Raw genomic sequence first — 57,296 nt, forward strand, 5'->3', positions numbered from 1 at the left:
GACCAGGTAGCTGGTGGCCGGGGTGTCACCGCCCAGGGCGAACGCCTCATCCGCGGCGCGGACATGCAGAGCGTCCCGGTCCGGGTCGGCGTAGACGGCAACGCTCGCGATCCCGGCGTCCCGGCAGGCCCGGGCCACGCGGACAGCGATTTCGCCACGGTTGGCGATGAGCACCTTGCGCACGATGTTCCTTTCCTGGCTGGGTGGTGGGGTGGTCGTAGGTCCAACGGGGCTGGTCCGGAGCGGTCGTTACCGCCAGGACCAGTGGGCGGCGGCCGAGCGCCAGCCGAGCGGGGCGCCGGGGGCGGGCCGGGTGCCCGCGCGGCTCCAGCGCGGGGCCGGGGCCGGAGCCGGCGCGACGGGGGAGCCGGGGGCGACGCGCTGGAGCAGGACGGCGGTGAGCGCGGCGAGTTCGGCCGGGTCGGCCGAGCCTCGCTCGATCCGGATCAGCGGGGCGGTGGTCATCGGGGCACTCCTTTGCCGCGGGGTCGCCGCGGGGTCGGTTCCGGGGACTGCGGGGGGCCTTGCGGAGTCGGCGCGAGGTGGGGGTGACGCCGGTGCGGGGCTGGTGCCGCGGGGCACGCCGTGGGGTTCACTGCGGCGGGTTCCCGTGCTTGCGGGCGGGGAGTTCGGCGTGCTTGGTGCGCAGCATGGCCAGGGACCTGATGAGGACCTCCCGGGTCTGCCGGGGATCGATGACGTCGTCGATCAGGCCACGCTCGGCCGCGTAGTACGGGTGCATCAGCTCGGACTGGTACTCCGCGATCTTCTGCCGCCGGGTGGCCTCCGGGTCGTCGGACGCGGCGATCTCCCGGCGGAAGATGACGTTCGCGGCGCCCTCCGCGCCCATGACCGCGATCTCGTTCGTCGGCCAGGCGTAGGTGAGGTCGGCGCCGATCGAGCGGGAGTCCATGACGATGTATGCGCCGCCGTAGGCCTTGCGCAGGATGAGGGAGATGCGGGGCACGGTGGCGTTGCAGTACGCGTACAGCAGCTTCGCGCCGCGGCGGATGATGCCGTTGTGCTCCTGGTCGACACCCGGCAGGAAGCCCGGGACGTCGACGAGGGTGACCAGGGGGATGTTGAAGGCGTCGCACAGCTGGACGAAGCGGGCGGCCTTCTCCGACGCCTCGATGTCCAGCACGCCGGCCGTCGACGCGGGCTGGTTGGCGACGACGCCGACCACGTGTCCGTCGAGCCGGGCGAACGCGACGACGATGTTGGTGGCCCACAGGGCGTGCACCTCGACGTACTCGCCGTCGTCCACGATCTCCTCGATGACCGCCCGGACGTCGTAGGACCGGTTGGGGTCCGCCGGGACCAGGTCCAGCAGGGCGTCGTTCGGGCGGTCGGCGGGGTCCTCGGTGGGGACGACGGGCGCCGTCTCCCGGTTGTTCGACGGCAGCAGCCCGAGCAGGAAGCGCACGTCCTCCAGGCAGCTCTCCTCGTCGTCGTACGCGAAGTGCGCGACGCCGCTGGTGGCGGCGTGCACATCGGCACCGCCCAGCCCGTTCTGGCTGATCTCCTCGCCGGTGACGGCCTTGACCACGTCCGGGCCGGTGATGAACATCTGCGAGGTGTCGCGGACCATGAACACGAAGTCGGTCAGGGCCGGCGAGTAGGCCGCGCCGCCCGCGCAGGGCCCGAGCATGACGCTGATCTGCGGGATCACCCCGGAGGCGCGGGTGTTGCGCTGGAAGATGCCGCCGTACCCGGCGAGCGCGGTGACACCCTCCTGGATGCGGGCGCCGGCACCGTCGTTGAGGCTGACGACCGGGGCGCCGGCGGCCTCCGCCATGTCCAGGATCTTGTGGATCTTCTGGGCGTGCGCCTCGCCGAGCGCGCCGCCGAAGATGCGGAAGTCGTGGGCGTAGACGAAGACGGTGCGGCCGTCCACCGTGCCCCAGCCGGTGACGACACCGTCCGTGTACGGCTTCTTCGCCTCCAGCCCGAAGCCGGCCGCGCGGTGCCGGCGCAACGGCTCGACCTCGTGGAACGAGCCCTTGTCGAGCAGCAGCTCGACGCGCTCGCGGGCGGTGAGCTTGCCCTTGTCGTGCTGGCGCCGGGTGGCCGCCGGGTCGGGGCCGGTCAGGACGGACTCGCGGATCGCCGCCAGTTCGTCCAGGCGCGTGTGGATGGTGCTGTTCTCGGTGGCGGGCATGGTTCCCCTCCGTGGTCTCTCGGTGATCGGTCAGACGGCGGTGACGGGGGCGGAGGCGGCGGGGGCGAGCAGGCCGACGGCCGCGGCGAGGTGGGCGGCGTCGTGCGTGGGACGGGCCGGCACTTCCGGCGCGATGCGCCGGCACAGTCCCGACAGGACCTTGCCGGGGCCGACCTCCAGGAACAGGTCCGCTCCCGCGGCGGCCAAGCGGGTGACCGACTCGGTCCAGCGGACCCGGCCCGTCAGCTGGCGGCGCAGGGTGTCCACGATCTCGCGTGCGCTGGTGACCCGCGCGGCCGTCACCGTCGAGATCACCGGCACGGCCGGGTCCCGGAACGGCGTGGCCAGCAGGGCCTCGGTGAACTCCTCCTCCACGGGTGCCATCAGGCTGCTGTGGAAGGGCGCGCCGACGTTGAGGGCCAGCACACGGCGGGCGCCGGCCGTGCGGGCCGCCGCCATCAGCGCGTCCACGGCCTCCGTCTGTCCCGACACCACGGTCTGCGTGAACTCGTTGTCGTTGGCGACCTCGACGACCCCGGCGCCGCCGTCCCGGACGGTCGCGCACAGTTCCTCCACCGTGCGCAGGTCCAGGCCGACGACGGCGGCCATCCGGCCCGGCATCCGCTCGTTGACGGCGGCCATCAGCCGACCGCGCAGCCGGACCAGCCGCAGCGCGTCCTGCCAGTCCAGGGCGTCGGCGGCGACGAGGGCCGCGTACTCCCCCAGGCTGTGACCGGCGACCAGCGCGGGGCGGACTCCCTGGCGGCGCAGGACGTCCAGCGTGACCACGCTGGTCAGCAGGATGGCCGGCTGGGTGATCGCGGTGTCGGCGAGGGTGTCGGCCGGACCCTGGTGGCACAGCTCGGTCAGCGGCAGGCCGAGCAGGTCGTCGGCGGGCCGGTAGTAGGTGTCCAGCAGGTGCGGCCAGCGCTCGGCCAGCTCCCGGCCCATGCCCACCCGCTGGGAGCCCTGGCCGGGGAAGACGAAGGCGGTGGCGGTCATAGCGGTGTCTCCTTGTGGTCGCTCGTGGGGCGGCGGGCGGCGGGCGGCGGTCTATGGGCCGGGGCCGGCGGCGCGGAGCCGTCGAGGCTCCCGTTCTCGGGCCAGGCGGGTGTGTTGCCGGCCGTGTTCTCGTGGGGTGTTGGAGCGTGGGCGTGCGCGCCCCCGTGCGGTGCTCGGGCGTGCGTCGTTCCGTGGGGAGTTGGGGTGGAGGCGTGCGGCTTTCCGTGGGGTGTCGGGGTGGGGCCGTGCGTCGTTCCGTGGGGAGTTGGGGTGGAGGCGGGCGTTGTTCCGTGAGGTGCCGGGGTGGAGGCGGGCGTTGTTCCGTGAGGTGCCGGGGTGGAGGCGGGCGTTGTTCCGTGAGGTGTCGGGGTGGGGCCGTGCGGCTTCCCGTGAGGTGCCGGGGTGGGGCCGTGCGTCGTTCCGTGGGGAGTTGGGGTGGAGGCGTGCGTTGTTCCGTGAGGTGCCGGGGTGGAGCCGTGCGGCTTCCCGTGGGGTGCCGGGGTGGGGCCGGATGGCCTGGTGTGCTGTTCGGGGGGTCGGCCGGGCGTCTGCTCGTCGAGCCACTCCTCGGGCAGTGGGCGTACCGTCCACGGGCCGTCCGGGGCGCCCTTGACGGCGACGGCGGCCCGGTGGGTGGGCCCGCACGGGAGGTCCCTCACCGTCCAGCCGGCGGGCCCGGGCCGGCCGGGGCCGGGGGTGCCCAGGTAGTCGAGGTGTGGGGGGCGGCCGAGACCGGTGCCGAGCCCCTTGAGGTAGGCCTCCTTGCGGGCCCATAGCTGGGCGAAGGACGCGGCGAGCCGCTCCGGCGGCAGCTCGGCGAGCTCGGCCCGCTCGCCAGGGTGCAGCAGACGGGTGCAGACCTCCGTCGTGGTGGCGGCGGGGATGCGCTGGATGTCCACGCCGACGGGGACCGTGGCCAGCCCCAGCAGGGCGCGTCCGCTGCTGTGCGACAGGGAGAAGTGCAGGCCGGGCGGGCCCGAGCCCGGCCGGGGCCGGAGCGCGGGGCGTCCGTGCGGGTCGCCGCAGCCGGGGCACGGCTCGCGGATGTAGGTCACCTCCCGCGGGGGCAGGCCGAGCCGGGCCGCGAGCAGCCGGCGCAGCGCGATGTGGGCGGCGGTGTAGAGCAGGGCGTCCCACGGCCGCCGGAACGACGCGGCCCGGGCCCGTTCCCGCGCGTCGAGCTCATCGACCGCGAGCCGGCGGCCCACGCTGTGCGGGCCCGGGAAGCGCAGCAGCCAGAGATCCACCGCGGCTGCGCCGGGCGCCGCCGGCGGGGGCGCGCCGTCCGTCGCGTGCGTCATGACGTGCCCGATCCGCTGGTCCGCCCGGACCGCAGGCCGAGGGCGGAGACGGCGAGGCCCGCGAGACCGACGGCGGTGACCAGGAGCAGGGCGGGACGGTGGCCGGCCAGGACCTGGGCCGGGGACGCGCCGGGTCCGGGCCGGTGCGCCGTCAGCAGCGCGGCCACCAGGGCGAGCATCAGCGCGGCCCCGAACTGCACGGCCGTCTGGTAGGCGCCGCTCGCGACTCCCGGCTCGGCGTCCGGCGCCGCCGCCATGGCCTGGAAGTGCAGGGCGGCGAAGCACAGCACGAAGGCGGCGCCGAGCAGCAGCAGGGTGGGCAGGACGTCGGTCGCGTACCGGGTGGGCACGGAAGCGCGCAGGTACAGCGCGTAGCCGAGCGGCGGTGCCAGGTACCCGGCCGCGATCAGCCGGGCCGCCCCGAACCGGCGCACCATCCGTCCCGAGAAGCCGGCCGACAGCGCCAGCGGCAGCGCGGCGGGCAGCAGGGCCAGGCCGGTCCGGGCCGGGGACCAGCCCAGCAGGGTCTGCAGATGGAGGGTGACGAGGAACAGCAGCCCCAGGTACGAGCCGTTGAGCGCCGCCGCGCCGAACGCCGAGCGGACCAGGCCCGCCCGGGCCAGCACGCGCACCGGCAGCAGGGGATGCGCGGCGCGCCGTTCCCTGACCACGACGAGCGCGCCCAGCGCCACGGCGGCGGCGAACGCGCCGAGCGTGCCCGGCGCGGACCAGCCGTGCCGGGGCACACCGCCGATGCCGTACACCAGTGCCAGCAGCGCGGCGGGCAGGGCCAGCGCGGTCGGCAGCTCGTACGGCCGGCCCGCGCGCGCCCCGGTGGCGGGCGGTTCCCCGGGGATCAGCCGCAGCCCGAGCAGGAGCAGGGCGGCGGCGACGGGGGCCGGGAAGGCGAACGTCCACCGCCAGCTCGCCTCGGTCAGCAGGCCCGACAGCAGCAGTCCCAGGGAGAAGCCGCTCGCGCCGAACAGGCTGTACACGGAGACGGCCCGGTCGCGGGCGGGACCCGCCGGGAACGTCGTGGTGATGATCGACAGCCCGGTGGGGGCGGTGAGCGCCGCACACACGCCCTTGATCACGCGGGTGAGGATCAGGAACCACAGGGTGGTGGCCAGCGCGCCGGCCAGCGAGGCGGCGGCGAAGACGGTGACGGCGGCCAGGTAGACCCGGCGCCGCCCCAGCCGCTCCACGAGCCGGGTGCCGAACAGGATGACGGCACCGAAGCCGATGGCGAAGCCGCTCATCACCCAGTGCAGCGAGGTCGGCGCCGGCCCCAGGTCGGTGCCGACCGACGGGAGGGCGACCACGGCCACCGACACCTCCAGGGCGTCGATGAGCATGTTGCCGGCCAGCACGATCAGCAGCCCCCACAGGCGGGCGCCGAGCGGACCGGTGCCCGCCGCTTCCGCCTCGGCGACCGTCGCACGCGTCGTCGGTGTCATCGTCCCCTCCCCTCGTCCCGGCCTCGTCCGCTCAGCCGACGAGGGTGCCGCCGCTGGCGTCGACGAAGGAGCCGGTGATCCAGCGGGCGTCGTCGGACGCGAGCAGCGCGACGATGTCGCCGACGTCGTGCGGTTCGCCGACGCGCTGGAAGACCGACAGCTGCGCCATCTGCTCGACGGCCTCCGGGATGTCGAAGACCGGGTTGCCGTTGCGGGTGATGCCCGGAGCGACGCTGTTGATCGTGATGCCGCGCGGACCGAGGTGCTTGGCGAAGTGCAGCGCGAGCATCTCCACCGCCGCCTTGCTCATCGCGTAGGCGATCTCCTGGGGGTTGGCGGTCTTCGTCAGGCCGGTGGAGATGTTGATGATGCGACCGCCGTCCGGCATGAGCGTGAGCGCCCGCTGGATGATGAAGAACGGGGCCTTGGCGTTCACCGCCATGATCCGGTCGAACAGCTCGGGCGTGGTGTCCTCGGGGGCCACTCCGCCCATGACGCCGGCGTTGTTGACGAGGATGTTCAGGTCGGTCCCGCCGGTGCGCTCCTTCAGGCCCTGCTCCACGGCGAGGAAGAGTTCGTGGACGTCTCCGGGAACGCCGAGTTCGGCCTGGACGGCGAAGGCCCGGCCGCCCTCCTTCTCGATCGTCCGGACGACGTCGGCGGCCGCCTCCTCGTTGCCGGTGTAGTGCACGACGACGAGTGCGCCCTCGCGGGCCAGGCGCAGGGCCGTCGCCCGGCCTATGCCTCGGCTGGAACCCGTGACCAGCGCGGTCTTACCCGTGAGCGTTCCCATGGTGTTCCTTCGGTCGGTGTGGTGGCCGGCGCGCGCGCCGGGTGCGGTGACGGTGGGGGGCGAGTGGGGGGCGGGGGCGGTTCGGGTGACGCCGGGGGCGGTGCGGGTGTCGGGGGCGGCGAACCAGCGGCGCAGCGCCTCCCCGGGATCCGGGGTGCCGGGCGCGGCCACCCAGGCGACATAGCCGTCCGGTCGCACGAGGACCGCGTCGGTGCCGGTGAGGGCGGTGCCGGCGGGCGGCCGGGCCGCCACGTACGACACCCGCTCCCGCCAGGGCCGTACGGCGGCCGACCGGCGCTCGCGTCGCGTGGCGTCCGCGGACAGGTCGAGCAGGACGGCGCGTCCGGTCCGCAGCAGGCCGGCCGTGGTGACCGTGCCGTCCGGTGTCGCGAGGCGCAGTGGCGGCAGGCGTCTGCCGAGCAGCGCGGACGCTCCGGTGTCGGCGTCGGTGCCGGTGTCGTCGGCCGTGGGGTACGCGATGTCCAGCCCGGCGATCATCGCCGCCAGGTGGGCGCGGGCGGGCGGCAGGGCGGCCAGTTCGCCGACCACCTCGCGGACGGCCTCCACCTCCTCGCCGCCGAGCAGCAGCCGGGCCTGGGCGCGGATGTTGCCCAGGACGCGCCGGCCGACGGGGTGGCGTTCGCCGTGGTAGGTGTCCAGCAGGTCCTCGCCGGCCCCGCCGGCGAGGTGGGCGGCCAGCTTCCAGCCGAGGTTGAGCACGTCCTGGAGGGCCAGGTTGAGGGCCTGGCCGCCGATCGGCATCTGCCGGTGCGCGGCGTCGCCGGCCAGCAGCACGCGGCCCCGGCGGTACTCGGTCGCCTGTCGGGAGGCGTCGTCGAAGGAGTTGACCCACAGCGGGGTGCCGTGGCCGATGTCCTCCCCGGTGACGCCGCGCCAGGCGGCCACGATCTCCGCGAAGTCCGGTGCGCCGGTGCGCCTGCGGGCGGGCGTCCCGAACGCGTGCACCATGACCCGGGTGACGCCGTCGGGGCGCCGGGCGGCGATGGCCAGGCCCTTCGGCAGCCGCTGGAAGCGCCGGTTGACGATGTCGAGGCCGGCGACATCGGCCCGCAGCAGCTCCCGTTCGGCGTCCGCGCCGGTGAACCGGAAGCCGCCCAGCCGCCGTACGGCGCTCTGCTCGCCGTCGCAGCCGACCACGTAGGCGGCCCGGACCCGCACCGGCCCTCGTGGGCCGGCGAGTTCGGCCGTGACGTGGTCCGCCGCCGGGGTGAGCGCGCGCAGCTCGTGGCCGCGCAGCACGGTCGCGCCGAGACCGGTGCTCCAGCCGTAAAGGACGCGCTCCACCTCGGCTTGCAGGATCTTCCACTGGCCCGGGTGCGTGCTGGGCAGGGTCAGGTCGAGCGGGATGCCGCCGAAGTGGCCCAGCGGCTCGTTCGGCGGGGTGCCGAAGTGCTCCAGCAGACCGCGGGCGTCGAGTGCCTCCATGGTCCGGGCGTGCAGGGTGGAGGCCCGGGACTCGGTGGTCGGCTCGGTCAGCCGCTCCGCGACCAGCACCTCGGCACCGCCGAGCCGCAGTTCGCCGGCGAGCAGCAGGCCCGCCGGACCGGCGCCGACCACCAGGACCTGGGTGCGCAGGAGGTCGCCGGACATGGTCAGCGCCGCGCCTCGGCGTAGGCCTTGGCGTGTCCGAGGGTGGCCCGGCTGTTGGTGCTCAGCGCGCTCCGCACGTACGCGCGGGCGTCCGCGACGGTCGCCTCGGGGCCGAGGATCTCGGCGATGTTCTCCGTGTTGAGCACCACCGTGTGCTGCGACGACGCCGTGGTGCCGGCCGGGCCCTCGGCGAAGGTCCAGTAGCCGGTGTGCAGGGTCATCAGCGCGGGCAGGGTCACCTGCTTGTAGGCGATCTTCCGGCCCTCGAAGCAGACCCGGTACGACTTGGTGAGGTGGGTGGAGCCGTCCTTGGCGCGGGTCTCCATCTCCAGGGTCTGCAGGCCCGGCACGTCCTCCTCCAGCCGTACCGAGGCGACGTGCGGGAGGCGCTCCTGCCACAGGTGGGCGTCGTTGACGAAGTCGTACAGGTCCTTGGCCGAGCCGTCGACGTGGACGGTGTCCTCGAAGGAGAACGTCACCTCCTCGGTGGCGTGGGCCAGTGCCACATTGGTCTTCAGCGCCGCGAGCTCCGAGCGCGAGTTGCGGTCGACGGCCTCGTCGATCCAGGCGAGGCCCGCCGGGTCGTCGTCGACGGCCCGGTAGTCGTGCAGCAGCCGGACGCGGGACGTGCCCTCGTCGAGCGGCTCGATGATCCAGGTGCCGCCCATGGCGGCCACGGGCGGTACGGACACCTCCTGGCGGAACTCGATCCGCAGGGCGTCGGGGTCCAGCACGCGCCGCGAGGCCCAGTTCTTCGCCTCGTCGTTGGCGGTGGCCCAGATACGGATCCGCTCACTGTTCGCGTCGCGTTCGACGTGGTCGACGTAGATGGTCGGCGGGAAGATCCGCGGCCAGTTCTCCACCTCGGCGATCAGCCGGTACACGGCGGCGGCCGGGGCCGAGACCGTGATCTCGTGCTCCACCTCGCGCAGGCCGGGCTGCGTCATTCAAGGGCCTCCTTGGGATGTGTCGGGTCGGTGTACGGGGCGGGCGTCAGAAGTTGCCCAGGCCACCGCAGACGTTGAGCGCCTGCGAGGTGATGGAGGCGGCCGTGTCGGAGGCCAGGTAGCCGACCAGGCCGGCGACCTCCTCGGGCGTGGAGTAGCGGCCGAGCGGGATCTTCGCCTGGAACTTCTCGAGGATCGCCTCCTCGGAGGTGTCGTACGCCGCGGCGTATCCGGCCCGCACCCGCTGTGCCATCGGCGTCGCCACATAGCCGGGGCAGACCGCGTTGACGGTGATCCCGGTCGGGGCCAGCTCGTTGCCGAGGGCCTTGGTGAAGCCGACCACGCCGTGCTTGGAGGCGGAGTACGGGGCGCCCAGCACGACACCCTGCTTGCCCGCGGTCGACGCGACGTTGATGATGCGGCCCCACGCCTTGTCGCGCAGGCCGCCGGTGGTGAGGACCTCGCGGGTGAGGCGGAAGACGCTGTTGAGGTTGGTGTCGATGACGTCGTCCCACAGCTCGTCGGTGAGGTCGGCGGTGACCCCGCCGCCGCTGCGGCCGGCGTTGTTCACCAGGATGTCCACGCCGCCGAACCGGTCGACGGCGGCCTGCACGAAGGCGCGGGCGGAGTCCGTGGAGCGCACGTCCAGGGTGGTGCCGTCGGCCTCGATGCCCTCGGCCTGAAGCTGCTTGACCGTCTCCGCGACGTTGTCGGCGCTGCGCGCGCCGATGAACACCCGGTGCTGCTGTGCGCCGAGGAGGCGGGCGACGGCGAGGCCGATGCCGCTGGTGGCGCCGGTGATCACGGCGACCCGGTGGTTCTGCTCGGTCATGTGCGTCTCCTTGCGGGAAAACAGGGGTGCGGGCGGGAAGGGGGTGCGGGCCCGGGAAGAGGCGCCGGGGCGGGCCGGGCCGGGGGGGGCCGGCCCGGGCCCGCCCGGCGTCGGCCCGTCGGGGGTCGGGCCGGTCCGGGGCAGCCGGGTCAGGCGGCGGCGTCGACCGCGAGCAGCTCGTTGACGGCGGCGACGAGGGCGCGCGGGGTGCTGATGTCGGTGAGGTCGACGTCGTCGAGGCTGACGCCGAACTCGCGCTCGATGCGCCCGCCGGCCTCCAGCAGCGCCAGCGACTCGTAACCCAGCGCCTCGAACTCGGTGTCGTCGATGTCGCCGTAGAGGTCGATGCCCTCCTCGGCGCCGGCGCTCTCCAGCAGGATGCGGCGCAGGTCGTCCAGGGTGAACGGCTTGTGGGACATGGGGTTCTCCGTTGCTGAGGGTGTGTCGGGTGAGGTCGAGGCCGGTGAGGCCGGTGAGGCCGGCGAGCCGGTGCGTGTCAGCCGACGGCGCGGACGACGGCGGCCGAGTTGAAGCCGCCGTGGCCGCGGGCGACGACCAGCGCGGCCCGTACCGGGGCCGGGCGCGCGATGCCGGTCACGAGGTCCAGCTGGTACTCGGCGGCGGCTTCGACGTGGGTCGTGGGCGGGATGACCCCGTCCTGGATCGCCAGCAGGGCGGCGGCCACGTCCAGGGGAGCGGCGCCCGAGTAGAGGCGCCCGGTCATCGTCTTCGGCGCCGTCACCGGCACCCCGCGCGGCCCGAACACCTCGGTGAGCGCGTCGGCCTCCACCCGGTCCAGCTCCGGCACGGCCGCCGCGTCGGCGAACACCACGTCGATGTCGCCGGGTTCGAGGCCGGCGTCGGCGAGGGCGGCGCGGATCGCCTGGCGCAGGCCGGGCTCCCGGCCGCTGCCCGGCCGCGGGTCGAAGGTGGCGCCGTAGCCCGCGATCTCACCGTAGACCCGGGCGTCCCGGGCGCGGGCCGCGGCCAGGTCCTCCAGGATCAGGATCGCGCCGCCCTCGCCGGGCACGTGCCCGGCCGCGCGCGGATCGAAGGGCAGGTACGCCGACTCCGCGTCGTCCCGTGTGCTCAGCCGGCCGCCGGCCAGCTGGGCCACCCAGCCCCACGGGCAGACCGAGGCGTCGACGGCACCGGAGACGATGAGCCGCGTGCCCTTGCGGATCTGCCGGCGGGCCTGTGCGAGGGCGTCCAGGCCGCCCGCCTGGTCGCTCACGACGACTCCGCTCGGGCCCTTCATGCCGTTGCGGATGGAGATCTGGCCGGTGTTGACGGCGTAGAACCAGGCGAACGACTGGTACGCGCTGACGTACTGGCCGCCCTTGCTCCACAGCTTCTGCAGCTCGTTCTGGCCGAACTCGAAGCCGCCGGAGGAGCTGGCGGTGACCACGCCCATGTCGTAGGCGGGCAGTTCCTTCGGGTCGACCCCGGCGTCCTCGAGCGCCCAGTCCGTCGCGACCAGCGCCAGCCGGGTCATGTGGTCGGTCTGCGGCAGCAGCCGGCCGGGCAGGTGGTCCTCGGCGACGAAGCCGGGCACCTCCCCCGCCAGACGCGCGGGGTACTGGTCCGGGACGAAGCGGGTCACCGGGCCGATGCCGCTCTCGCCCTGGACGGCCGCCGCCCAGAAGTCCTTCGTGCCCAGGCCGTTGGGAGCGGCGACGCCCAGGCCCGTGACCACCACCGGGGTCGTCATGCGATGCTCCTGTCGGGTCGGGCCAGCACCATGGCGCTCTGGAAACCGCCGAAGCCGCTTCCGACGGTCAGGACCGTGTCGGTGCGCCACTCGCGGGCCGTGAGCGGCACGTAGTCGAGGTCGCATTCCGGGTCCGGGGTGTGCAGGTTGGCGGTGGGCGGGACGACGCCGTGCTCCATGGCGAGGGCCGAGGCGGCGATCTCGATGGAGCCGATCGCACCCAGGGAGTGGCCCACCATCGACTTGATGGAGCTGACGGGGGTCCGGTAGGCGTGCTCGCCGAGGCTGCGCTTGAACGCGGCGGTCTCGTGCCGGTCGTTCTGCTTGGTGCCGGAGCCGTGCGCGTTGATGTAGTCGACCGACTCCGGGTTGATCCGGGCCTCGTTCATGGCGACTCCGATCGCCTCGGCCATCTCGGCGCCGTCGGGGCGCAGGCCCGTCATGTGGAAGGCGTTGCAGCGGGAGGCGTAGCCGGCGATCTCCGCGTAGACGTGCGCTCCGCGGCTGCGGGCGCGCTCCAGCTCCTCCAGGACGAACACCGCAGCGCCCTCGCCCAGGACGAAACCGTTGCGGGTGCCGTCGAAGGGCCGGGAGGCGTGCTCGGGGTCGTCGTTGCGGGGCGTGGTCGCCTTGATCGCGTCGAAGCAGGCGACCGTGATCGGGGAGATCGGCGCGTCCGAGCTGCCGGCGATCATCACGTCGGCGCTGCCCTCGCGGATGACGTCCACGGCGTGGCCGACCGAGTCGATGCCGGACGTGCAGCCGGTGGACACGACCGTGGAGGGCCCCTCGGCGCCCACCGCCCAGGCGACCTCGGCGGCGAACGAGCTGGGGACGAAGTAGTTGTACAGGTGCGGCACCGCGTACTCGTGGTCGACCAGGCCGAGCCGGCCGCCGTCGCTGACCACGCGGTACTCCTGGTCGAGACCGGTCGTGGCGCCGACCGCGCTGCCGATGGTCACACCGGTGCGGTACGGGTCGAGCCGCGTGAGGTCGATGCCGCTGTCGGCGACGGCCTCGCGGGTCGCCACGACCGCGAGCTGCGCGGCCCGGTCCATCCGGCGGATCTCCTGCGGGCTCAGCCCGTGCTCCTCGGGATCGAAGTCGATCTCCGCGGCGACCCTTGAGCGGAACGGCGACGGGTCGAAGAAGGTGATGCGCCGCGTCGACGTCCGCCCGTCGCTGAGCAGGCTCCAGAAGTTCTTGGCGCCGATCCCGCCCGGCGCGAGCACTCCGATGCCGGTGATGGCGACTCGACGGCCGGTCACTTGGCGGCTTCCCAGCGGTAGAAGGACTTGGCCATCGCGTCCGCGGGCGAGCGCCAGGTGGCCGGGTCGTAGGCCTCTATGTACGGCTTGAGGTCCTCGCTGATCTTCACGAAACGCGGGTCGGTCTTCGCCTCCTCGATGAGCTCGCCACCATTGTCCGTGTCGAATTCCTGGAGGTGGAAGTAAAGGCCCTTGTAGAGGAACAGCTCGCGCCGCCGAGTGCCCATGATGTGCGGCATTTCGGTCTCGTCGAACTGCTGGAAAAGCCGGGCGACGTCATAGCGCGCGCCGGGTTCCATCCGGGCGACGATCAGGGTGCTGTGCATGGTTTTCTTACTTCTCCTTTTCGTCAGGACAGCCGGTCCGCCGCGTCAGGACAGCCGGTCCGCGCGGGACGGGCCGAACCAGCGCTCCAGCGCCATGGGAAGGTCGTGGTGACTGCCCGGGGCGGCCCAGGCGACATAGCCGTCGGGCCGGACCAGCAGCGCGGCCGTGCCCGCCGGCGGGCTGTCCGCGCCGACACCGGTGGCGCGGGCCGTGACGACGTCGACGCGGTCGGCCCACGGCTCGGCGCGCCGCCGCAGCACGGCGGTGTCCTCCAGGTCGAGCAGCACCCCACGGCCCGGGGCGAGCAGGTCGAAGCTGGTGGTGGGCCGGCTGGTGGCGGGCAGCGCCAGCTCCAGCCGGGGCAGCCGCCGGCCCAGCAGCGGGTGCGTGCCGGTGCCGACGTCGTAGTGGATCTCCAGCCCGCTGACCATGCCGGCCAGGTGGCGGGAGACCTCCGGGTAGCGGATCAGCTCGGTGAGCACGTCCCGGACCGGCTGGACCTCCTCGCCGCTGAGGAAGAGCAGCCCCTGGGCCCGGGTGTTCATCAGCAGGCGCCGGCCCACCGGGTGGCGCTCGTCGTGGTAGGTGTCCAGCAGCGGTTCCGGGGCGCGGCCCTGGACCACGGCCGCCAGCTTCCAGCCGAGGTTGACGGCGTCCTGGATGCTGGTGTTCATGCCCTGGCCGCCGGCCGGCAGATGGATGTGCGCTGAGTCCCCGGCGAGCAGGATCCGGCCGCGGCGGTACTCGGTGACCTGGCGGGTGGCGTCGCCGAAGGCGCTGACCCACACCGGCTCGCCGTGGCTGATGTCGACGCCGGTCAGCCGCTTCCAGGCCGCCGCCACCTCCTGGTACGTCGGCGGCTCGGTACGGCGCTTGGGGGGCGTGCCGCGCTCGCAGACGATCAGGCGGGTGATGCCGCCGGGCAGCGGGCCGACCATGACCATGCCGCCGGGCACCGTCTCGCCGATCATGCGCGGCTCCAGATCGAGGCCGCGCACGTCCGCGAGGTACATCTCCAGCGTGGCGGCGGTGCCGGGGAAGTCGAAGCCGGCCGCCTTGCGGACCTTGCTGCGGCCGCCGTCGCAGCCGACCAGGTACCGCGTGCGCAGCCGGGCGACGCCCTCGGGGCCGCGCACCTCCACCAGCACGCTGTCCCCGTCGTCCTTGACGGAGAGCACCTCGTGACGGCGGCGGACGTCCGTGCCGAGGTCGGTGACCCACTGCTCCAGCACGGTCTCGGTGTGGGACTGCGGGACGGTCTTCGCGGCCTGGTGGGCGCCGTCGAGGATGCTGAAGTCGACGGGCAGTCCGCCGAAGTGCCCCTGGTCGCTGACCTCGATCTCCCCGAACCGGGAGAGCAGGCCGCGCTGGGCGAAGACCTCCATCGTCCGGGCGGTGAAGCCCAGTCCGCGGGACTCGCCGGTGCGTTCGGCGAGCTTTTCGAGCAGGACCACGTCGACCCCGGCGAGCCGCAGTTCGCCGGCCAGCATGAGTCCCGCCGGACCGGCTCCGACGACTATGACTTCGGCGTCCATGCCACTCTCCTCGGCCGTCTTCAGGGAATTCAGGAAAAGCCATGTGCGTGAATCTGTATGCGGAAACGAATGGCCATCGGATTCGGCAGCGCGCTGTTCTCTGCCTCCGGAAGCCAACTTCATACTTCGCTGTGCGGGCATCCCGGTACAAGGGCGTCCAGGGGTGACAGCGTGAGGTCTGTGCGAAGTTGTGTCAGATTCACGTGAGATGATTCCGTGAAGAGCCGCCAGAACTGCGGAATGGTTTCCTCTGATGAATTCCGTGTAGACATGCGGACCGGCCCGGCCGCCCGGTGGCGCGGGAGACGCCGGGCGGGCGCGGGCGCAGGACGCCACCGGCCGCGCCATGGGCGCGGCCGGTGGTGGGGAAGGCGTCGAGGCGTCGTGAACGTGCCGCGGGGCTCAGCCCGGCCAGCGGGTGACCTCCAGGCCGCAGTCGTCGACCGGGAGGGTGGTGGTGGCGACGGCACCCCGGTCCGTGGCGAACGCGGCGTAGTCGCGCAGGTCCCAGGTGAAGGCCGGGTGGCAGACGTCGTGGGCGATCACCAGCGCGCCCGGTGCGAGATGCGGCAGCCAGCGCTCCAGCAGCCGGGCGTAGCCGGACTTGCGGGCGCCGGGTACGTCGATGTCGATGAGCAGCAGGTCCCAGGTGGCACCCGCGCTCAGTCCGGCGGCGTCGAAGGCGTCCGCCACGACCGCCCGGGCACCCGCTGCGAACCCCGCGCGCCGCAGGTTGCCGGAGGCGAGGTGCACCGCGTCGGCGTCTACGTCGACGCCCAGGGCGCGCTCCCCCGGGTAGCGGGGGCCGGGGCCGAAGCCCGGCCCGCTGACCCAGGCCATGAGGTTGCCCGCGAAGCAGCCCAGGGTCGCGACGGCGGCCGGGCGGTGGGCCGCCGCCAGTCCGTACAGCACCCGGGCCGCGAGGGGGGTCAGGGTGGTGGTGGGGACGTGGAAGCCGGCCCTCAGGCGGTCACGCAGCGCGTGGAAGCCGGTCCAGGAGGCGGCGGGAGCGTCGGGTGCCAGCACGCCCGTGGTCCGGCAGTGGTCGAGGAAGCGGTCGGCCATCGCGTCGGACTGACGGGGCGTCAGCCGGGGGAGTGCGGTCATCGGGACACCACCAGGGTGCCCGGGTTCTCGTGGGCCGTGATGCCGGCCAGGAACCGGTTCAGGTCCCGGCCCGGCCGCCCCTCCAGGTCCACGGCGGGCAGATAGGAGGGGAGCTTGGAGGACGGCGGGGCGACCTGCGCGCCGGCCCGGGTGAGGGCCTCGGTCAGCTCGGCGCGGTCCGCGCCCCGGTCGTACGCGCCGGCCGCCTCCGGGTACCAGATGCGGGCCGCCGCCAGGGTGTGCCCGTCCCAGCGGGCGTCGCCGAGGGTGAGCGCCCACAGCAGCCCGGCCAGGTCCTGTGCGAAGGCCTCCTCGTCGCACAGGCGGCGCGCGGTGCGGGCGGCGTCGCGGTAGTGGCGGACGGCTCCGGAGTGGTCACCGCGGCGCAGATCCGTGTACGCCGCCGCGGCGAGCAGCTTCTCCACGTGGAAGGAGTCGCGCAGCGCCCCGGCGACGCGGACCGCCGCGGCGAAGGTGGCCGCGGCCTGCTCGTGGCTGCCGCGGCGCAGCTGGAGCACGGCGATCGCGTAGTGGTGCAGGACGAAGAAGTCCTGCCGGCCGGTGCTGAGCATCGTCGACGACACCGAGCGCAGGAACTCCTCGGCCTGCTGGTGCCGGCCGGTGATCTGGAGCAGGAAGGCCAGGTTGTGGCTGAGGTTGTAGCGCAGGTAGAAGGCGCTGTCCCCGGGCAGGTCGCGGACCAGCCGGAACGCGGCGAACTCCAGGTCGAACGCCTCTTTGAACAGTGCCTCGCGCCGCTCGGCATCCTCGGTCTCCCTGGCGTCGATGGCCGCCGCCAGCGCCAGCCCGTTGAGGATCCAGGCCCGTTCGGCCGGGGCGTCGGCGCCGGGGGCGTCCAGACACTCCAGGCCGCGTCGGTAGTAGGTACGCGCCGCCTCGGTGTCGTCCTTGCGCTTGGTGACCAGCAGGGCGAGGAGGTAGTTCAGGTGCGCCCTGAGCTCCGGCCGTCCGGCCAGCGTCAGGGACTGTTCCAGCCTGGCGATCGCCGTGTCGATCCGCCCGGTCTGCGCGGCCGAGATGGCCTGGAGGCGGACCAGGTCGGCCTCGTCGTCGGGCCGGTCCCCCGCCGCCCGTACGGCCCGCAGATGGGCGGCGATCAGCAGATCGGCCCGCTCGAAGTTCTGCAGCGCGATGGCGTCGCCGATGGCCCGCAGGGGACTGCGCGCACCGCCCGGCCGCCAGACCCCGACCGCCGGCCCGGGTGCCTCGGGCGCGGCCTCCGCGGCCGGCGGGAGCTGCCCACACACCCGGACGGCCCGCTGCTCGGCGAGGCGCTCGAGGAACAGGGTGCTGCCGCCTCGCAGCAGGCCGCGTACGGTCACGGGCCGGCCCTGCTGGTCCGCGATCAGCACGGCCCGGTAGAGGATCCGCAGCGAGAGCCGGTCCCAGCGGTCGACGGCGTGGGCGACGAGGAGCCGTCGGTCCTCGCCGAGGGCGGGCAGGGCGTCGGCGAGGAAGCGGGCCGCCCGGTCGATCCACCCGGCCGTCGTGTGCGACTCCCGGCTGATCCGCCGGGTCGTGCCGAGCGCGGCGGTCTCGGAGACGGGCACGAACCGCCCGTACCCGCCCTCGTCCGCCTCCTCCCGCCGGGTGAGCAGCGCGAGGACCTCGGCGTGCCGCTCCAGCGCCTCGGGCCGGGCGGCGCGTACGGCGGGCAGCAGGACGTCGAGCAGTGGCCGCAGCCCGCACAGGTGGTCGTAGCCGGGTGCGGGCGGGCTGATGTCGACGGCCCCGGACACGGCTTCGGGTCCCAGGCAGTCGGTGTGGTCGTGGGGCCGGGCGCAGAGCACGACTCCGCGGGCGGCGGGTCGCCAGGCGAGGGTCGGTTCCTGCAGCCAGGCGGGGCGGGGTGCCAGGGCACCAGAGGTCACGGCGCGCTCCTCACGTTCCGGTCGGGTCAAGAGACCGGCCCCCGCTGCGGGGCAGCGAGGGCCGGGGGGAAGAGGGAACCGGGTGGTTACCAGGTCTCGTTGCCCAGGGCGAGCTCGAACTCGCTCTCCGTCAGCTCGTTCTCGGCCGAGAACGAGGCGAGAACCTCCTCCAGGGCGGCGTTCAGCGCGGCGTCGGTCATGGATGTCACCTCCCAACTGGGTGCGGTGCGGGCGGTTCACTCCCGTGTGCGTCCGGCACACCGCCCGGGGAGCGGTGCGGGACACCCGCGGAAGGGTCTGTGGGCGCGCGTCCGACGGCCCTGCGCCGTCGGAGCAGCGTCAGATCTGCGTCGTCTCCGTGACGTAGGCGATCTTCAGCGTGTACTCGCGTACGTCGACGCCGTCCGGCAGCGCGGGCTGCCCGCCCCGCGCCTCGCCATCGGCGCGGAAGGCCCGGTAGGCCTCCTCGCTCTGCCACTGCGAGTAGCTGACGACGGCCTCGCCCTCGAAGTCCCGGTGCACGCTGTGCGATATGTAGCCCGGTGTCGCGTCGAGCACCGCGTCGGGTCCGGTCACCGCGTCGAGCAGCGCCTGCTGCTGCGCGCGGGAGCGGGTGCGGGCGACCTCGATGACGGTGAAGACGTCCTGGTCCTCGGAGAGTTCGACGGTGGGCTCACCGAGCGCGGGGTTGCGCTGGGTGTACACCACCTCGCAGTGGATGCTGTCGAACGTCGCGAAGGTCAGGACCTCCTTGAACCGCTCCTGGCGGCCCGGGTCCCCGAGGATGCCCTCCCAGGAGGCCTTGTCCCGCCACTGGATGTAGCTGATGACGGAGTGGCCGTCATGGCTGAGGTGGGCGTTGACCGACACGAGCCCGGTGCGCTCGTCGGCGGGGCCGAGGCTCTGCCAGATGTCGATCAGCCGGTGCTGGTGCTCGGGCGTGGTCTCGAAGATGTTGACCAGCGTGTAGTACTGGTCCTTGACACTGATCCTGGTCACGGGTGACCCCCTGTCGTCGTTGCCGGAACCGTCGGGTGCGGGCTGGGCGCGCCGTCAGCCGGCCGGGACCGTCTCGCCGTCGGCGGCGCCGGCGTGCTCCGGCTCCGGCTGACCGGCGGCCGGAGCCGGCAGGCTCTTGCGCAGCAGCACGGCGACCAGGGCGGCCATGGTGAGCAGCACGCCGATGGAGACGTACGAGGCGATCGCCATGCCGTGGGCGAAGGCGTCGTGGGCGACGGCGTCGAGCTGCGCGCCGACCCGGGCCGGCAGCCCGCCGGTGACCGCGGCGGCCTCGGCGAGGCCGTTGCGGGCGGCCTCGTGCACCGGGCCGGGCACCCCGGAGGGCAGCTTGTCGTCGAGGGTGGAGCCGTAGACGGCGGTGGCGAGGCTGCCGACCAGGGCGATGCCGACCGCGCCGCCGAGCTCGTTGGTGGTGGACGCCAGCGCCGACGCGGCACCGGCCCGCTCCACGGGGGCGGCCGAGACGATCGTGCCGATGCCGAGGGCCATCACCGGCGCCAGGCCGATGAACATGACCGCGGACGAGGCGACGACCATGGCCGTGCCGGAGTCGCCGTCGAGCTGGGTGAGGATTCCGAAGCCGACGGAGCCGACGACCAGGCCGCCGATCAGCACCGGCGGCGCCCCGTGCTTGCCGGCGAGGCCGGTGGCCACGACGGCGGCGACCATGCCCGGGATGATGACCGGAAGCTGCCACAGACCCGCCTCGGCCGGCGACATGCCCAGCACGATCTGCATGTAGGTGGCCAGCAGGTACTGGATGCCCATCATCATGCCGGTGGTCAGCAGCAGGGTGCCGACGGACACCGAGAACGCGGCCCGCCGGAACAGGGAGAGGTCCATCAGCGGAGCGGCCAGGCCGCGCTGGCGCAGCACGAAGACCACACCGAAGACCACACCGGCCGCGAGGCTCACCGCGGGCAGCGCCTCGAAACCGTTGCGGGCCAGCTCCTTGACGCCGTACATGGCCGGCAGGATCGCCGCCAGCGACAGCCCCACGCTCAGCAGGTCCAGCTTGGCACCGGAGGGGTCCTTGTACTCGGGCAGCAGGATCGGGCCGGTCACCAGCAGCAGCACCATCACCGGGACGGCCATCAGGAAGGGCGCGCCCCACCAGAAGTGGTCCAGCAGCAGACCACCGGCGATCGGGCCGACGACCCCGCCGACCATGAAGGACGTCGTCCAGATGGTGACGGCGGTCGTGCTCTCCTTCGGGTCCCGGAACATGCTGCGCAGCAGCGACAGCGTGGACGGGGCCAGCGTGGCCGCCGAGATGCCGAGCAGCGCGCGGGCGGCGATCAGCATCTCCGCGCTGTTGGCCTCGGCCGTGAGCACCGAGGCGACACCGAAGAACACCGCGCCGGTCAGCAGCAGCCGGCGCCGGCCGATGCGCTCGCCGAGGGTGCCCATGGTGATCAGGAAGCCGGCGATGAGGAAGCCGTAGATGTCGCTGCTCCACAGCAGCTGGGTGCTGCTGGGGTGGAGGTCGGCCGTCAGCTTGGGGACGGCCATGAACAGCAGGGTGAGGTCCATGGTGGTGAGCAGCGCGGGCAGGCACAGGACGGCCAGACCGAACCACTCACGCCGGCCCGCCTTGGCGGGCGTTACTGCGTTCACAACGGGTTCCTTGTCTACAGGAGGGGGATGGCGGAGCGTGGTGCCGGGCGGTCAGCGCCCGGTGCCGGTGGCGGTGACCCGGACGTCCCGCACGGTCAGCCCGACGCCCTGGCCCCACAGCCGGTGGGCCGCGGTGCTCCGTTCGTCGAGGAACGTCTGCGGCCAGGGCGCACCGGAGCGGGGGTGGACGTAGTGGGCGGGTGCCGAGTCGATGCGCACGAGTGCGGTGCCGTCGGCGTCCAGGGCGCCGTCCAGCAGCGTGAACATGCCGACGCCGGCGACGAGTTGGCGCGGCGAGAGGTCCTCCGGCTCGCCGGCGTGGTCCAGCAGCAGGTGCCGGCGGTCCAAGGCCGGGTGCCCGATGCGGTCCACGACGAGCACCTCGCGTCCGCCGACCGTCCAGCGGACCGTGCCGCGGGACCGGTCGAGCGTGACGCCCAGCGTGACGAGGTCCCCGGGGGAGCGGCCAGCCACCGGGACGGCGTACGTGTAGGCCGCGTAGCCGGTGCCGGGCAGCCGCAGCCGTTCGTAGTTGGCGTACACCCGGGTGGCGGTGACGAAGAAGCCGAATATCGAGGCGGTCTCCACGTCGGCGGCGATCATCGCGCCGCAGCCCAGCCGGGGGTCGGCCCGGGGGTCGGTGACCGCGGGGCCGAAGGGGTGGTCCGCGGTGCCGTAGGTGCTCACCGCGAGGGTCGCGGTGCACTCGAGCGCGCCGTCCTCGGGCACGTCGAAGCCGGGGAAGCCGGTGCGCGCGGTGCGGTTGGCGAGCGCCGTCCACTTGACGTGGTCCCGGGTGCCCTCGCCGCCGTCGGCCTGCTGGCCGGTCGTGGACACGAACGCGGGCGCGCCGGTGCGGGGGTTGACGCCGGTGGGTATGACCGAGAGGCCGAAGGCGCTGGTCCGGGCGATGCCGTCACCGCCCGGTACACCGGCGACGTCCTGGGTGTGCCAGTTGGCGGCAGGCCCGGTGGTGGTGAAGCCGTCCTGGAAGGCGTCGTGGAACAGCAGCCCGTCCTCGACGGCGGGTGGCGTGGTCGTCATGGGATTCCGTCCGGGCTCAGTCGGTGGTCAGCGTGCCGCGCGCGTAGGCCAGCGCTGCGGGCTCGAACTGCAGGACCATGTGGCTGGCGGCGGAGTTGGCGTCCCGCCAGATGCGCTGGAGAGGGTCGCCGGCCGACTGGCTGCGGGTGCCGCCGGCCCGGAACAGGGCGTCCACGGCACCGGTCAGCAGCCGTGTGGCCAGGGCGCAGTCCCGGCGGTTGCGGACGACGACGGCCTCGTCGGCCACCGCCGCGTCCACGGCCGCCGCGGCCCGGGCCAGCAGCAGACCGGCCGCGTCGATCTCACCGGCCGCCCGGGCGTGCCCGATCAGCTGCGTCTCGCTCGGCTCGGTGCCGCGGGCCGTCCGGCCGGCCGCCGCGCGGGCCGACAGCTCCAGCGCGCCGCGGGCGGCGCCGAGGACCGGCCCGGCGAAGGTGAGGCCGTTGACCGCGAACAGCGGCTGGGCGTGGCGCGGTTCGTCCGAGCCGGCGTTCCGGCCGGCGAACATGTCGTCCATGAGGAAGGTCCGGCGCGCGGGTACGAACGTCTCCTCGACGACCAGGGTGTGGCTCCCGGTCGCCCGCATCCCGACGCTGTCCCACGTCTCCTCGATCCGGTACGCGGACCGCGGTACGGCGAAGAAACGCGCCGTCCGCCGTCCGTCCACGTCCGCCGCCGGGGCCATCACCAGCGCCCAGTCGGAGAACTCCACCCCGCTGGCGTAGGTCCAGGCGCCCGCCAGCCGCCAGCCGCCGTCGGCGGGCGTGGCCGTGGCGGACGGTGAGACCAGGGAGCTGACCAGCCGGGTGTCGGGCCCGTCCGCCCAGATCTCGGCCTGGCCCTCGGCGGGCAGGTGGGCGGCGAACCGCGCGGTGTAGGCCAGCAGCGATCCGGTCCAGGCGGCGGAGGCGCAGCCCTCGCCGACCGTGGCGACCGCCTCGGTGAGCGTGGCGAAGTCCGTGGTCTCGCCACCGTGGCGGGCCGGGACGAGCGCCCGGGCGAAGCCCGCCTCGACGAGCGCGTCCACCACCTCTGCGGAGAGCCGTCGGTCACGGTCGGCCCGGGCCGCGTCACGGCCCGCGAGCGCACGGGCGGCCCGTGCGGCGGACACGAAGGTGTCCGGGGTGGTGCGGGGAGCGAGAAGCATCCCGGTCATGGCTGTCTCATTTCGTGAACGGAACGGGGGGCCGGCGGGGGCCGGGCGCGGCCGGACCGCGCCCGGCCCCGGGCGGCTCAGGCCCGGTACGGCCGCTTGGCGCGGGCCTCGCGCAGGGCGGTGCCCCACCACACGAGCTGGTCGAGCATGGTCTTGGCGGCGGCGGAGCAGCCGGTCGGGTCCTTGGGGTTGCCGTCGGCGTCGAACGTGGCGGCGGCACCGTGGAAGCTGACCGTGTCGCGCAGCGTGACGGCGTGCATCTCGGCGTAGACCTGGCGCAGCTGCTCCACGGCCCGCAGACCGCCGGACAGGCCGCCGTAGGAGACGAAGCCGATGGGCTTGGCCTGCCACTGGGTGTAGTTCCAGTCGATCGCGACCTTCAGCGGTGCCGGGAAGCTGTGGTTGTACTCGGGCGTGAGGACGACGAAGGCCTCGGCCGCGTCCAGCCGGCTGCTCAGGGCCGCGGCGATGGCCGCGTCCGCGGGCTCCGGGGAGTCGGTGATGGCCACCGGCAGCGGGAAGTCGGCGAGGTCGACGACGTCGAGCGCGACGTCCTCGTTCTGCCCGGCCTGCTCGGCGAACCAGCGGGCGACGGTGGGGCCGAAGCGGGTGGCGCGGGTGCTGCCGATCACCAGGGCGACCCGGAGAGGTGCATCAGACATGAGGGTTCCTCCGAAGGGGGAAGTGGTCCGGGGAAGGGGGCGCACCCGGCCGAGTGGGCCGGCGGGGTGTCAGCGGGGTGCGGTGCGGTACGGCGGGCCGTCCCCACGTCCGCCGCACCGCACCGCACCCGGTTCCGGTGCGGCCGTGGCCTCCGCTGGCGCCACGGGCGTACCGGGGTCGGGTCCGGGCGGGTCAGACGACCTCGCGCCGGGAGCCGTCGGCGTCGCGGGGCGACCACCACAGCGCGGTGGTCTCGGCACCGGCGCCCAGCACGCTCCAGCGGCCCTCCACGATGCGGCCGTTCTCCCAGCGCAGCAGGTGCAGGGCGTCGATGTCGAAGCGGTCGTAGGGGGAGGTGCTGTCCTCGGCGGCCCCGGCGCGCACCGCCGAGACCCGGTTGACGTCGACGGAGAAGCCGGCCTCGGCGTTGACCAGGACGGTGACGTTCTGGCCGCGCATGGTGCCGCCGGCGAGCCGGCCCATGTCTGCGAAGAACCCGAGGAAGGCGTCCAGGCCCTCGTACCAGCCGGAGTAGGCGTGCAGGCCGGGCACCTCGAAGCGCAGGTTCTCGTCCCAGTACTCGGCGATCCGCGCGCGGTCCCCGGTGCCGAGGGAGGCCCAGGCGGCGCCGACGCGCTCGGCGGTGAGATCGGACATGGCGGTGGTTCCTTTCGCAGGCTGTGGAAGGGAAGCGGCCGTCAGCGGCCGAGGAGCGCGCCACCGGTCGCGTCGACCGAGGTGCCGGTGATCCAGCGGGCGTCTTCGGAGGCGAGGAAGGCGACCACGTCGGCGACGTCCTGCGGCCGGCCGGCCCGGCCGAGGGCGGAGGCACGGGAGAAGACCGCGGAGGCCTGCCCGCCGCTGCCCGGGACGACGCTGTTGACGGTGATGCCGCGCGGGCCGAGCAGCTGGGCCAGGTGCAGGGTGAGCTGCTCCAGCGCGCCCTTGCTCATGGCGTAGACGATCTCGTCGGGGTTGGCCGAACGGGTCAGCGCCGACGTGACGTTGACGATGCGGGCACCGTCGGGGATGTGCGGCAGCAGCCGCTGCAGAATGAACAGGGGAGCCTTGGCGTTCACCGCCGTCACCCGGTGGAAGACGTCCTGCGAGGTCCGGTCGAAGGCCGTGCCGCCGGTGATACCCGCGTTGTTCACCAGAATGTCGATCTCTTCCCGGCCCGAATGTTCCTTGAGCGCCGGGAGGAGTCCCGCGCTCAGTTCGTCGGAGGCACTCGGCATGGCCAGTTCGGCCCGTACCGCAAAGGCCTGCCCGCCGGATTCCCGGATCGACGTGACGACACCGCGGGCCGCCGCCGCATCGTGGCCGTAATGCACGGCCACCAGCGCACCTTCACGGCCGAGCCGTTCGGCGATCGCCCGCCCGATACCCCGGCTCGCACCCGTCACAAGTGCGTTCTTGTTCGCGAGACTCCCCACGAGACTTCCTTCCTCATGAATGGGTGAAATACCGCCGTCTGAAGGGCGGTTCAGGCCGCTTCGCTCAGCCGAGCAAAGTGCCGCCCGTTGCGTCGAGAATCGAGCCCGTCACCCAGCGGGCCTCTTCCGACGCGAGAAACGTCACGACATCGGCCACGTCCGCCGGCCGGCCGACCCGGCCGAAAGCGTTCAGCGCTTCGAGGACCTTGACGGTCTCCGGGTTCTTGAAGACCGGCCCGCCGTTGTCGGTGAATCCGGGCCGCACACTGTTCACGGTGATGCCGCGCGGGCCCAGCAACTGCGCCAGATGCAGCGTGAGCTGCTCCAACGCCCCCTTGCTCATGGCGTGCACCAGCTGGTTGGGCTGGGCGATCCGGGTGAGGGGTGAGGAGATGTTGAGGATGCGGCCGCCGTCGGGAATGTGCGGGAGGAGCCGCTGTGTGATGAACACCGGCGCCTTGGCGTTGACGGCGTAGACGTCCTTGAAGTCCTGGTTGCTGATCCGGCCCAGCGGGGCGGTGTCCATCACTCCGGCGTTGTTCACCAGAATGTCGAGCTCCACCTTGCCGTGCAGTGTCGTCAATTGCGGCGTGAGGTTCCGGTACAGCTCGTCCGCCGCCGTGGGCCAGCCGAGTTCGGCCTGTACGGCGAAGGCCCGGCCGCCCGCCGACTGGATCGATTCCACGACCTCACGGGCGGCTGCGGAGCTGTGCCCGTAATGCACGGCCACCAACGCGCCTTCCCGGCCCAGCCGTTCGGCGATCGCCCGCCCGATGCCACGGCTCGCACCCGTGACAAGCGCACTCTTGTTCGCGAGAATCCCCACGAAAATCCTCCCAGAAGGCAGACGGAAACCCCTCCGCGGAGCGCGGAGAACTCGCCGACGATGAGCAGATGAAAGACACCGGGTGAGCACGTCACCCCGGCAGGAGCAGCAACGAAGTAGGAACAGAGAATCAGCGGACGTCGTCCGGCTCGAAGCAGAAGCCGACCCCCCGGACCGTGGTGATCCACTCGTCGGGGCCGAGTTTGCGGCGCAGGCTCGCCACATGGGTGTCGATCGTGCGGCTGGGCGGCGACCAGTGGTCTCCCCACACCTGGCTCATCACCCGGCGCCGCGACACCACCTGTCCGGGCTGGGAGGCGAGCAGCACCAGCAGGTCGAACTCCTTGCGCGTGCACTCCACGCGCTCATCGCGCAGGGTCACCTCCCGCAGTTTCGCGTCGATGCGCAGCGGCCCCCACTCCATGACGTCCAGCACCCCGGCCTGCCGCAGACTGCGGCGCATCACCGCGCCGATCCGGGCGGTCAGTTCCCGCAGGTCGTACGGCTTCATCAGGCAGTCGTCGGCCCCCGCCTCCAGGACCAGCACCTGGTCCATGTTGCTGCGCCGGCGGGTGAACGCGATGATCGGTGTGTCCCCCGCCGCGCGGATCGCGGCGCACACGTCGAGTCCGTCCAGGTCCGCCAACTCCAGGTCGAGCAGGACCAGATCGGCGCATTCGTACATGGACAGCGCCTTGCTGCCGCTGTCCACGCTGACCACGTCGCAGCCCTGGCGCCGCAGGCGCTGGGCGATGCCGCGTGCGGCGTGGGCGTCGCTCTCCACCACGAGCACACGCCATGGCGTGCGGCCCGGGATCTCCGCCGACAGGTTCCGCTGGGTACCGGAAGCCCTATGTCGGTGATGTACATCGTGTGTGGTGTGCCGTAGCACGCTCGGCTGTCTCATTCGACACCCCCCGTTCCCGCGTGGAACGCCACGCCGAAAGCCGATCGAACGCTTGCGAGCCTACAAACCGACACGCATGCATGTCAACGCGCTTCCGTGCGCCCTCTCGATGCGCCAAGTTGGCGAAATCGCTTGCGGAAGATGGGTGCAAATGGGGCGTACCTGTGGGTAACCGCTGGCAGATGGGCCGGTTTCGGGTTCCCGGAGGGGCAAAGAGGAGCCACAAATACCGACACGTTTGTTAGATTCGCCTCCCGACGCCTGCATGGGACGCCGACGTCGCAGATCACTCGCACGCATGTGAGGAGTCGCCATGAGAGAGAAGGCGGCCAGGACCCGTTCCCTGCTGATCAGCTCGGCCGCGGCGGTCTTCGATCAAGAGGGCTACGAGAGAGCGAAGTTGGCCACCATCGCCGCGGACGTGGGTGTCAGCCGTGGCGCCCTCTACTTCCACTTCCCCAGCAAGGAAGCGCTTGCGGAGGCGGTGGAGGACGCGGCGGCCGAGAGGTTCGCCCAGGTCACGGCCGGTAGCGCAGCGGCCGGGGGGCAGCAGCTGACCGATTCGGTGCAGAGCCTCGCGGAGCTGTACCGCACGGACGTCACCTTCCGGGCCGGAGTGCTCCTGGGGTGCGACCGGGACCGCAAGTCCACCGTGAACCTGATCCAGCAATGGGAGTTGTACGTCCGTGACGCGGTCCTCGCCACGGAGAAGGGCAACCCCTTCGCCCGGGCCGGCTCGGCCAGGTCGGCGGCCCGCGCGATCGTCGCGGTGACGGTGGGCCTGGCGTTTCTGTACCGGTGGAACGACCAGTGGCTCACCGAAACGACCGTCAGGGATGTATGGAACCTGCTCCCGGCGGCCATCGGCCGGATGGGCTAGCCGGAATTCGGAGCGTATGGGTCCGGATACGGTCGGGCCGGCCGGTATCCGGATGGTGCTGATCCGGATCAGTCGGGCCGGCCGGCGTTCGGATGGTGTGGCTCCGGATCCGGTGTGGGGGCCGGCATTCGGATGATGCGGGTCCGGATCGGATCGGCTGGTCGATATCCGGATGGGGTAGGTCCGGATCGGTCGGGCGTGACCGGTGTCCGGACGGCGTGGCTCCGGTTGCCGGCCTGGCCGATGGGCATCCGGAAGGCTGGGGTACGCATCCGGTGGGCAACAAGAGAAGCCCGCTCCGAGGGGCGGGCTCCGGTTGTCCGGTCGGGGAGGGGGCTCAGTCGACGCCCTTCGATTCGTCCGCGCGGGCCTCCTCGGCCGCCGCCATGGCGGCCAGTTCCGCGCCGACCTTGGTCCCGCGGTCCTCGCTCAGGTCGAGCTGCACCAGGATCGAGGGCTCCGCGATGTTGGGCAGGACGTTGCGCAGCAGCGCCCGTACCCGCTCCTCCAGGTCCTTCCAACCGCTCATGACCTGCGAGAACATCTGTACGCCGGTGAATCCCGCGCACAGCAGTTCCGCCGTCTCCTGCACGTCCACGTGTGGCCGCAGCTCGCCGCGCTCCTGAGCCTCCCGCAGGAGCAGCAGGTTGCGGTCGACCCAGCTCTGGAACGGCAGCCGGCGGTCGAGGCCCACGGAGTCCAGTTCCAGCGACAGCCGGACGCTGCCCTGGAGGACGGGGTCACGTGTCAATTGACACGCGAAAACGACGCCCAGGTCGATGAGCTCCTGGAGTTTGATGTGCCGGTCCACGGTGCGGATGTCCGCCTGACTGGCGAGGACGGTCCTGGCCAGCTCCTCCTTGGAGGAGAAGTGGAAGTAGACGGCTCCGCGTGTGAGGTTCAGCCGGTTGAGGACGTCCGCGACCGTCGCGGCGCTGTACCCGCGTTCAGCGAAGACGGACCCGGCCGCCTCCAGGATCATTCGTCGGGTCGCGAGACCGCGTTCGTGCGTAGCCATGGTTGGTACCTCCGGGCACTGACCTGTCGTTCCGTGCAGTGAGCCAGTCGTAACAGCCTGTTTATCTCACCATGTGAGACAATCGGTTGAGCAACATACTGGCTTACACGTATGTTACGTCCGCTCGGTGCAGAACTAGAGCACGAATTCCGCATACCTAGGGGGAAGGCATGCAGGTGACACTCACGGCTGCCCGAAAAGGGCTGAGACCTGCAACCGCAAGACCGGACATATCGCCAGATGCGGCTGGTTATCCGGTCGCGAAAGAGCTCGTACACCGCTCGAAACTGCCGGACGTTCTGCCTGTCGCCTGGCGGACTCTGACCGAAAACCGGTATCTGATCACCGTGGACTGGCCTCAAGACCACCCTTTCTACACAGGGGAGGCCGGTAAGGGAGCGGCGACACTGCTGGCCGAGACCATCCGGCAGTGCGGTCTGCTCCTCGCCCACGCGGCCTACGAGGTACCGCTCGGCCATCACTTCATCATGTGGGACATGGAGTACAGCGGACCGTGTCCCGCGGCGCAGGCCGGGGAACCGCGCCGCATGGAGGTCGAGGCCGTCTGCTCGGACCTCCGCCACCGGGGCCGGCTGCTCGGCGGCATGACCTGCCGGATGACCCTGCGCCGCGACGGCGTCGTCGTGGGCGAGGGCGGCGGCCGGTTCGACATCATCAGCCCTGCCGCATACCGAAGACTGCGCGGCGACCGCCTCCAGACAGAGGCGCCGCCGGTCCAACCGGATCCCGTACCGCCCGGCCGGGTCGGCCGCGCCAGACCGATGGACGTGCTCCTCGCGCCGGCCCCGCAACCGGCGTCCGAGGCGGGCGGCATCGCGGGACGGTGGCAACTGCGGGCCGACTTCGGCCATCCGACCCTGTTCGACCACCGCAACGACCACTTCCCGGGCATGGTGCTGCTGGAGGCGGCGCTCCAGGCCGCCAACGCCACCGTGGCCCCGGCCGTCTACCACCACACCTCGGCAAAGGTGTGCTTCCTCGGCTACGTCGAGTACGACGCCCCGTGCTGGATCGAGTCCCGCACCAGGCCCGCCGACGCGGCCCAGCCGCCGGCGATCGAGATCACGGCCCACCAGAACGGCCGTCTGGTGTTCGCGGCGCTGCTCGACGGCACCGCCGTACCAGCCTGACCGTCCGCACCGTACTCCGCCCTTTCCTCACGGGCAGCCGAGCGCGTTCCCGACCTCGTCGACCGCTCCCTGTTCCCGTCCCGCGGTCCGTACGCACGCCCGTGCACTGACGTCATCCGTCCGGGTGCGTCGGCTTCCGGCACGCACCGCCGAAGCCCGCCGACGCGGCGCGGCGCACCGCGACGTCCACGATCACGATTCCCCTTCCGCAAAGGAACCGATTCCGTGACGTACTCCCTCACGGCCGACGGCATCGGCCGAACGGCACAGCATCCGCCTGATCCCTGTTCGCGCCCCTCCCCTTCACGCCGAGCAGGTGACGACAGTCTATGCAACAACCAAGCAATGCCCGGCCGTCGGGCCACAGACTGTCTTGTCTCTTTCGCAAACCGGCGCGATCGATTCCTCCCCGCGAGGCGTCGATGACCGACACCGGCACCACCATCCTGGTCACCGGCGCGACCGGCTTCGTCGGGCACCGGGTCGTCCACCATCTGCGCGACCACCCGGCGCGCCCGCGGCTGCGCCTGCTGGCGCACCGCACCGACGTTCCGGAGTGCTGCGCCGCTCAGTCCGAGACCGTCCGCGGCAGTGTCACCGACCCGGTCGTCCTGCGTGCCGCCTGTACCGGTGTGAGAACGGTTCTGCACCTGGCGTCGGCGATCACGGAGGACGCGGTGACCGCGCAGGCCGTCAACGCCACGGGCACCGCGTCCCTGGTCACCGCGGCCCGGCACAGCGGCGTCCGGCGCATCGTCCGGCTCGGTACCGCGGCCGTCTACGGCCTGGGCCCGCACCGCGGCGAGGCGCGGCCACCGGTGCGCCCGCTCTCCGTCCTCAGCGCCTCCCGCCAGGCGGGCGACCGAAGCGTGCTCACCGCCGGCGGCATCGTCCTGCGCCCCCACCTCGTGTACGGCGCCGGCGACCGCTGGTTCGTCCCCGCCCTGGTCCGCATGATCACGCGGCTGCCGCACTGGATCAACGGCGGCAGGGCCAGGCTGTCACTGATCTCCGTCGACGACCTGGCGCGCGTCACGGCGGCCCTGGCCACCCGGCCGGACCGGCTTCCCGCCTCCGCCGTACTGCACCCGGCCCACCCCGCCCCGGTCAGCATGCGCGATCTCGTCACCGTGCTGTGCCGGCACCTGGACCTGCCCCTGCCGCGGGGGGACATGACTCCGTCCGCCGCCCTGGAGCGACTCGCCGCCGCCGGCGAGGCACCGCTGGCACGCAGGCTCGCCCAGCTGGGTGTGGACCACTGGTTCGACAGCGCCTCGCTCTGGAAGCTCGCCGGCGTCACACCGGGCCCTGCGGTGACGGAGCACTTCGCAGCCTGCGCACCGTGGTACCGCCGGCACCTGACCGACACCGACGTGATCCCGGCGACGGCTACGGCATGAGGTCCTGGCCGGAGTAGTCCAGGGGCCGTCTTTCCAGCCCTGGTCTGCTCCGGCCCGAGGCCGGGTCGGCCGGTCGTGGTCGGGGCGTGACGGTCGTGGTCGGGTCGTCCCCGGCTTCGCTCACGCCCTCACGCCCCTCCGCCCTCACGTCCTAGGCCTTCGCGTCCTTCGCCTTCGCGTCCTTCGCCTTCGCGTCCTTCGCCTTCATGACGCCTCTCCCTTGAGAAAGCGGACACATACATGCAGCCCACGCACGCTCCCACCACCCGACAGCAGCCCGCCGGCTGCCCGTTCGCGATCGACCCCACCGGCAGCGACATCCAGGGCGAGATCCGTCACCTGCGCACCCGCGGTCCCGTGACCCGGGTGGAACTCCCCGGCGGCGTACACGCCTGGTCCGTCACCGGCGCCGCCCTGATCCGGCAGGTCCTGCTCGACCCGCGCGTCTCCAAGGACGCCTACCGGCACTGGCCGGCCTGGATCAACGGCGAGGTCACCGCCGACTGGCCGCTGTCGATCTGGGTCTCCGTACAGAACATGGTCACCGCCTACGGCCCCGAGCACACCCGCCTGCGCCGCCCCGTGGCCGGCGCGTTCGGCGTCCGCCGTGTGCACGCGCTCCGCCCCCGCGTCGAGAAGATCGTCGGCGAACTCCTGGACCGCCTGGCCGACCACCTCGCCGCCGGCCCGCCCGGTGACTTCGTGGACCTCCGGGAACACTTCGCCCACCCCCTGCCCAGCAGCGTCGTCTCGGAACTCTTCGGCGTGCCCGAAACCGCCCGGGGGGAACTGCTCCACATCATCAAAGGCTTCTTCGCCACCACCTCGTCCAAGGAGGAGGCGCTGCGCAACATCACCCGCCTCTACACGGCCATGAACGACCTCGTGGCCCTCAAGCGACGGTCCCCCGGCGACGACCTGACCACCGACCTGGTCGCATCCCGCGACGACCAGGACGGCCCGATGAGCGAGAAGGAACTCGCCGACAACCTCATCCTGTTGCTGACCGCCGGATACGAGACCACGGTCAACCTCCTCGACAACGCCGTCACCCGGCTCCTCACCCACCCCGGCCAACTCGGCCTCGTCCGCTCCGGACGGGCGACCTGGGACGACGTGGTCGACGAATCCCTGCGTCTGGACGCCCCCGGCGCACACTCCGTGCTCCGGTACGCGGTGGACGACCTGGAGATCGGCGGGGTCGCCATCCCCCGCGGCGACGCGATCATGATCTCTTACGCCGCCGCCGGCCGGGACCCCGACATCCACGGCTCCGACGCCGACCGCTTCGACGTCACCCGGGCCACCCGCAGCGAGCACCTCTCCTTCGGCCACGGCGTGCACTACTGCCTGGGAGCCCAGCTCGCCCGCCTGGAGGCGACCATCGCCCTCTCCGCCCTCTTCGAACGCTTCCCCACCCTCCAACTCGCCGTCCCCGCCGACGAACTGCGCCCACTGGAGTCGTTCATCTCCAACGGACACCAGGAGGTGCCCGTGCGCCTCGGGCGGGAGTAGCCGCCGGAAACAGGTCACGGGTTCTGACGCGGCCCGACGCGACGGCCGTAACGGCGGAGACGGAACTCAGGAACGGCGGAGACGGAACTCAGGCCGAGCGCGCCGCGCACCGCACGCTCGACCTGGACCGCACGCACCGTCACCCGCGTCGACCTGCTCCGCGGCCCCTTGAAGGTCTTCGGAGCCGGGCCCTTCGTCAGGTGCCGCTGGTGACGGCGGCCACGCGGGGTGCCACCAGCGCCCGGTAGCACTCCGTGCGCAGTGCCACCGACTCGTCGAGGCGTCCGGTGTTGAAGAAGATCTCCTCGTGCGCGAAGAGGGCCGGGTCGGCGACCACCTCCAGCTCCGGGTCGAAGCTCAACGGCATGATGCAGCCGCTGACACAGCCCGTCAGCCGTTCGGCGACCTCCCGCGCCGCGAAGGACGCCTCCCGGCCGGCGTACAGCGCGGTGAGCGCGGGCAGGTCGACCCTGCGGTCCCCGGGTACCACCGCGATCACGTACCGACGCCGCTTGCTGCTCAGCGCCACCCTGATGACCAGGCTCTTCGCGGCCTGGTCCAAGCGGTGGCCGCGCAGCGCGCTGGCCAGGTCGGTGCGTCCCTGCGGCGCGTGGTGCAGCAGGCGGTAGCGGGCGTCGCCCCTGGTGAGCAGGTCGAGCAGTCGGGTACGGCTGTCCGCGGTCGCGAGAGCGGAGGACATGGCGATCCTTTTCTCGAGGAGGTGGCGGCGGCTCAGCGGTCGCGCAGCTCCAACGTGCAGCACTTGACGCTGCCGCCCGCCTTGAGCAGTTCGGTGAGCTCGACCCCGATCGGTTCGAAGCCACGGGCACGCAACTGGGCCCGCAGTCCCTCCGCCGCGGTCGGCAGCAGCACATGACGTCCGTCGGAGAAGGCGTTGAGCCCGAAGACGGCGGCGTCCTCGGCCGTGGCGATCACCGCGTGGGGGAACAGCGCCCGCAGCACGGCCTGGCTGCCCGGAGTGAAGGCGTCGGGGTAGTACATGATCTCGTCGTCGGACAGGACCGCGAGGGCGGTGTCCAGGTGGTAGTGCCTCGGGTTGACCAGCGTCAGCGAGGTGACCGGCAGCCCGAAGAACTCCTGCGCCTCGGCGTGCGCGCGGATGTCGGTGCGGAAGCCGGTCCCGGCCAGTATCCGCCGGCCGACGGTGAGGAGATCACCCTCGCCCTCGTTGATGTGCTCGGGCCAGAGCACGTCCTGGTAGCCGCGCTCCTCGAACCAGCGCAGGTAGGCGGGGCCCTCGGCGGTCCGTTCGGCGTGCCGGAAGCGGGCGCCGAAGACCTTGCCGTCGACGACGGTGGCGCCGTTGGCCGCGAACACCATGTCGGGCAGCCCCTCGACCGGCTTGATCTCCTCGACGCTGTGGCCCAGTTCGAGGTAGAGGTCGCGGAGCTGCTCCCACTGGCGCACCGCGAGCATGGTGTCGGTGCCGCGGCCGGGGTTCATCCAGGGGTTGATCGAGTACGTGACGTCGTAGTGCCGGGGCCGGCACATCAGCAGCCTGCGGCGGGTGGCGGTCCGGGTACGCCGCTCCGCCGGGTGTGTCGAGACGCTGGGCGCGATGGTGTCGGTGACCGGCACGGTTGCTCCTTCGGCTTGGCTCATGGGTGATGAGGTACGGACGGGTCTCACGGGTGGTGAGGGGAGGGGGCTCACGGGTGGTGAGCCGGAGAGGCCTGGTTCGGGGTGGGAGGGAGGCCTGGTTCGGGGGAGGGAGGCGGACAGCGGGTGCGGGGGTGCCGTGGGTGCCCGGCCCGCGCGAGGTGGTGGGGCGGGCCGGGGGCGGAGGCGGCGGTCGGTCAGCGTCCGCTGGGGACCGCGGACTCGCCGGGGGCTCCCTCGGCTGCGACGCTCACGCGCGCCCCGTCGGCGTCCTCCGCCGCGAGGGTTTCCTCAGCGGGGCCCGTCCGCTCGCCCAGGTCCGTCTCGGCAAGGTCCGCCTCTGCCAGGTCCGTCAGCTCGGCCGCGTCCGGCGGTTCGTCCGACGACCGCAGGCCGGCGAAGGCCAGGGCCGCCGCCACCGTGCCGAGGACCGCGCAGGTCGCCCAGACGCCGTCGCCGTAGTGGGTCCACATCAGCATGCCGAGTGCCGGGCCGACCGCCGAGCCGAGGCCGAACACGGTCTGGGACGCGGCGATGTACCGGCCGCGCACCTTCTCGTCGGCCTTCGCCGGGTGCGCCCACAGGGTCGGCCCGCTGATCATGAGACCGCCCACGCTGACGGCGGTGGTCAGCAGCACCAGCGCGGGCACGCTGCCGGGCAGGCCGTACCCGGCGATGCCGAGGCAGTAGACGAACGTGCCCACCGTCGCCGCCGTGCTCGCACGCCAGCGGCTGATCCGTGCCGTCACCGCCAGTTCGAAGCTGATCAGCAGGGCCGAGGACAGGGTCAGCACACCGCTGTACAGGGAGGTGGAGTGGCCCGCCTCGTCGAGGTCGACCGGCAGCACCGCGAAGAACTGGGCGTACACCAGGGCGCTGAGCAGCATGGAGGTCAGGTAGAGCAGGAAGCGGTGGTCGCGCACCATGGTCCCGTACGCCGAGCGGTGGGCCTCCCGCGCGGCGCCGGGGTCCCCCCCGCCGGGGGCCGAGGCCGGCCGGGGCAGCAGGACCGCGGCGAGCAGGGCGTAGGCCAGTGCCGTCGAGCCGTCCACCCAGAACAGCAGGTTCCAGTCGACCTGGATGAGGGCCGCGGCGAGCAGCGGCCCGGCGGCGGCGCCGATGTTCATGGCGATGCGCAGCATGGAGAAGCCCATGACGCGGAACTCGGCCGGCATCAGGTCGCTCAGCAGCGCGGAGGCGGCCGGCCGGTACGACTGTGTCATCAGGCCGAGGACGACGACCACGCCGAGCAGCAACGGGTAGTCGCCGGGGTCGGCCAGCCAGGGGATGAGGAAGACCAGCACGGCCGAGCAGCTCATCGCCGTGGTGATGGTGTTGCGGCTGCCGAGCCGGGAGGTCAGTTCGCCGCCGAGGACCGTGCCCACGACCGCGCCCACGCCGTAGGCGCCGAGCAGGAAGCCCGCCTTGTCGACGCCGTACCCGCGGTGCGTCAGGTACAGCACCAGGAAGGTCTGCACGAAGGCGCCGAGCTGGTTGAGCAGCACACCGCCGAGGAGGTAGCGGACCGAGCGGGGCGTGGCCCGCAGGGCGTCGAGGACGCCGGGCCCGGCGTTCTCCTTGGACTTGGACACACTCATCGCGTCACCTTCGTAGGGGGGAGGGGGACCCTGCCGGGCGTTCGGCAGCCCGGAGCGGGCCGGGGTGTCAGGAACCGACGGCCTGGTCGAAGGAGAAGAACCCGTCGGGGTCGTACTTCTGCTTCACCTGAACCAGGCGCCCGTAGTTGGCGCCGTAGTAGGCCTCGCGCCAGTTGGTGAGTTCCGGGTCGACGAAGTTCTGGTAGGCGGACCCGGTGACGTGCGGGGCCATGGCGGCGTGCAGGCCGTCCAGCCAGTCGAGGTTGGCGGCGACCCGGTCGGGGCCGTCGTCGTCCGTCCAGGAGGTGTCTATGGAGACCAGGAACAGGGTGTCCCGGTGGACGAAGGCGGTGGCGTCCGGTGCCACCCGGTTGATCGCGCCGCCCCAGGAGAACAGGCCGACCCCGCCGCCGTCGGCGTTGTGGCTGCCGGGCCAGCGCTCGACCCAGGACAGCATGGTCTCGACGCCGTCGGCGGACAGCGGCTCGCGGATGTAGTTGGAGCGGAGCGCGAACTGGTCCCCGGAGGTGGCGTGGACCATGTACTTGTTGGCCTCCCAGAAGGTGCGCTCGGTGACCTGCCGGGACACCGGGGTGGCCGCGGTCAGGACCGGGTCCAGGATCTGCAGGCACTCGCTCGCGGGGCCGAAGTACTGGCCCTGGAGGGTGACTTCGGCGTTGTCCCGGATCGCGCCGAGCCCGGTGCCGTGCGTCCACACCCCGAGCCGGGCCGCGAAGTCGTCCGGCGCCCCCTGCACCATCCGCTGGCCGGCCTCCAGGACGGCGGCGGCGTCCGGCCACTTCCAGGTGACGTGGAAGGTGGTGACGTCCGGGACGGGGTGCGCCTGGAAGGTGAGAGAGACGTTGATGCCGAAGTTGCCCCCGCCGCCGCCCTTGCAGGCCCAGAACAGGTCGGGGTTCTCCCGCTCGTTGGCCACCGCGAGGGAGCCGTCGGCGAGGACCACGGTGGTCTCCACCAGGGCGTCGGCGGTCAGGCCGTAGCGGCGGGCGGCGAAGGCGGCGCCACCGCCGAGCGCCAGGCCCGCGACGCCGACGGTCGGGCTGGTGCCGGTGGAGAAGACCATCTCGTACGGCTGCACCGCGTCGTAGACATGGCTGATCTTGGCCCCGCCGCCCGCGACGACCAGGCCGGTGGAGCCGTCGGCACGGGTCTGGGTGAGCCGGCTGAGGTCGATGACCAGGCCGTCGCCCACGGAGTAACCGGCGAAGCTGTGGCCGCCGTTGCGGGCGACGACCGGGACGCCCTGCTCGCGCGCCCAGACGAGGGCCCGCTGGACGTCCGCGGTGTTTGCCGCGGTGAGCACGGCGGCCGGGGCGCGGTGCCTGTAGCGCGTGTTGAACAGGTGCGAGCCGACGCGGAAGCCGGGGGTGCCCGGCAGGAAGACGCGCCCCTCCACCTCGCCGGCCAGCCGGGAGTAGTCGACGCCGGCCACGGTCAGCGCACCTCCTCGATGGAGGAGACGCCGCTCGCGGCGTGGGCGCCGTAGCGTTCCCAGCGCTCGTGCAGCCGTATCCGGCCGTCGGCCAGGACCTCGGGGGTGTTGACGCTGTGGCCGGAGATCACCCGGCCGTCGTCGAGGACCATGCTGTACGAGAAGCTGATCACACCGTCCGTGTCGCGGGTCCCCGCCAGGGAACCGCGCCGCACGTCGCCGCCGGTGAACTCGGCCCAGACCAGATCGCCCCGCTGCCGGTACAGCGCGATGGGCGCGTCGTCGGCCGGGTCGGCCAGGACCTTCCGGAATCGCTTGCCGTCGTAGTTGATCACGTCAGCCATGGAACAGGCGGGCGGGATTGCCCGGAAGGGCCGCGCCGGACGGCCAATCAACCGGACGTGAACCCGGGTCGCGTCCGGGTTGATTGTCCAGCTCGGACATGGCTTTCGGGCAACCCGCGCGCCCCGTGGAATCGCACTGTCACTCGGATTCAGGAGGCGATCAGCGCGTGGACGACAACAGCGCCGGCGAGGGCGCGAAGGGCGTGATCCTGCTCATCGGGTGCGGGCTGCGCAAGTACCGCGAGTACCTGCTGGCCGGTGCCGCGGCGACGCACCCGGTCTGGCTGTTCACGGACGACGCGCCCGACTGGCAGACACCCTGGCTCAGCGGGCACACGGTCGTGGACCTCACCGACCGGGACGCGGTGCTCGCGGCCGCCCGGGAGCTGGCGGGGCGCGTCACGGTGCGCGGCGTGCTGAGCTGGGACGAGACCCTGATCGTGACGACCGCGCACGTGGCGGACGCACTGGGCCTGCCCGGCGCGGGCGTGGACGGTGTGGAGGGCTGCCGGGACAAGTACCGCAGCCGCCGGCTGCTCACCGAGGCGGGCGTCGACCAGCCCGGGTACGCCTGGGTGGAGACCGCCGAGGAGGCCCTCGCGACGGCGGAGGAGATCGGCTACCCGGTCGTCGTCAAGCCGCGCGGCATGGGCGCCAGCATCGGCGTCGTGCTCGCCGCGGACGCCGGCGAGGTCGCCGGGGCGTTCCGGACCGCCGACGAGTCCAGCCGGATCGGAGCGGTCTCCTACCGCGGCGGGGCGCTGGTCGAGGAGTATCTCGAAGGCCCCGAGATCAGCGTCGACGCGGCCGTCGTGGACGGCGAGTACCACCCGATGTTCGTGGCCCGCAAACAGGTCGGCCTCTTCCCCTACTTCGAGGAGATCGGCCACCACGTCGCCGCGGACGACCCGCTGCGCACCGATCCGGAACTGCTGGCGATGCTGCGGGCCGCGCACCGCGCCATCGGCTACGGCTTCGGCATCACCCACGCCGAGGTCAAGCTGACGGCCCGCGGTCCGGTCATCGTCGAGATCAACGGGCGGCTCGGCGGCGACCTCATCCCGCGCCTGGGGCAGCTCGCCACCGGCATCGACCCGGCCCGCGCCGCCGTGCGCGCCGCGCTGGGACAGCGCCCCGACTTCACCGACACCGAGCGCCGCACGGTCGGCATCCGCTTCGGCTACCCGCCCGAGGACTGCGTGGTCCGCTCGGTCACCCCGCCCGCCGACGCCGAGGGCCTGCTCGCCGCCGAGACGATGGCCGGCCCCGGCACCGAACTCAGGCTGCCCCCGAACGGCTACCTCTCCCGCCACTCCTACGTCATCGTCGCCGGCGCGGACCCCGGGCAGACCACCGGCCGCCTGGACGCGGCAGCGGCCCTGGTCGTCCTCGAAGGGCAGCCGCTGACCGTGCCCGTCCCGGCGTGAACCGGGCCCACCGGCCCGGGACCGCCCGGCGTGAACCGGGCCCACCCCACCCCCGGAACCACACCGCCGACCCCTCTGAGGAGAACCACATGGCACACCGCACAGTCGAACTGCTCGCCGTCGGCGCGGGTCCGGCGAACCTCGCCCTCGCGGTCGCGCTGGAGGAACTGGCCCCCGACCTCGCGGACCAGGCCCTCGTCGTCGAGCGCGAGGAGAACGTCGTATGGCAGCGGGGCATGCTGCTCCCCGACGCCCTGAGCCAGGTCTCCTTCCTCAAGGACCTGGTCACGATGCGCAACCCGCGCAGCGAGTTCTCGTTCCTCAGCTTCCTGCACGCCCGCGGCCGGCTCGACGCGTTCGTCAACCTCGGCAGCTTCGTGCCGTACCGCAGCGAGATATCCGAGTACCTCCAGTGGGTGGCGGACTCGCTGGAGCGGACGCGGGTGGAGTACGGCCGTGCCGTCACCTCGGTCACGCCCGTGCACGGCGCGGACGGCGAAGTCGACGGCTGGACCGTCGGGTTCACGGACGGCGAGACCATCGGCTGCCGCTACCTGGTGATCGGCGCCGGACGGGACGCGCACGTGCCCGCCGTGTTCGAGGGGCTTCCGGCCGAGCGGGTCGTCCACTCCACCGAGTACACCCGGCGCATCGCCGGCGTGCCGGCGGACCGGCCGCCGCGGGTCGCGGTGGTGGGCGGGGCGCAGAGCGCGGCCGAGCTGTTCGGCGCGGCCCTGCGGGACCTGCCCGGCTGCCGGCCGACGATGATCATGCGCTCGATCGGTCTCAACGGCTATGAGAGCAGCAAGTTCACCAACGAGCTGTTCTACTCGTCGTTCGTCGACGAGTTCTACGGCGCCGAGCCCGAGGCCCGCCGCCAGCTGCTGGCCGAGATGCACCGCTCCAACTACGGCGGTCTGGCCCCGGCCACCCTCGACTCGCTCTACCGGCAGTTCTACCAGGACCGGCGCACCGGCTCCGACCGCCTGGGCATGATCACCATGACCGACATCACCGGCGCCACGACCGACGGCGACGACATCGTCCTGACGCTCACCGACCGCCGCACATCCGCCACCCGCGAGCTGCGCTGCGACCTGGTGCTCCTCGGCACCGGGTTCGTCCGCGAGATGCCCCGGATGGTGCGCGCGCTCGGTGGCGCGCTCGGCCTCGACCGGATCGCCGTCACGCGCAACTACCGCCTGGAAACGGGCCGTCAGGGCGCCGCGGCCTGCTACCTCCAAGGCGTCAACGAGGCCACCCACGGCATCGCCGATTCCCTGCTCAGCGTCCTCGCCGCACGCTCCGCGGAGATCACCGAGGACATCCTCGCGCACCGCGCCGGCCGGTCGGCCGACGACCGTGAGCCCGCCCTCGCCGCGGCCTGACCGCCGCCGCTTCCCACCCAGCAGAGAGACGACATGCTCATCAAGCACCTCGACCGCGCCGGTCTCACCCACGAGAACGGCCTCGACGCCCAGCGTCTGCTGCCCTGGCCCGAGCTGAACGCCCCCTTCGAGGGCTCCTGGTGCGTCATCCGCCCCGGCACCGCGTCCACCGCCCACTCCCACCACGAGCACGAGATCTTCATCGCCCTGCGCGGCGAGGCGTTCCTGGAGGCCGGCGGCGAGCGCGTGCCGTTCACCGCCGGCGACATCGTCCACTTCCCGCCGCACCGCGAGCACCGCGTCGTCAACGACTCCGGCGCCGACTTCGAGATGTACAGCGTCTGGTGGGACGCCGAGATGGCCGACCGCTTCACCCACCGCCACGCCCGGGAGGCCTGAGTCATGGACCAGCAGACGGGACAGCGGCGCACGGTCGTCATCGGCCCGCCCCCCACCCCCAACGGCGACCTGCACGTCGGTCACATCGCGGGCCCGTACATGGCCGCCGACGTGCACGCCCGCTACCTGCGGGCCACCGGGCAGCCGGTGCTCTACACGACGGGCACGGACGACAGCCAGACGTACGTCGTCTCCAGCGCCGCCAAGCTGGGCACCACCCCCGACGCCCTGGCCGCGAAGAGCTGGCGGGAGATCAGGGAGACGCTCGGCCTGATGGGCATCTCCGTCGACGGGTTCGCCCCCTTCGACGACGGCTACCGCGCGATGGTGGTGGACTTCCTCACCCGGCTGCACGACGCCGGCAGGTTCCGGCTGCGCACGGTGAAGCTGCCGTACGTCGAGGCGACCGGCGAGTTCCTGATGGAGGGCCTGGTCAGCGGCGGCTGCCCGGTGTGCCTGGCGGTCAGCCGGGGCGGCCTGTGCGAGAGCTGCGGGCACCCCAACAACTTCACCGAGCTGACCGACCCGCGCTCCACCGTCGACCCCACGGCCGAGGTGACCTACCGGGAGACCGAGATCCTGGTCCTGCCCCTGGAGGAGTACCGGGAGCAGCTCACCGCCTACCACCGGGCCAAGGAGTCCACCTGGCGCCCGCACATCGTGCAGCTGATGCGCGAACTGCTGGCCCGCCCGCTGCCGGACTTCCCCATCACCTATCCCACGGGGTGGGGGATCCCGGCCCCGTTCCCGCAGACGCCGGGCCAGGTCGTCAACGCCTGGGCCGAGGGCATGCCGGCCTCGATGTACTGCACGGCCGTGGCCCAGCGCGCGCACGGCGAGCGGCCCGCGACCGACGACGAGCTGTGGCTGGCCGGGAACGGCGTCCGGCTGGTCTACTTCCTCGGCTTCGACAACGCCTACTTCTGGGGCCTGACCCACCTGTCGCTGCTGCTCGCCCACGAGGGCCGCTACGTCGTCCCGGACGCGATCGTCAGCAACGAGTTCTACGAGCTGGAGAACGAGAAGTTCTCCACCAGCAAGGGCCACGTGGTGTGGACGCGTGACCTGGTGCGCGAGGTCCCCCGCGACCTCGTCCGCTTCCACCTGGCGCTCACCGCCCCGGAGCACGCCCGCACCAACTTCTCCCGGGCCGCCCTGGAGAAGATCACCGGTGAGCGGCTGGTCGGCCCGTGGAACCGGCTGGGCGCCCTGCTCGGCAAGGCCGTCGCCGAACTCGGCCTGGAGGGCCAGGAACTGCCGGTGTCGCCGGAGGCGAACGCGCGCCGGGCGGCGATGGCCGAGCGGTTCGAGTCCGGCTACCGGCTCACCGGCTACAGCCTCAGCCGCACCGCCGACCTGATCCCGCTGCACACCGAGCGGCTCCTGGACCGGGCCGAGGCCCTGTCGGCGGGGCCGGCCCTGGCCGACCGCACCGCGTCCGCCGCCGAACTGGGGGATCTCTTCGCGGAGGTGCGCACCCTGATCGCCGCGGCCTCGCCGATCCTCATCGACCTCGCCGAACGGGCGCGGGCGGAGGGCGGCTTCGACGGCACGTTCGCCGTCGCGCCCGAGGAGCGGACGACCACGCCGTTCACCGTCCCGGCGCTCGGCCGCACCACCGCCGAGAGCTGAGCAACCGCCGCACGACCGAGCCGAAGAAGGGAGGTGCCCGATGCGTGTCACCGTCGTCGGCGGCGGGGTGATCGCCCTGCTGACCGCCGTGGAATGCGCCCTGGACGGACACCGGGTCACGGTCGTCGACCAGGGGCCCATCCCGTACAGCCGGGCCACCTCTTTCGACCAGCACCGGATCATCCGGGCCCTGCACCCGGACGATCCGCCCGCCACCGCGGCCGCGCTGCGCGCCCACCGCCGCTGGCTGGAACTGGAGGAGCTGTTCGCCAGCCGCTTCTACGAGCGGGTCGGCGCGCTCACCGTGCTCCCGCCCGCGGCGGCGGACGCGGGCACGGTGCTGCTGGCCGACGCCGGCGGGCGCGCGCGGACGCTCACGGCGGGCGCGCTCGCCGACCGCTACCCGCAGCTCTCCCTCGGCGGTGCCGCCGGCGCGGTCCTGGAGGACGACGCGGGAGTGCTGCTCGCCGAACGGGTGCTCTCCGCCTGTGTCGGCTGGCTGAAGTGGCAGCCGGGCGTCAGCCTGCTCGAACACCGGCCGGCGGTCGCGGTGGACGGGGAGCGCGGACAGGTCGCACTCGCCGACGGGCAGGTGCTGGACGGCGACGGTGTGGTGGTCGCCGTGGGCCCGTGGGCGCGCCGTCTGCTGCCCGAGCGGGTGGCGAAGTCGCTCGTCCTGTACCGGCAGTCGTTGCTGTACTGCCGGGTGCCCAGCGCGGCGGCCGAGGCCTGGGCCGCCACCCCGGCCGTGCCCGCCCTGGGCACCCGGCGCGGTGCCTGGCTGATCCCACCGGTGGCCGGTACGGCGCTCAAGCTCAGCTCGGCCGCCGTCTGCCGCCAGGTGGACGACCTCACCGACAACGTCACGCCCGAGCGGTGGCTACAGGAGCTGACGGCCGAGTTCGGCGACCTGCTGCCGGGCTTCGGACCGGCCTGGGTGCTCGGCAGCAAGGACTGCTACTACCTGTCGCACGCCGAGACCGGTGGCCCCCTCGTGGTCTCCCTCGGCGGCTCGGCCCACGGGTACGCGGCGTGCGGCGGCTCGTCCTTCAAGTTCGCGCCGCTGGTCGCCCGCACCCTCGCCGACCGGGTCCTCGGCCGCGTCCCCGACCGAACGGGCCTGGCGGCCCTGGACGCCGACCCCCTCGACGCCAGGCCCTGATCCCTTCCACCCGAGAGGAACCGCCATGAGACTCCTGGCGCTCGAAGCCCGGCAGAACGCCACCTACTACGTCTCCCGCTACGAGCAGGTCGTCGGCCTCGGCGCGGACCTGTACGTCCTCAACGGCGAGGGCACCGAGGACTTCTGGCCCGCCGACCGCTACCGCGTCGCCGGCTCACGGTCCATCGAGGCCCTGATCGCGGCGGCCAAGGAGTGGCACGCCGAGGAACGCTTCGAGGGCGTGTTCACCTTCTCGGAGTCGGGGGTGCTCGCGGTCGCGGCCGTGGCCGAGGCCCTCGGCCTGCCCGGCATCGGCGTGGAGGCCGCGCGTGCCAGCCGGAACAAGCTGCTGATGCGCCAGGCCCACGAGCGGGGAGGCGCCGCCCACCCGCACTTCCGCTTCGTCACCACCGAGGCCGAGGCGCTCGCCGCCGGGGAGGCATTCGGCTACCCCGTGATCGTCAAGCCGACCCTGGGGGCCGCCTCCCACTACGTCTTCCGGGCCGACGACGCCGCCGAACTGCGGGAGCGCTACGCCCAGGCCGCCCAGGGCCTGACCGAGCTGTCCTGGTACGCGATGGAGGCCGACGGGCTGGACCTGGGTCCGCACGGGCTGCTGGTGGAGTCCTTCCTCGACGGCGACGAGTTCCTCGTCGAGGCCCTCGCCTGGGACGACGAGGTGTACCTCGGCTCCATCGTCGACCGGGTCACCGCCGAGGGCGACACCTTCGACGACGACGTCCACCACGCCCCGACCGCGCTCACCCCGGCCCAGGTCGAGGCCGTGCACGAGGTCGTCACCGCGGGCGCCCGCGCCCAGGGGCTGCGGCGCAGCGTCATGCACGCCGAGGTCCGCTTCCACGAGGGCCGCCCGCACCTGGTGGAGATCGCCGTACGCCCGGGCGGCGGCGGCCTGGACCACATGGCCCGCATCTCCGCCGGCCACGATCCGATCGCCGCCGTCGCCGACGTGGCCCGCGGTGTCCGCCCGCAGGCCGGCCACTACCGGCCGACCGGGGTCCACACGGCGGCCATGTGCCTGCTGCCCCCGGCCTCCGGCCGCGTGGCGCACGTGCACGTCCCCGACGGCCTGGCCGACCGGGACGACGTGTTCTTCCTCAAACTCACCGCGAAGCCCGGCGACCTGGTGCGCCGCCCGCCCGCGGGCAACAGCATCCTCGGCTTCCTCGGTGTGACGGGCACGTCGTTCGAGGACGCCATGTGCACGGCCGAGGAACTCGCCGCCCAGGTCCGCGCCGACCTGACCGACCCGGACGCCTGATCCACCCACCAAGGAGTACAGACATGACCGAACGCCCTGTCGTCATGGTGGGCTTCGTGCCCGTGGCGGTGACCTCGCTCGCGCAGTTCCAGCCCGAGGGCTCCGTGATCGTCGTCGACGAACCCGACGTGATCCGCAAGCGCGAGCTCGGACCGAAGGCCGAAGAGGCGCCGGTGGTACGGGAGCTGATCGCCTGGGAGTACCAGCTCGAAGGCGCGGCCGACGCCTTCTACAACGCCCACCCCGACCTCGACCCGGTCGCGATCGCCCCGCTCCAGGAGTACGCCACCCCCTTCGCGGCCCGCCTCGCCGAGCGGTACGGGGTGCCCACCGGCGGCTACGGGGCGCTGCGGATCCTGCGGGACAAGGCCGTGCTGCGCAGGGTCAGCCGGGCCGCCGGCATCCTCAATCCGGAGTCCGTGGAGGTCACCGGTCCCGACGGGGTCCGCGCGTTCATGGCGGAGCACCCCGGGCCGGCCGTCCTGAAGCCGGCCAACCGCCAGGCCGCCCTCGGCACCCGCATCCTCGCCTCCCCCGACGAGATCGACGAGGCCTGGGCGGAGACCACCGCCATGGACGAGGGGGTGATGGTCCCCGACCGCGGGTTCGAGCTCCGCATGCTCGTCGAGCGGTGCGTCCAGGGCCGCGAGTACAGCGTGGAACTGCTCGTGGAGCGCGGGCGTGTGGTGTTCGGCAACGTCACCGGCAAGGAGCTCTACCCCGGCGGCCGGCCGGTGGAGCTGGGCCATCTGGTGCCCGCCGACATCCCCGGCGAACTGGACGCGCTGCTGCGCGCGGAGACCGAGCGCCTGCTGAGGGCCGTCGGGTTCGGCACGGGGATCGCGCACTGCGAGTGGATCGTCGAGAACGGCCGCCCCTACCTGGTGGAGTGCGCCGGCCGCTTCCCCGGCGACGGCATCGTCGACCTGATGGACCGCGCGTACCGCGTCGACCTCGTCCGCGCCTTCTGGACCCTCATGAAGGGCGAACCGCTGACCGCTCCGCTGCCGGAGAAGGCCCCCGGTGCCGCCGCCATCCGCTTCCTGCACACCGGGGCCGGCGTGGTGGAGGACGTCTCGGGCGTCGACGAGGCGCGCGCGCTGCCCGGCGTCCAGGCGTGCTCGGTGACCGTGGAGCCGGGTGCCGAGGTGCGGGAGCTGCGCAGTTCCTGGGACCGTGTCGGCTCGGTCGTCACCGAGGCGCGGACCGGGGCCGAGGCGGTCGCCGCCGCCCGGCGGGCCCTGGACACGATCCAGATCAAGGTCCGCCCGGCCCAGGACCTGCCCGCGCAGGACCGAGCCGCGCAGGACCGGCCGGCGTAGGCTCCACGACAGGAGGAAGGGACATGGCCACCGTCGAGGACGTGCGGCGCCTGGCGGTCGCGTTGCCGCGCACGGAGGAGCACCTGATCCGGGACCGGGTGAAGTTCCGCGTCGGCCGGATCGTCTACCTCGCGCTGTCCCGTGACGAGACCACGCTGGGCTTCGCGTTCCCCAAGGAGGAGCGCGCGGCCCTGGTGGCCTCGGAACCGGAGAAGTTCTCGCTGCCCCGGACCTCCGACCTGCGCTACAACTGGGCCCAGGCGGCGCTCGCCGCGCTGGACCTCCCCGAGCTGACCGAACTGGTCACCGACGCGTGGCGCATGTGCGTCCCCGCGAAGGTGGCCCGCGCCCACCTCGGACCCGACCCCGGGCCACCCCCGCGCCCGGCCCCGACGATGGCCGAACTGCGCCTGTCGGCACAGGTGTTCGCCGCCTATCCGGGCGTCGACCGTAGCTGGCTGGAGCTGCGCGGGCCGGCCGCTCCCGCCCTCGACCTCGGCGACCCGGACCGTCGCACGGCCCTGCACCGCTGGCTCAACTCCTGGGGGTGCAGGCTCCCTTACCCGAGGGAGGACGAACCGTACCCGCTCGGGGAGGGCCTGGCCGCCTGGACGGACAGGCACCCCCTCCCCGACACACCGCTCGCCGGACTGACCGACCCCGAGATCGACACCGTGGCCACCGCGTACGGGGAACTCGCGCGGCTTCCGGTCAGGTTCCCTCCGCGGCCCCGGTCCCTCGGCCCGACGGCCGCCGCGAAGGCGCTCTACGCGCTGCGCCCGCACACCGTCATGCCGTGGGACGCGGCCATCGCCGGCGAGCTGTACGGGGCCCGGGACGGCGCCGCCTTCGCCCGCCACCTGCGCACCGGCAGGGCCTGGGCCCGGGCCGTCCTCGCCGAGAGCGGACTGAGCGCCGACGCGCTCGTCGCCGACCTCGGCCGGCCCGCCGTCACCCTTCCCAAGGTCCTCGACGAACACCTGTACGTGACCATCACCCGCCGCACGGCCGGCTGACCGCACGCCCGAGTCGTCCGAATACCGCCCCTGTTACGAACCCCCGTGCAACGATCCGTCGCGATCGTCACCGAACCGCGGCACAGAGCCGTGCCGACCACGAAAGGCACCAAAAGCCATGACAGTTGACCAGAGCACCAAGGACAAGGCACAGCGGCTGCGCGCGCTCGGCTCCGAGTCCGTCCTCGTGCTGCCCAACGCCTGGGACGCGGGCAGCGCCGCCGTGATGGCCGCCGCCGGCGCCCAGGCGATCGCCACGACCAGCGGTGGTGCCGCCTGGTCCCTCGGCAAGGGTGACGGCGAGCAGGCCGACCGGGACGAGATGCTCGCGGCCGCCGCGCGTATCGCCGCCGTGGTCGACGTCCCGGTGACCGTGGACATCGAGGGCGGCTACGGCGCGGCCCCGGACGAGGTCGCGAAGACGGTCACGGCGGTGGTCGCCGCCGGAGCGGTGGGCATCAACCTGGAGGACTCCAAGGCCCCCGGCGGCCCGTTGTTCACGCCCGAGGAGCAGGCGGAGCGCATCGCGGCGGCGCGCGCCGCCGCGACCGCGGCCGGGCTGCCCGAGCTGGTGATCAACGCCCGTACGGACGTGTACCTGTTCGGTGTCGGCGAGGAGTCCGGCCGCCTGGAGGACGTGCTGACCCGGGCCGCCGCCTACGAGCGGGCGGGGGCGGACGGCATCTTCGTACCCGGCCTGCTGGACCTGGCCGTCCTCGGCGAGCTGACCGGCCGCTCCCCGCTGCCGGTGAACGCCATGGCCGGTCCCGGCGGACCCGGCGTGGCCGAGCTGGCCAAGGCCGGGGTGCGCCGGGTCAGCGTCGGCACCGCGGTCGCCCAGGCCGCGTACACGGCGGCCCGCCGCGCCACCCTGGAACTCCTCGGCTCCGGCAGCTACGAGGAACTGGCCGACTCGCTGGACTTCTTCCAGATGAACGGCCTCTTCAGCGGCTGAGCACGGCGAGGGGGCCGGTGCCGGCCGCACCGGCCCCCTCCCGCGCGCGGCCGCTCAGCCCCTGCGTGTCCAGCGCGCGACGACCTGGTCCAGCACGTCGAGCGGCAGCGCGCCGCCGCCGAGCACCAGGTCGTGGAAGGCGCGGATGTCGAAGGCCGGCCCCAGCTCCCGGGCCGCACGCGTGCGCAACCGCTGGATCTCCAGCCGGCCGGTCATGTACGACAGAGCCTGACCCGGCCACTCGATGTAGCGGTCGGTCTCGTTCTGGATCTCCACCTCGGACAGGACCGTGTGCTCCCGCAAGTACGCCACCGCCTGGTCGCGGGTCCAGCCGAAGTGGTGCAGCCCGGTGTCGACGACCAGCCGGGCGGCCCGCAGCGAGTCCATCGCCAGCATCCCCAGCCGGGCCAACGGGCCCGAGTACAGCCCCATCTCGTCGGCGAGCCGCTCCGCGTACAGCCCCCAGCCCTCGATGTAGGCGTTGATCCAGGCGATCCGGCGCAGCCGTGGCAGCCCGGTCAGCTCCTGGGCGAGGGAGAGCTGGACGTGGTGGCCGGGCACGGCCTCGTGGAAGGCGGTGGCCTCGGCGAGCACCCGCGAACGCTCCGTCGCCCGCTCGGTGTTGGCGTGGTACGTTCCCGGCCGCGAACCGTCCAGCGCGGCCGGCATGTACCAGGCCAGGGGCGCGCCCGGCGCCTGGGTGCCCTCCAGCGCGCAGGGCAGGGCGGGCAGCCGCCCGAAGCGCCGGGGAGCGGCCAGCTCGGCCCGGGCGATCGCCGTACGGGCGGCCGCGAGCATCTCCCGCGCGCCGCTCCACCGCAGCCGGGTGTCCGTGCGCAGCCGCTCCCGCACCTCGCCGGAGGTCGGCGTACCGCCGAAGGCCTGTGCTCCGGCGGGCACGTACTCCCGCTCGATGTGGGCGAGCAGCTCCACCCCGGTGTCGTGCAGCTCCTTGGGCGAGCGGCCGGTGGTGGTGTGGACGCGGGCCAGGGTGGCGTAGTGCTCCTCCCCGTCGGGCAGGTGGCACAGTCCCGGGCGCTCCGGGGACCGCCCCCGCGCGGCGAGATCCGTGCGCAGCGCTTCGCGGTAGGCGGCGAAGGCCGGGCGCACCCGCTCGTCGACCAGCCGGTCCCGTTCGGCGTGGTGACGTGTGCGCAGGGGCACCGCGCGCAGCGGATCCCCGGCGGGGTCGGCGAGGTAGGCGTCGAGCCGGGCCATCGCCGTGCGGACCCGTTCGGCGACGGGCAGCCGTCCCGCCCGCACGCCCTCGCGGTGCCGCTCGGCCGCCTCCGCCAGGTACTCGGGCACCGCCGCGAGCCGTTCCAGATGACCGCGTTCCTGTTCCTCGTCCGCCGGACGCACCGCGGGCAGGGAGCCGAGCAGACGGCCGAGGGGGGAGTTCTGGTAGTCGGCGACGGTGTGCTCGATCAGCCGTGCCCCCAGCCGGTCGGCGACCGCCCGCGCCTGCTGCACCACCACGGCCCGGGTCACCTCCTCGGCGGCGTCCGCGACCGGTGCGCGGGCGGCCCGCGCGGCGAGCCGCGCCGCCTGACCGGCCAGGTCCTCCTGCGCCTGCCGCGACGGGTCGGCGAGCCGTCCGAGCGTCTCCGGGCACCCTTCGAGCGCGTCGTCCAGCGGGTCCTCGGCGGCGATCAGGCCGACGGCCTCCTCGGCGAGGCCGGCGACGGGCGTGGCTGTGGTCATGCTGAGGTCTCCTGTTTCCTGGCTGGGAAGGGTCCTGCCGTTTCCGGCGCGGGGTGATCGCCGCGCGGCCGGTGCCACGCGGGCTCCGGGCCGTCCGCCGCCGGAGCCGCCCGGGTCAGCGCGAACTGCCGCACCAACGGCGGCAGTCCGTACTGCCCGGGTACGTCGGTGCGCTCCAGCAGTCCGCTGTCGACCACGGCTTCGAGGACGTCCTCCACCGGCTCCACCGGCTCCCTGTGCTCCACCGGCTCCTTTGACGCCTGCGACGGCTCCGGTGAGCGTGCGAGGGCGTGGGCCGACATCCGGGTCACCCCGTCCACGGAAGGAGTCGCCCTCGTCGCCGCGAACGCGCGCAGCAGGAGCCGGGCCCGGGGCGTGAGGCGGCGGTAGGCGTCCTCGTAGCGTTCGGTGAGGCTCTCGTCACCCGCCCGCAGTCGGCAGGACAGCCCGTCGGCGCCGAGGAGTTCGGCGACCGCCTCGGCGAGGAAGGCCTCCGGGCGCGCGGCCAGCCGCCGGCCGGCGAGGGTGAGGGCGAGCGGCAGGTCGCCGCACGCCTCAGCGAGCAGCAGACCGGCCCGCGGGGCGCCGGCCAGCCGTTGCGCGCCGAGGATCCCCGCGAGCAGTGCCATCGACTCGTCCCGGCCGAGGACGGGCAGCGCCAGCCGCCGTACCCCGTCCAGGCCGAGCAGCCGGGACCGCGCGGTGACCACGACCCTGCTGTGGGGCGTGGCCACGAGCAGGTCGCGCACCTGGCGTTCCTGGAGCGCGCCGTCGAGCACGACCAGCAGGCGCCGCTCGTACAGCACCGAGCGGTACAGCCCGATGCGCTGCGCGGGATCGTCCGGGATGAGTTCGGGCGCGATGCCGAGGGACCGCAGCATCCCGCCCGCGATGCCCGGCGCGTCCTTGCGCCCGTCGGCGGCCGCGCCGAGGCCGACGTACACCTGCCCGTCCGGCAGGTCCGCGGCCAGCTCGTGCGCCAGCCGCAGCGCCAGCGCGGACTTGCCCACCCCGGTCTGTCCATGGATGACCAGCGGCGGGACGGGCCCGGTACCCGGCGCCGTCAGCACACGTGCCTCACCCAGCTCCCGGGCCCGGCCGGCCAGCGGACGCGCTTCCATCGGGAGCTGGGCCGGTACGGGCAGCAGTGCCCGTACCGCGGCGGCCCGCAGCCGCGGCTCCGGCGCCTGCTGCGCCGGCTTGACGGCCGGCCCGGACCCGTCGCCCGCGCGGCCCGCCGCCGCACGCCAGCGCTGCTCCCAGACCGCCCGGTCCCCGCCGCACGCCTCGGCGAAAGCGAGGGCCACCTGGAGGGTGGGCAACCGGTGACCGGCCGCGGCGTCCGAGAGCACCGAGGCCGAGAACAGCGCGCGCCTCGCCAGCTCCCGGTAACTGGGGGAGCCCGCCGCGGCCCGGAGCCGGCGCAGCTCCAGGGCGAAGGCGGTGGCCGGTCCGGCGTCCTGCGCCAGCGGTTTCTCCGGTCTGCCCACGCTCATGCTCCTTGCGATGGTCGGGGGCGGTGTGCCACGGGTTCGCCGCGGGCCTACGCCCTTCCTGCCTGCCCAGGCAGGGTCCGGCCGGCCGTTCCCGATCCCTTCCCCGAGCGGTACCTGCCGGTCCCGAAGCCGATCGGGCGGGCCGGCCGCCGGGTCCGCGGTCACGCTCCACCCCCGGGCCGGGGCGGGTCCGGCCGCCGCGACGGCCCGGCCGGACGGCCGCCGCACGACACGGGGTCTTCGCGCCGCCAGGCGCTATGCTTCCGTGGGTTTGGGGGCCGCCGGGTGAACCGGGGGCACGGGGGGTGGGGAGCCGATGGCGGCCGAGCGTGTGCGAAACGGCGTGACGAACGCCGTGGGCGGTGCGGTTGCCGGGTCCCGACGAGTCCTGCCGGTGCGCGGCGCCTGTCGGGCGCGGAGCCGGGCCGGTACCCGCCGGCATCGAGCGAGGACGGCGCACGGCCCGTCCTCTGTGCCGACCGGTCCGCCGGAGGACCGGTCGGGCGGAGTCCGCCAGTGCCCCGGCGGTGCCCTCCGCGAGCGCGTTCCGGCGCTGCCGGAGGCCGCGCGCCCGGTTGCGGTTCCCCGGCCGGCCGAGCCGGCCCGGGAGGACGAAGTCAAGGGGGAGTGGCTTGCTGGGACAACATGCCGAAGACAGGCTGCGTTTCAACGTTCTGGGGCCGCTGGAGGTCTGGGCGGGGGAGACCCGGCTGCGACTCGGCGGACTGGTCCAGGAGCGGGTGCTCGCCACCCTGCTGCTCGAGCCGGGCAGACTCGTTCCCGTCTCCCGGCTCGTGGAGGCGGCGTGGGAGGAGGAACCCCCGGCCACCGCGTCCCACCAGGTCCGCAAGGCGGTGGCCGACCTGCGCCGCCGCATACCCGGCGGAAGCCAGGTCGTCCTCACCGACGGCCCCGGCTACCGCGTCACCGTCCTTGAGGACCAGCTCGACCTGACCGAGTTCACCGCCCAGGTCCGCCGGGCCAGGGCCGCGGCCGAACAGGCCGACCCGGCCCGAGCGGCCGAGGCACTGCGGACGGCCCTGGAGCTGTGGCGCGGACCCGTCCTCTCCGACGTCGCCGGCCCGGTGATCGCCGCGGCCGCCGCCGCGCTGGACGAGCGCCGCCTCGCCGCCGCGGAGCAGCTCTTCGAGCTGTGCTTGGGCCTCGGCCAGGCCGCCGAACTCGTCGCCGACCTGCGCGACCTGACAGCGCGGTACCCGCTGCGGGAGAACCTGCGCCGCCAGCTCATGCTCGCCCTGTACCGCTCCAGCCGGCAGGCGGAGGCACTGGAGGAGTACGGCCGGGTCCGGGACCTGCTGGTGGAGGAGCTGGGCATCGATCCGAGCCAGCAACTCACCCACGTCTACGAGGGGATCCTGCGGGAGAGCCCCGAGCTGGCCGCCCCGGTGCCACTCCCGTCCCCCGCACCGGCGGCACCGGTGCCGGCCCAGGCACCGTGCACCCTGCCCTACGACCTGGCCGACTTCTCCGGCCGCGACCGTGAACAGCGCGAGCTGCTCGACTGCGCACAGCGGTCCGTCACCTGCGCTCCCGGGATCGTCGCCGTCGACGGCATGGGCGGCTGCGGCAAGACGGCTCTGGCCGTCCGCGTCGCGCACCGACTGGCCGACGCGTACCCCGATGGCCAGCTGTACATCAACCTGCGCGGCTACACCCCGGGTGAGCAGCCGGTGACCTCGGCGGCAGCGCTCGCCACCCTGCTGCGCGCGCTCGGCATCCCCGGCGACCAGATCCCCGACGACCTGGAGGGCCGAACCGCCGCCTGGCGGGCCGCGCTGATGGGCCGGCGGCTGCTCCTGCTGCTCGACAACGCGGTCGACGCGGCCGAGGTCCGCCTCCTCATGCCCCCGTCCCCGGGCTGCCTGGTACTGGTGACGAGCCGCAGCCGGCTGCTGGACCTCGACGGGGCGCACTGGACCTCACTCGACGTCATGTCCAGCGACGACAGCGTGCTGCTGGTGTCGAAGACCCTCGGCGCCGAGCGGGTCGCGGCGGAACCCGAGGCGTCGGCCGAGCTGGCCCGGCTCTGCGGCCACCTGCCGCTCGCTCTCAGGATCGCCACCGCCCGGCTGCGCAACCGACCGCGCTGGACGGTCGGTTACCTGGTGGACCGCCTGTGCGACGAGACGCGCCGGCTCGACGAACTGAGCCTGGGCGAGCGGAGCGTGGCGGCCACCCTGCGCCTGTCGTACCAGACGATGACGGCGGAATCCCGCGTCGCCTTCCGGCTGCTGGCGCTGCACCCCGGCTCCGACATCGACGTCCACTCGGCCGCGACCCTCCTGGGCACGGACACCCGTGACGCCGAGGACATCCTCGAGCACATGCTCGACGTCCACCTGCTCCAGCAGCCGGACGTGGGCCTGTACGCCTTCCACGACCTCGTACGCAGCTTCGCGCTCAGCCTGCGCGGGCAGGCCACGGAACAGGAGGACCACGCCGCGGTCGGGCGGCTGCTCGACTACTACCTCACGGCCACCGAGCAGGCCTGCGACGTCCTCTTCCCCGGGCGGCGCCGCCGTACGACCGGTCTGCCGGCCACCGGGGCGGAGCTGCCGGACCTGGGCGACGCCCACCGGGCCCTGACCTGGTTCACGCGGGAACACACCGCGCTCAGCGGCGCCGTCGCACTGGCCCGGACGCTCGGCCACGACCGCCACGCGGTGTGGCTGACCCGCGACGTGGTCTTCTACCTCAACGCCCGCGGTCACATCAGCGAGTTCCGCGACCTGAGCCGCAGCGCGGTCGATGTCGCCCGCCGGCTCGGCGATCTGGTACTGCTCGCCGTGAGCCTGTCGAACCTGGGCGTCGCCTGCTGGAAGCTGGGCCGCTTCGAGGAGGGCGTCGAAGTGGCCCGGGAAGCCCTGGAGGTGGCCACCGAGCTGGGCGACCGGGACACCGAAGCCCACTCCGAGTCCACCCTCGGCCTGCTCAACAGCGTGCTCGGCCGCTTCGACCAGGCCCTGCCGCACCTGGTCCGGGCCGTCGACCTCGGCCGGGAGCTGGGGAACGCCCGCTCGGAGTCCGAGAGCCTGACCATTCTCAGCACCCTGTACGAGCAGTGGGGCCGGTACCCGGAGGCGGTGCAGGCGGCACGGCGGGCCGTCGAACTCGACCGGCGACTCGGCAACCGCGAGAACGAGATCGTGTCCGTCACCGACCTCGCCCTCGCACTGCTGGGCCTCAAGGAGTACACCGACGCCCAGCAGTGCCTGGAACGAGCCCGCCGCATCAGCGACCAGACCCACGACCCCGGCAACGTCGGCGTGCTGCTCGCCCTGTCGGCCGACGTCCAGCACCGCCTGGGCGACACGGCCGACGCCGCGCGCCTCGCGGACCACGCCCTGGAACTCGTCCGGTCGAGCGTGGTGCCGATCCGGCAGGTGAAGACCGAGAACATACTCGGCCGGCTGTGCACCCGGCAGGGCGATCCCGCCGGGGCGCTCCAGCTGCACACGAGCGCTCTGAAGACCGCTTCGAGCATCGGCTACCGGATCGAGGAGGCCCACGCCCTGGCCGGTCTGGCCCGGGCCTGCGAGGCGCTCGGCGACCACGCGACGGCCCGGCAGCACGCCGGGGCCGCCGCCGGGCTCTTCGACACGATGGGCGTACCCGAGATCGGCCGGAGCCGCTGAGGAGCCGTGGCGCGGCTCCCGCACCGGGCCGTCCCGGACGGCAGGCGGTGGTCAGCCGGCGGAGGACGCGGTGATGACGGTCGGGCCCTGGTTCTCGGCCGTCACATGGTGCCCGGCGGGCCGGTCGGCCGCGGCGTTCTGCTGGGCCACCGCCCCCAGCCCGAACGCCAGCGCCATCGCGACCGTCCCGAACAGACCCGCCAGCTTGTTGCGCATCGTCTTCTTCCCCCTCGTGATGTCCCGTTCTCGACATCACCGATGCTGCTGGGGGCCGTTCCCGGAGCGTTCCCCCCGCGATACCGGGACCCGTGACTCCACGGGAACGGCTCGTCCGCCCGCCCGCCCGGCTACGGTTTCGGCGGGGCGGGGACCAGCCCGGTGCACGCCACGACCCGCGGGCCCTCCGCGCGCAGGACCACCGATGTGCGGACCGTCCCCGAGCTGTGTCCGGCCATGTCCAGCAGGGCCCGCACCACCGACCGGAGTTCCACCTGTTCGTCCGGGGTGGCCCGCGACGGCTCCGAACTGCCGCGCCGCCGGGCATCCACCGCGACGACCTGGTGCATGCCGCTCTCGGTGACCGTGGTGATCAGGAACTCGGTGTCCTCCGGAAGTGCCCTCGTTCCCCGGGGCCCCAGGCTGCCGACGCGGGCGAGTTCCTGGTTGATGCGGTGCAGGACCGACTCGTCGGCCGGGCTGTGCTCCGGACGCTTCACGGCATCCTCCTTCTGCAGACGTGTGTCCCGGTCACGATTCCGGCACCCGGCCCTGTTCACCTCCCGCCGCGTTCCCGTCCGGGTCCCGTTCCCTCCCGGAACCGGGGCGACCCGCGTGGTACCTCGGCCGAGCCGCCTCACCGAGCAGGGGACGGGACCGGGTACGGCGCCGGTTCCGTCACCCAGCCCGCCGCCAGCACCAGGCGGGACTCGCGGTCGGTGGCGAGGAAGGCGAAGGGACGGTCGAAGGTGACGCGGACGACCGTCGTCTCGTAGCGGTACTGCGGGACCCCGCCGGCCGGCGCCGGCATGACCGCCGTCACCGCCGCCGCCCGGAAGCCGAGCGCCCCGAACTGGGCCACGGCCGACTGGCGGGCCTCTCCGACGGCCAACGGGTAGGGGCTCACGCCCGGGAAGTGACCGGCCTCGGTGTCTGTCGCCGCGGTGAGGCCGAACAGGCCCGGTGCGGCGAGCAGATCGTGGTCGGCCCGTACCTCGTACGCCACCGTCGTCACGTCCAGCGTCGTCGGCTGCGGCGCGGTGGCGGGCTGCTGCTCCACGTGCAGGCCGGGGCCGACATGCCCGTGCGGCAGCGCGCCACCCCCGGTCAGCGACAGGCCGCGCTCCACGACCCCCACCCCGGCCGCCAGCACCTGACCCGGCGTCATCCTCTCCTCGCCCAGCACCAGATGGACGTCGACGCCGTTGTCCCCGGGCACCGTCAGCGCGGTGACGAAACCGTCCGGCGTACCCGTCACCCCCACCCGGTCCGGCCGCACGCTGCGCCGGTGCAGGCCGCGCAGGGTACGGCCCTGCCAGGGGCCGGAGCCGGGCCGCAGCGGCAGCTCCGTGAACGGCTGCCGCCAGTCCGTGCGCAGCGCGAGGGCGGTGGCCAGCACCATCCGCGCCTCCCGGGTCAGCGTCACCGGCATGCGCTCGACCAGCCCGCCGGTCCGCTCGGAAGCCCAGGCGTCCAGCCGCTCCTGCGCGGTGACGAGGTCGTCCCCGAAGACCCCGTGGGTCCCGGCGGGCAGCCCCGCCCGCCACTCCTCCCGCAGGGCCAGCCCCTGGTGCGTCCACAGGCCGAGCGCCGCGTCCAGACCGGCGACCCCCGCCAGCCCGGCCAGCAACTCCCGTGCGGCTCCGGCCGCCTGCTCGGCGGGCACGCCCAGCGCGCCGGCCAGTTCCGCACGCGCCGGGCCCGCGGCGCCGTCGGCCAGGAAGGCCAGCAGCGGCCACACACCCGGCGCCGAGAACACCGTGCCCTCGCCGCTCAGGACCTGCGCCCACCGGGCCGTCAGCCCGTTCACACGCCGGACGGTCTCCCCGGTCACCGTGCTCGTCCCCACCCGCATTCCGCCCCCGTTCCCCGCACGCTTACCATGCGGCCAGTCGTACGTATGTCCAGCCGCCGGCCGGCCGCCGGTCCCCTGTGCCGCCGCCGCCCGATCCAGGAGCACGGTACCGGTGTCCTTGCCCCCGCCTTCCGGCCCCCATCAGCCGCGAGAGCCGTTCCAGCCACCCCGGCCGCGGCCGCAGGAGCCGTACG

Annotated in this window: 50 protein-coding genes; 14 read left to right on the plus strand and 36 right to left on the minus strand. The window is 73.2% G+C overall.

The genetic code is table 11. The annotated features are described in order from the left end of the window. The 25 genes from OO52_RS34685 to OO52_RS34805 all read right to left on the minus strand — a co-directional run. On the minus strand, positions 1-183 hold a 183-nt coding region (locus tag OO52_RS34685; RefSeq protein ID WP_030649997.1), incomplete at its 3' end, for a biotin carboxylase N-terminal domain-containing protein. Between the two features lie 66 nt (positions 184-249). After that, positions 250-465 carry an acyl-CoA carboxylase subunit epsilon gene (locus tag OO52_RS34690; RefSeq protein WP_037629886.1) on the minus strand — a complete coding sequence of 72 codons (216 nt, stop codon included), beginning with the start codon at positions 463-465 and terminating at the stop codon, positions 250-252. A 127-nt stretch (positions 466-592) separates the two neighbouring features. After that, on the minus strand, positions 593-2,161 hold the full coding sequence (locus tag OO52_RS34695) for an acyl-CoA carboxylase subunit beta (protein WP_030649994.1): 1,569 nt from the start codon (positions 2,159-2,161) through the stop codon (positions 593-595). A gap of 30 nt (positions 2,162-2,191) precedes the next feature. Further along, positions 2,192-3,163 (minus strand): ACP S-malonyltransferase, encoded by a 972-nt coding sequence (gene fabD / locus OO52_RS34700; protein WP_030649988.1) that lies wholly within the window; start codon positions 3,161-3,163, stop codon positions 2,192-2,194. Next, positions 3,160-4,464 carry a 4'-phosphopantetheinyl transferase superfamily protein gene (locus OO52_RS46605; RefSeq protein ID WP_063738832.1) on the minus strand — a complete coding sequence of 435 codons (1,305 nt, stop codon included), beginning with the start codon at positions 4,462-4,464 and terminating at the stop codon, positions 3,160-3,162. Before OO52_RS46605 ends, fabD begins: the two co-directional genes overlap by 4 nt. Beyond that, positions 4,461-5,921, minus strand: a complete 1,461-nt coding sequence (locus OO52_RS34710; RefSeq protein WP_051818726.1) for an MFS transporter — start codon at positions 5,919-5,921, stop codon at positions 4,461-4,463. The genes OO52_RS46605 and OO52_RS34710 overlap by 4 nt, the downstream gene beginning before the upstream one ends. 31 nt (positions 5,922-5,952) lie before the next feature. After that, positions 5,953-8,325 (minus strand): SDR family oxidoreductase, encoded by a 2,373-nt coding sequence (locus OO52_RS34715; protein WP_030649981.1) that lies wholly within the window; start codon positions 8,323-8,325, stop codon positions 5,953-5,955. Positions 8,326-8,327: 2 nt separating this feature from the next. Further along, on the minus strand, positions 8,328-9,272 hold the full coding sequence (locus tag OO52_RS34720) for an aromatase/cyclase (RefSeq protein WP_030649978.1): 945 nt from the start codon (positions 9,270-9,272) through the stop codon (positions 8,328-8,330). 46 nt (positions 9,273-9,318) lie between these two features. Continuing rightward, on the minus strand, positions 9,319-10,104 hold the full coding sequence (gene fabG, locus OO52_RS34725) for a 3-oxoacyl-ACP reductase FabG (protein ID WP_030649976.1): 786 nt from the start codon (positions 10,102-10,104) through the stop codon (positions 9,319-9,321). Positions 10,105-10,253: 149 nt separating this feature from the next. Then, positions 10,254-10,523 carry an acyl carrier protein gene (locus tag OO52_RS34730; protein WP_030649974.1) on the minus strand — a complete coding sequence of 90 codons (270 nt, stop codon included), beginning with the start codon at positions 10,521-10,523 and terminating at the stop codon, positions 10,254-10,256. A gap of 77 nt (positions 10,524-10,600) precedes the next feature. Beyond that, positions 10,601-11,815, minus strand: a complete 1,215-nt coding sequence (locus OO52_RS34735) for a ketosynthase chain-length factor (RefSeq protein ID WP_030649972.1) — start codon at positions 11,813-11,815, stop codon at positions 10,601-10,603. Next, a complete protein-coding gene (locus OO52_RS34740; RefSeq protein WP_030649970.1) occupies positions 11,812-13,083 on the minus strand; it encodes a beta-ketoacyl-[acyl-carrier-protein] synthase family protein in 1,272 nt (423 codons plus the stop codon). Before OO52_RS34740 ends, OO52_RS34735 begins: the two co-directional genes overlap by 4 nt. Next, a complete protein-coding gene (locus tag OO52_RS34745) occupies positions 13,080-13,409 on the minus strand; it encodes a TcmI family type II polyketide cyclase (RefSeq protein WP_030649968.1) in 330 nt (109 codons plus the stop codon). Before OO52_RS34745 ends, OO52_RS34740 begins: the two co-directional genes overlap by 4 nt. Before the next feature lie 45 nt (positions 13,410-13,454). After that, positions 13,455-14,945, minus strand: a complete 1,491-nt coding sequence (locus tag OO52_RS34750; protein WP_030649967.1) for an FAD-dependent monooxygenase — start codon at positions 14,943-14,945, stop codon at positions 13,455-13,457. A 402-nt stretch (positions 14,946-15,347) separates the two neighbouring features. Then, positions 15,348-16,052: a class I SAM-dependent methyltransferase gene (locus OO52_RS34755; protein WP_030649966.1), complete on the minus strand. Its 705-nt coding sequence runs from the start codon at positions 16,050-16,052 to the stop codon at positions 15,348-15,350. Next, positions 16,049-17,944 (minus strand): hypothetical protein, encoded by a 1,896-nt coding sequence (locus tag OO52_RS34760; protein ID WP_030649964.1) that lies wholly within the window; start codon positions 17,942-17,944, stop codon positions 16,049-16,051. Before OO52_RS34760 ends, OO52_RS34755 begins: the two co-directional genes overlap by 4 nt. Positions 17,945-18,283: 339 nt before the next feature. Next, complete coding sequence (locus OO52_RS34765; protein ID WP_030649962.1) at positions 18,284-18,943, minus strand: antibiotic biosynthesis monooxygenase family protein; 660 nt, start codon at positions 18,941-18,943, stop codon at positions 18,284-18,286. A 54-nt stretch (positions 18,944-18,997) separates the two neighbouring features. Beyond that, the gene (locus tag OO52_RS34770; RefSeq protein ID WP_030649961.1) at positions 18,998-20,581 is read right to left on the minus strand and encodes an MFS transporter; all 1,584 of its coding nucleotides are present in this window, start codon (positions 20,579-20,581) and stop codon (positions 18,998-19,000) included. A 51-nt stretch (positions 20,582-20,632) separates the two neighbouring features. Next, positions 20,633-21,625 carry a DUF6081 family protein gene (locus OO52_RS34775; protein ID WP_051818725.1) on the minus strand — a complete coding sequence of 331 codons (993 nt, stop codon included), beginning with the start codon at positions 21,623-21,625 and terminating at the stop codon, positions 20,633-20,635. Positions 21,626-21,641: 16 nt separating this feature from the next. Beyond that, positions 21,642-22,781 (minus strand): acyl-CoA dehydrogenase family protein, encoded by a 1,140-nt coding sequence (locus OO52_RS34780; RefSeq protein WP_234339861.1) that lies wholly within the window; start codon positions 22,779-22,781, stop codon positions 21,642-21,644. 77 nt (positions 22,782-22,858) lie between these two features. Then, complete coding sequence (locus tag OO52_RS34785) at positions 22,859-23,443, minus strand: NADPH-dependent FMN reductase (protein ID WP_030649955.1); 585 nt, start codon at positions 23,441-23,443, stop codon at positions 22,859-22,861. 193 nt (positions 23,444-23,636) lie between these two features. Then, the gene (locus OO52_RS34790; RefSeq protein WP_030649954.1) at positions 23,637-24,101 is read right to left on the minus strand and encodes a nuclear transport factor 2 family protein; all 465 of its coding nucleotides are present in this window, start codon (positions 24,099-24,101) and stop codon (positions 23,637-23,639) included. A gap of 41 nt (positions 24,102-24,142) precedes the next feature. Next, positions 24,143-24,880, minus strand: a complete 738-nt coding sequence (locus tag OO52_RS34795) for an SDR family oxidoreductase (RefSeq protein WP_030649952.1) — start codon at positions 24,878-24,880, stop codon at positions 24,143-24,145. A gap of 64 nt (positions 24,881-24,944) precedes the next feature. Next, complete coding sequence (locus OO52_RS34800) at positions 24,945-25,706, minus strand: SDR family oxidoreductase (protein WP_030649951.1); 762 nt, start codon at positions 25,704-25,706, stop codon at positions 24,945-24,947. Between the two features lie 130 nt (positions 25,707-25,836). Continuing rightward, on the minus strand, positions 25,837-26,493 hold the full coding sequence (locus OO52_RS34805) for a response regulator transcription factor (RefSeq protein ID WP_234317207.1): 657 nt from the start codon (positions 26,491-26,493) through the stop codon (positions 25,837-25,839). 433 nt (positions 26,494-26,926) lie between these two features. On the opposite strand from OO52_RS34805, the gene OO52_RS34810 reads away from it, so the two are divergent. Beyond that, positions 26,927-27,493, plus strand: a complete 567-nt coding sequence (locus OO52_RS34810) for a helix-turn-helix domain-containing protein (protein ID WP_051818723.1) — start codon at positions 26,927-26,929, stop codon at positions 27,491-27,493. Between the two features lie 337 nt (positions 27,494-27,830). Here OO52_RS34810 and OO52_RS34815 read toward each other — a convergent pair whose 3' ends face one another. Beyond that, on the minus strand, positions 27,831-28,511 hold the full coding sequence (locus OO52_RS34815; protein ID WP_030649944.1) for a ScbR family autoregulator-binding transcription factor: 681 nt from the start codon (positions 28,509-28,511) through the stop codon (positions 27,831-27,833). A 170-nt stretch (positions 28,512-28,681) separates the two neighbouring features. On the opposite strand from OO52_RS34815, the gene OO52_RS34820 reads away from it, so the two are divergent. The 3 genes from OO52_RS34820 to OO52_RS34830 all read left to right on the plus strand — a co-directional run bounded on the left by OO52_RS34820 (position 28,682) and on the right by OO52_RS34830 (position 32,577). Beyond that, positions 28,682-29,662 (plus strand): ScbA/BarX family gamma-butyrolactone biosynthesis protein, encoded by a 981-nt coding sequence (locus OO52_RS34820; protein WP_078877266.1) that lies wholly within the window; start codon positions 28,682-28,684, stop codon positions 29,660-29,662. Positions 29,663-30,084: 422 nt separating this feature from the next. After that, on the plus strand, positions 30,085-31,062 hold the full coding sequence (locus OO52_RS34825; protein WP_030649938.1) for an NAD-dependent epimerase/dehydratase family protein: 978 nt from the start codon (positions 30,085-30,087) through the stop codon (positions 31,060-31,062). A gap of 240 nt (positions 31,063-31,302) precedes the next feature. After that, a complete protein-coding gene (locus tag OO52_RS34830; protein ID WP_030649935.1) occupies positions 31,303-32,577 on the plus strand; it encodes a cytochrome P450 family protein in 1,275 nt (424 codons plus the stop codon). Positions 32,578-32,773: 196 nt separating this feature from the next. Here OO52_RS34830 and OO52_RS34835 read toward each other — a convergent pair whose 3' ends face one another. The 5 genes from OO52_RS34835 to OO52_RS34855 all read right to left on the minus strand — a co-directional run bounded on the left by OO52_RS34835 (position 32,774) and on the right by OO52_RS34855 (position 37,583). After that, on the minus strand, positions 32,774-33,277 hold the full coding sequence (locus OO52_RS34835; protein ID WP_030649932.1) for a YbaK/EbsC family protein: 504 nt from the start codon (positions 33,275-33,277) through the stop codon (positions 32,774-32,776). Positions 33,278-33,309: 32 nt separating this feature from the next. Further along, entirely contained in the window at positions 33,310-34,176 is an 867-nt protein-coding gene (ddaH, locus tag OO52_RS34840; RefSeq protein WP_030649929.1) for a dimethylargininase, read from the minus strand. Positions 34,177-34,394: 218 nt separating this feature from the next. Continuing rightward, entirely contained in the window at positions 34,395-35,795 is a 1,401-nt protein-coding gene (locus OO52_RS34845; RefSeq protein ID WP_030649926.1) for an MFS transporter, read from the minus strand. A 67-nt stretch (positions 35,796-35,862) separates the two neighbouring features. Further along, a complete protein-coding gene (locus OO52_RS34850) occupies positions 35,863-37,248 on the minus strand; it encodes an FAD-binding oxidoreductase (protein WP_030649923.1) in 1,386 nt (461 codons plus the stop codon). Between the two features lie 2 nt (positions 37,249-37,250). After that, complete coding sequence (locus tag OO52_RS34855) at positions 37,251-37,583, minus strand: hypothetical protein (protein WP_030649919.1); 333 nt, start codon at positions 37,581-37,583, stop codon at positions 37,251-37,253. Between the two features lie 176 nt (positions 37,584-37,759). On the opposite strand from OO52_RS34855, the gene OO52_RS34860 reads away from it, so the two are divergent. The 9 genes from OO52_RS34860 to OO52_RS34900 all read left to right on the plus strand — a co-directional run bounded on the left by OO52_RS34860 (position 37,760) and on the right by OO52_RS34900 (position 48,175). Further along, positions 37,760-39,019, plus strand: a complete 1,260-nt coding sequence (locus OO52_RS34860) for an ATP-grasp domain-containing protein (protein ID WP_030649918.1) — start codon at positions 37,760-37,762, stop codon at positions 39,017-39,019. Between the two features lie 89 nt (positions 39,020-39,108). After that, positions 39,109-40,407 (plus strand): lysine N(6)-hydroxylase/L-ornithine N(5)-oxygenase family protein, encoded by a 1,299-nt coding sequence (locus OO52_RS34865; RefSeq protein WP_030649915.1) that lies wholly within the window; start codon positions 39,109-39,111, stop codon positions 40,405-40,407. A gap of 33 nt (positions 40,408-40,440) precedes the next feature. Beyond that, the gene (locus tag OO52_RS34870; protein WP_030649910.1) at positions 40,441-40,806 is read left to right on the plus strand and encodes a cupin domain-containing protein; all 366 of its coding nucleotides are present in this window, start codon (positions 40,441-40,443) and stop codon (positions 40,804-40,806) included. 3 nt (positions 40,807-40,809) lie between these two features. Further along, a complete protein-coding gene (locus OO52_RS34875; RefSeq protein ID WP_030649907.1) occupies positions 40,810-42,438 on the plus strand; it encodes a class I tRNA ligase family protein in 1,629 nt (542 codons plus the stop codon). 40 nt (positions 42,439-42,478) lie between these two features. Beyond that, entirely contained in the window at positions 42,479-43,600 is a 1,122-nt protein-coding gene (locus tag OO52_RS34880) for an NAD(P)/FAD-dependent oxidoreductase (RefSeq protein ID WP_030649906.1), read from the plus strand. A gap of 25 nt (positions 43,601-43,625) precedes the next feature. Continuing rightward, entirely contained in the window at positions 43,626-44,882 is a 1,257-nt protein-coding gene (locus OO52_RS34885; RefSeq protein ID WP_030649904.1) for an ATP-grasp domain-containing protein, read from the plus strand. Positions 44,883-44,905: 23 nt separating this feature from the next. Continuing rightward, positions 44,906-46,204 carry an ATP-grasp domain-containing protein gene (locus OO52_RS34890; RefSeq protein ID WP_030649901.1) on the plus strand — a complete coding sequence of 433 codons (1,299 nt, stop codon included), beginning with the start codon at positions 44,906-44,908 and terminating at the stop codon, positions 46,202-46,204. Between the two features lie 23 nt (positions 46,205-46,227). After that, the gene (locus tag OO52_RS34895) at positions 46,228-47,220 is read left to right on the plus strand and encodes an MmcQ/YjbR family DNA-binding protein (protein WP_030649899.1); all 993 of its coding nucleotides are present in this window, start codon (positions 46,228-46,230) and stop codon (positions 47,218-47,220) included. Positions 47,221-47,338: 118 nt separating this feature from the next. Next, positions 47,339-48,175 (plus strand): isocitrate lyase/PEP mutase family protein, encoded by an 837-nt coding sequence (locus OO52_RS34900; RefSeq protein WP_030649898.1) that lies wholly within the window; start codon positions 47,339-47,341, stop codon positions 48,173-48,175. Positions 48,176-48,229: 54 nt separating this feature from the next. Here OO52_RS34900 and OO52_RS34905 read toward each other — a convergent pair whose 3' ends face one another. Both OO52_RS34905 and OO52_RS34910 read right to left on the minus strand, forming a co-directional pair. Next, positions 48,230-49,879 carry a DUF885 domain-containing protein gene (locus tag OO52_RS34905; RefSeq protein WP_030649895.1) on the minus strand — a complete coding sequence of 550 codons (1,650 nt, stop codon included), beginning with the start codon at positions 49,877-49,879 and terminating at the stop codon, positions 48,230-48,232. Then, on the minus strand, positions 49,876-51,369 hold the full coding sequence (locus OO52_RS34910) for an XRE family transcriptional regulator (RefSeq protein WP_030649892.1): 1,494 nt from the start codon (positions 51,367-51,369) through the stop codon (positions 49,876-49,878). The genes OO52_RS34905 and OO52_RS34910 overlap by 4 nt, the downstream gene beginning before the upstream one ends. Before the next feature lie 638 nt (positions 51,370-52,007). On the opposite strand from OO52_RS34910, the gene OO52_RS34915 reads away from it, so the two are divergent. Beyond that, positions 52,008-55,031: an AfsR/SARP family transcriptional regulator gene (locus OO52_RS34915; protein WP_283936492.1), complete on the plus strand. Its 3,024-nt coding sequence runs from the start codon at positions 52,008-52,010 to the stop codon at positions 55,029-55,031. 51 nt (positions 55,032-55,082) lie between these two features. Here OO52_RS34915 and OO52_RS51735 read toward each other — a convergent pair whose 3' ends face one another. The 3 genes from OO52_RS51735 to OO52_RS34925 all read right to left on the minus strand — a co-directional run bounded on the left by OO52_RS51735 (position 55,083) and on the right by OO52_RS34925 (position 57,102). Continuing rightward, a complete protein-coding gene (locus OO52_RS51735; protein WP_167347939.1) occupies positions 55,083-55,247 on the minus strand; it encodes a hypothetical protein in 165 nt (54 codons plus the stop codon). 131 nt (positions 55,248-55,378) lie between these two features. Further along, the gene (locus tag OO52_RS34920; protein WP_030649887.1) at positions 55,379-55,747 is read right to left on the minus strand and encodes a hypothetical protein; all 369 of its coding nucleotides are present in this window, start codon (positions 55,745-55,747) and stop codon (positions 55,379-55,381) included. 137 nt (positions 55,748-55,884) lie between these two features. After that, the gene (locus OO52_RS34925) at positions 55,885-57,102 is read right to left on the minus strand and encodes a serpin family protein (RefSeq protein WP_030649883.1); all 1,218 of its coding nucleotides are present in this window, start codon (positions 57,100-57,102) and stop codon (positions 55,885-55,887) included. Between the last annotated feature and the right edge of the window lie 194 nt (positions 57,103-57,296).

The sequence above is a fragment of the Streptomyces flaveolus genome, from assembly GCF_000716535.1.
GTDB classification, from domain to species: Bacteria; Actinomycetota; Actinomycetes; order Streptomycetales; family Streptomycetaceae; genus Streptomyces; species Streptomyces flaveolus_A.

Coding starts and splice junctions, on each gene's coding strand:
- OO52_RS34690 (WP_037629886.1), bottom strand. CDS start 465: ATGACCACCGCCCCGCTGATCCGGATCGAGCGAGGCTCGGCCGACCCG.
- OO52_RS34695 (WP_030649994.1), bottom strand. CDS start 2,161: ATGCCCGCCACCGAGAACAGCACCATCCACACGCGCCTGGACGAACTG.
- fabD (WP_030649988.1), bottom strand. CDS start 3,163: ATGACCGCCACCGCCTTCGTCTTCCCCGGCCAGGGCTCCCAGCGGGTG.
- OO52_RS46605 (WP_063738832.1), bottom strand. CDS start 4,464: ATGACGCACGCGACGGACGGCGCGCCCCCGCCGGCGGCGCCCGGCGCA.
- OO52_RS34710 (WP_051818726.1), bottom strand. CDS start 5,921: ATGACACCGACGACGCGTGCGACGGTCGCCGAGGCGGAAGCGGCGGGC.
- OO52_RS34715 (WP_030649981.1), bottom strand. CDS start 8,325: ATGTCCGGCGACCTCCTGCGCACCCAGGTCCTGGTGGTCGGCGCCGGT.
- OO52_RS34720 (WP_030649978.1), bottom strand. CDS start 9,272: ATGACGCAGCCCGGCCTGCGCGAGGTGGAGCACGAGATCACGGTCTCG.
- fabG (WP_030649976.1), bottom strand. CDS start 10,104: ATGACCGAGCAGAACCACCGGGTCGCCGTGATCACCGGCGCCACCAGC.
- OO52_RS34730 (WP_030649974.1), bottom strand. CDS start 10,523: ATGTCCCACAAGCCGTTCACCCTGGACGACCTGCGCCGCATCCTGCTG.
- OO52_RS34735 (WP_030649972.1), bottom strand. CDS start 11,815: ATGACGACCCCGGTGGTGGTCACGGGCCTGGGCGTCGCCGCTCCCAAC.
- OO52_RS34745 (WP_030649968.1), bottom strand. CDS start 13,409: ATGCACAGCACCCTGATCGTCGCCCGGATGGAACCCGGCGCGCGCTAT.
- OO52_RS34750 (WP_030649967.1), bottom strand. CDS start 14,945: ATGGACGCCGAAGTCATAGTCGTCGGAGCCGGTCCGGCGGGACTCATG.
- OO52_RS34755 (WP_030649966.1), bottom strand. CDS start 16,052: ATGACCGCACTCCCCCGGCTGACGCCCCGTCAGTCCGACGCGATGGCC.
- OO52_RS34775 (WP_051818725.1), bottom strand. CDS start 21,625: ATGACGACCACGCCACCCGCCGTCGAGGACGGGCTGCTGTTCCACGAC.
- OO52_RS34780 (WP_234339861.1), bottom strand. CDS start 22,781: ATGACCGGGATGCTTCTCGCTCCCCGCACCACCCCGGACACCTTCGTG.
- OO52_RS34785 (WP_030649955.1), bottom strand. CDS start 23,443: ATGTCTGATGCACCTCTCCGGGTCGCCCTGGTGATCGGCAGCACCCGC.
- OO52_RS34790 (WP_030649954.1), bottom strand. CDS start 24,101: ATGTCCGATCTCACCGCCGAGCGCGTCGGCGCCGCCTGGGCCTCCCTC.
- OO52_RS34810 (WP_051818723.1), top strand. CDS start 26,927: ATGAGAGAGAAGGCGGCCAGGACCCGTTCCCTGCTGATCAGCTCGGCC.
- OO52_RS34815 (WP_030649944.1), bottom strand. CDS start 28,511: ATGGCTACGCACGAACGCGGTCTCGCGACCCGACGAATGATCCTGGAG.
- OO52_RS34820 (WP_078877266.1), top strand. CDS start 28,682: ATGCAGGTGACACTCACGGCTGCCCGAAAAGGGCTGAGACCTGCAACC.
- OO52_RS34825 (WP_030649938.1), top strand. CDS start 30,085: ATGACCGACACCGGCACCACCATCCTGGTCACCGGCGCGACCGGCTTC.
- OO52_RS34830 (WP_030649935.1), top strand. CDS start 31,303: ATGCAGCCCACGCACGCTCCCACCACCCGACAGCAGCCCGCCGGCTGC.
- OO52_RS34835 (WP_030649932.1), bottom strand. CDS start 33,277: ATGTCCTCCGCTCTCGCGACCGCGGACAGCCGTACCCGACTGCTCGAC.
- OO52_RS34845 (WP_030649926.1), bottom strand. CDS start 35,795: ATGAGTGTGTCCAAGTCCAAGGAGAACGCCGGGCCCGGCGTCCTCGAC.
- OO52_RS34865 (WP_030649915.1), top strand. CDS start 39,109: ATGGCACACCGCACAGTCGAACTGCTCGCCGTCGGCGCGGGTCCGGCG.
- OO52_RS34870 (WP_030649910.1), top strand. CDS start 40,441: ATGCTCATCAAGCACCTCGACCGCGCCGGTCTCACCCACGAGAACGGC.
- OO52_RS34875 (WP_030649907.1), top strand. CDS start 40,810: ATGGACCAGCAGACGGGACAGCGGCGCACGGTCGTCATCGGCCCGCCC.
- OO52_RS34880 (WP_030649906.1), top strand. CDS start 42,479: ATGCGTGTCACCGTCGTCGGCGGCGGGGTGATCGCCCTGCTGACCGCC.
- OO52_RS34885 (WP_030649904.1), top strand. CDS start 43,626: ATGAGACTCCTGGCGCTCGAAGCCCGGCAGAACGCCACCTACTACGTC.
- OO52_RS34890 (WP_030649901.1), top strand. CDS start 44,906: ATGACCGAACGCCCTGTCGTCATGGTGGGCTTCGTGCCCGTGGCGGTG.
- OO52_RS34895 (WP_030649899.1), top strand. CDS start 46,228: ATGGCCACCGTCGAGGACGTGCGGCGCCTGGCGGTCGCGTTGCCGCGC.
- OO52_RS34900 (WP_030649898.1), top strand. CDS start 47,339: ATGACAGTTGACCAGAGCACCAAGGACAAGGCACAGCGGCTGCGCGCG.
- OO52_RS34905 (WP_030649895.1), bottom strand. CDS start 49,879: ATGACCACAGCCACGCCCGTCGCCGGCCTCGCCGAGGAGGCCGTCGGC.
- OO52_RS51735 (WP_167347939.1), bottom strand. CDS start 55,247: ATGCGCAACAAGCTGGCGGGTCTGTTCGGGACGGTCGCGATGGCGCTG.
- OO52_RS34925 (WP_030649883.1), bottom strand. CDS start 57,102: ATGCGGGTGGGGACGAGCACGGTGACCGGGGAGACCGTCCGGCGTGTG.